Source organism: Acinetobacter sp. NIPH 2699 (assembly GCF_022549355.1).
In the GTDB taxonomy this organism is placed as follows: Bacteria; Pseudomonadota; Gammaproteobacteria; order Pseudomonadales; family Moraxellaceae; genus Acinetobacter.
This window is the reverse complement of sequence record NZ_JAKZGL010000005.1, coordinates 1-57,671: the sequence shown is the minus strand read 5'-3', so window position 1 is coordinate 57,671 and position 57,671 is coordinate 1. Positions and strand designations below refer to the sequence as shown.

Genomic DNA, 57,671 nt, shown 5'->3' with positions numbered 1-57,671 from the left:
ACTTATGAAATGGCATTATTTGTCCGTTTCATTGCGGGTCTAGCTGCCGCCCCACTCAGCTCTCTGGGAATGTATTACATCATGCAGGCATTTAGCCGTGCGGATGTCGCAAAAGCAATTTATCTTGCCTTTGGTTTTCAGCAATTAGGGCTACCATTAGCTTGGATTATTTCGCCTTCTTTATTGAGTGCCAATCCTTGGGATGTGATCTATACCTTTGAGCTTGGGCTAGCCATCTGCTGTTTCGCAATGGTCGTGTCATTAAAACTTCCACGTAGTCTTCGTTTAGATGTTTTTGAAAAACAAGACCTCTTTACCTTTGCTTTACTTGCTCCCGGACTTGCCTGCTTATGTATTGTCCTTACCCAAGGCCCGATTGTCTGGTGGTTCGATAGCCAATGGCTGGCCTATACCTTGATTGCGGGCTTTTGTTTGATTGTTTTGGGCTTAACTTACGAGCATTACCGTAGTAATCCACTCATTATGACGCGTTGGCTCGCGACAGGAGATATTTTAAGCTTTATTGCCAGTGCCTTTGCCTTACGTTTACTCATGTCCGAACAAAGTTACGCTGCTGTTAATTTTCTAAAAACCATGGGAATGGGCCCTGACCAATTTGTTCCGTTTTATATGGTTATTTTCCTTGGTACCGTTGCTGGTTCCGTATTTAGCGCAGTTACTTTTAATAAAGACCGTTTAATTTTAAATCTTTTTCTCGCTGAATTTTTAATTCTGATTGCCTGCACACTCGATTATCACCTCACCAGTGATGTCCGTCCGACCAATTTCTATTGGAGCCAATTTTTAGTGAGTTTTGCAGGTGGTGTATTTATTGGCCCATTATTGTTGATGGGCTTTGTCCGCACATTACAAAAAGGACCGCAGTATGTCGTAACATTTATTGTGTTATTTACTGCAACCCAAAATTTTGGCGGGTTGGTTGGTTCATCATTCTTCAATACCTATCAACAACATCACACCTCCAATTACAAAGTCGAAATCAATAGTCGACTCGACCCAACCGATCCTGTGGTTGCTCAGCGGCTACAAACTTATCAACATAGTGCTATAGCCACCACCAATGATCCAGCTTTGCAACAGAATCAAGCTTTACAGAATTTGAATAAAGTGGTCACTCGCGAAGCACAGGTACGAGCATATAACGATGTGATTGCACTGAATGGCATCTTCGCTATTGTGCTCCTGATCTGGGGATTATTTAGATATATGTACAATCGATATATCAACCAGAAAAATATAAAAGCGACCCATTAATTTTATGTGTATTTGATTGAGAAAATATTATGTCTGAAGAAACAAAAGATAAAACTGAATCCCATTCTGAGAAAAATCAAGCTGCCAAGGATACTGAGGCAACGGCGACTGCTCAGCCCATAGATGCACCTGAATCTGCTGCTCAAATGCCACCGCCGCCTCCACCAAGCAGCAAGATTATTAAACCCAAGACGTCAACCTTATGGTGGATGCTGTTCGTACTCATCGTTGGCATTACCATTATTTTATGGGCATGGCGAATTGGCCCATTTCATACGGCAATCGAACACACAGATAACAGCTACGTCAAAGGCAGAACTACGATTTTGTCCTCACAGATTAATGGCTATATCAAAGATGTGCTGGTTAAAGATTTTGATCATGTAAAACAAAGTCAAGTGCTGATGCATATTGATGCAACAACCTATGATCAAAAAGTCACTCAAGCCGTTTCGGGTGTAGAACAGGCCCAAAATAGCCTTGCCAATCAAACTCAAGTCATCGCACAGCGCCAAGCTGATGTTATTGCAGCCCAAGCAAAATTGGAGCAAGTCAAAGCGCAATATGAACTATCAACCACACAATTAAAACGCTATCAACAACTGGGGAATAGTGGTGCTGCTTCAAAATCTGAACAAGATAAAGCTGCTGCGGATGCACAAAATAATCTTGCTTTACTCAAGCAGGCAGAAGCCAATATTTTAGTCGCACAAGAAGCGTTAAAGACAGCCCAAGTGGCAGAAGCAGGCTTGAAAGCACAAGTGAATAGCGCACAAGCCCAACTGGACCAAGCCAATACCACCAAGGATTACAGTACAATTGTCGCACCTTTAGAGGGTCAATTGGGCGAGGTCAATCCACGTGTAGGTCAGTACGTTGCAGCAGGTACTCAATTGCTTTATTTAATTCCAAAGCAAACTTGGGTGATTGCAAATTTTAAAGAAACCCAAATCGCGAATATGAAAATTGGACAAAAAGCCACATTCACTGTTGATGCGATGAACCATCAAAAATTTACGGGACGTGTTGAGCAAATTTCTCCTGCGGCAGGTTCAGAATTCAGTGTATTGAAAGCAGATAATGCGACAGGCAATTTTACCAAAGTAGTGCAACGTATTTCTGTACGTATCGCCATTGATCCAAATCAAAAAGGCATCGAAAACTTGCGTCCGGGTATGTCAGTGATTACTTCAGTGGATACTGACTCTTAAGCAATACTGACATTCTCAATCAAATCCATTTACAATGTGGTCAAATTCATTTCTTTTTAACTAAAATGTTTGATCACATTGCTTTTCCCATACCTTATCAAACATTAGAACTGCCCTATCCTGTTCAACTAACAATAAAACGTTTAGACCTAATCCATCCTCAGATTTCAGGCAATAAATTTTTTAAACTTAAGTACAATTTTTTGGTCGCTCAACAACAAGGCTTGACTCAAGTCCTTACTTTTGGCGGTGCATATTCAAATCATATCGCTGCAACCGCTTACGCAGCACAGCATTTTGGTTTTCAGAGTATAGGTATCATCCGTGGCGAAGAATTAGCATCGCAACCGTTGAATCCAACGCTACAAACGGCGCACGATTTTGGTATGCAACTGCATTTTGTCAGTCGAGCTGAATATCGTCTGCGCCATGAAGCGGAGTATCTGCAACAGTTACAACAGCAATACCCACAGGCTTTTATTATCCCTGAAGGTGGAACAAATGCGCTTGCCATTCAAGGTACTCAAGAAATTCTATCGGATGATGACTTAGAAAATTATGATGTGATTTGCTGTGCAGTTGGAACAGGTGGGACAATTGCAGGCATCATCGAAAGCAGTGCTGATCATCAACAAGTCTTAGGCTTTTCTGCATTAAAAGGCGATTTTCTGAAACAAGATATTGAAAAATGGACGGATAAAAACAATTGGTCGCTCACAGATGCTTATTGTTGTGGCGGCTATGCCAAAACCACATCAGAACTACTGAAGTTTATACAGCAATTTGAACAACAATATGACATCCCTCTAGAACAGGTCTATACCGCTAAAATGATGATGGGAGTTTTTGATTTAATTCAACAAAACTATTTCCCTGCAAATACTCGAATTTTGGTGATTCATACAGGCGGTTTACAAGGCAAGCTTAAAACATACTAAAAGCCGCTTAAATCTTTTATAATTGCCCGCTTTTCGTCTACCGAGTAATCCTCATGGTTCATCAAGTTGATGTTGTTGTTTTAGGTGCAGGTGCATCGGGCTTGATGTTGGCTGCTGAGGCAGGCAAACGTGGGTGCTCGGTTGTGGTACTCGAAAAAGCCAATAAGATCGGTAAAAAGATTTTAATGTCAGGTGGTGGTAAATGTAACTTCACCAACCTCGATGTTGAACCTGAAAACTTTCTTTCTGAAAATCCACACTTCGTTATTTCTGCATTATCACGCTACACCAATTGGGATTTCATCGGTTTGGTGTGTGAGTACGGCATCGAATATGAAGAACGTAAGCATGGACAGCTTTTCACCACCAAAGGTGCTAAAGAGATTTTGGAAATGTTGCTCACAGAATGTGCAAAAACCAAACACGTCGAAATTGAAACGCATTGTGAAGTGCAACATGTTAAAGCACAAAAACAATCAGGTTTTATGATCGAAACCAACCAAGGGACTTATCAATGTGAATCACTGGTTGTCGCCACCGGTGGATTATCCATTCCCACTTTAGGCGGTTCAGGTTTTGGTTATGAGCTGGCACAACAATTCGGTCATCATGTCTTCCCAACCCGTGCAGGCTTAGTTCCATTTACTTTTTCAGATCAATTTAAAGAAGTCACTACACGCTTAAGCGGCAATGCATTAGACGCAAGCTTAAGCAATGATCGCCATCAGTTCACGGAAGCACTGCTGTTTACCCATCGCGGTTTAAGTGGACCAAGCGCATTACAACTTTCAAATTACTGGCATGTCGGTGAACGCTTCAACATTGATTTTTTCCCAAGCCAAGATTTTGCTCAATTCTTTAAAGAAAAGAAAAAAACACAGCCCAAAGTACTGCTCCGTACTTTGTTGAGTGAATTTACCGCCAAAAGTATCGTACTCGAATTACAACAATTAATTTGGGCTGAGCAAAGCGAGACTGCGATTGGCAATCTCAGTGATCTACAACTTGAACACATCGCCACACAATTGCATGCATTTTCAGTAAAACCTTCTGGAACTGAAGGTTATCGCACAGCCGAAGTCACCCTCGGTGGTGTAGATACCAGCGAAGTCTCATCCAAAACCATGGAAAGTAAAAAACAGAAGGGCTTATATTTTATTGGTGAGGTGCTTGATGTAACGGGACACTTAGGTGGATATAACTTCCAATGGGCATGGTCATCAGCACAAGCTGCCGCCCAATTTGTCTAAACCGCGACATCAATCGAGAGCTGGCTCAGAACTTCAACGATGCTCGGAACTCTTTTCTGCTTCTGAAGAAGATGCCTTGCGTGCGTTTGAGCTTGATTGTTCTTTTTCAGCATTTGATTTCGCAAAGACAAATTTATAAGCACTCGCCAAAAAACCTACAGTGATCCCTGCAATAATAATCGGCGCGAATACTCGATTTGGCTTCTTCATTTCAATCTCCTATAAATTTTTTTATTCATATAAAAGTAAAACGACCACTCGATAAGAGTGGTCGAATTGGAAAAAAAAATCAAAGATTATTTTTTCTATTCATCCGAATGTGGTGGAGATGGCGGTGTCGGTTGAACAGTATTAGGTGAAACAGTCTCGTTTTTATGCAAAGGATTTGGTTGTTTCGCATCAGCTTTTGCTTTATCGAGCAAATCACCCAGTAAACGTTCAGCAGGTTGACGACCACCCAATCCAAATGCCAGTGCAAATGCAACAGCGACCGAACCAAGCGTTAAACCGAATGCCAAATTCACAATCGAGTCTGCAATACCCATTGCTTTTAAGCCCATGGCAATGACTAAGCCCATAATCAAGATACGAACCAGCGTACCCAACCAACGTGAACAATTATATTCACCACGCTGCACGACATTTGCAACGACATTTGCTAGCCAGAAACCAATCACTAGAATCACAGCACCGAGCAAGATACTTGCACCAAACTGGATGAACATCGCAATCAGAACACTAACCTGTTCCAATCCAAGTCGATTTGCAGCTTCTGATACCGCAAATAACATGGTAAAGAAGACGATCAAATAGCCAACCACATCAGAAACACGTGTTTGTCCAAGGAAACGCTGCACATCCAGCTTCATTGGAACTTCATCAACACCAGCCCCTGAAATGAGTTCAGCAACTAAACGTCCGACAAAACGAGAAACCACGTATGCAACAATTAAAATCAATATCGCTGCAATGATTTGTGGTATTGCCAACATAATGTCATTGAGCATTGCTGTTGCAGGTTGAGAAATTGCATCTACCCCTAATGCCTCAAATGCAATGATCAATGTCGTAATCATTATCACAGCAAAAACAAAAGAGCCTAAAAATTTACCAACGCTAGAGTTTTTAAATAATCCTACCTTCTCAGCTTGTGCTTGTAGCCCCACACTGCTGACCAAGCCTTCCACAATTCCACGAACGATTTTTGCAAGGATATAGCCTACAAAAATGATCACACCAGTAATAAACAAACTTGGTAAATAAGCAATTGCTTCGTTCACCATGTTCTGCACGGGAATCAGTAGACCTGTTAGACCTAAAATAGATAAAACAATTGGTAAGAAGAGTAATAAAATTAACCAGTATATAATTTCACCAATGTTGCTGCTGAGCGAACCAACACCAACTTCACCACTTAGCTTTTCATCAAGCTCAGTTCGTGCAAGTACACGTGTGATGCCCGTTCGTACTAAACTGGCAATAAGCCAACCCAGTCCACCAACAACAATCGCAGCGATAAGATGCGGTATAAACAGTAAGACACTGCCCACCATATTACTAAATGGATCACTGATACTATTGATGTTGAGTACGTTTAACGCCCCTACAACAGCAAGGATCATAATGAACCAAAATACAATCTTGGAAACAATACCCTCAATATTCGGTGTACTACCTGTAGCAGACGACAATCTATTATTGGTACCAAGTTTTTGCAGTAATTTCTTTACACCTGCTGCAATCACCAATGCAATGATCCACCCGATTAACAGAATCGCAATTGCAGCTAAAATAGGCTGAAACTGATCCCAATAATACATTGCATCGAACCCTCCTTTTTGGGAAGGGTCTCTAAAAAATTCATTCATGTTGTTATCCTTATGTCATGTTTTTACATTCTGTACTATCCACTCATGATCGCTTTAATGAGCAAGCACATAATTTATGGATGCTTTAACCTTAATTTTTGTCTATTTCCCAATCAATCAACCGCATCACTAATACAACAAAAAACATGTAAGAGTTTGCAAAAAGCCCCTTGATTTATACCAAAGGGCCTTAGCTACTCAATTATTCAATCGAATATGGTCTTAAATGATGGTCTAAGCATGCAGCACCAACGTCTGCAAATGAGACATGATCACCTGTGCTGTTGGTTTTGCTGAATGGTCAGCGAGCATAAATACAAGCAGCGCGATCAGAAATATTCCAACAATGATGAGCATATAGACGGGGAGTCTCCGTTTCCGCGCTGTATCTTCCTTACTTTCTACATGCGGTTTTGGCTTACTAAAATCATGCATCGTAGCTAGCCCTCTTGTTATTGCTTATTTGACTTTTATCTTAGCAGTACCCAATGTTGCATTGTGTGAAGAAACTTCGGACTATCGTTGTCTTGTTTGCATAACACTACTTTTTATTGTTTGCACTTTTGTTTAAAATATATGCGATTTTAGAATGCGATAAAAGTAAGCTATAATAGCGCCCTCATCTCTTTAATATTCTGCTTTATGTCCTATAGCCAAAAGCGCGTTTCTCTTGAGTTAGACACCGATGTTACGCATCAGTGTTTTTTACATCACACACGCGACGAACATTTGATTGGAATTATTGAGTTCAATAAGCCGAGCTATATCCTGAAATGGGGAGATTTGGAATATTTTCGTCGTCGCACAGAAGAACTTTCTGTGATGCCATTGCCTGATTGTATCAATGCAATGATTATTGATATTCGCAATATACAGCCTTTTTTAGATAATGAAGTTCCGATTTTACCTTGGCGTTTATTGGAAGAAGATTGCCCTGTTCGCTTGGTTGTACCACAAGATCGTTTAGAACATTATACAGGGATTTTCGAACCAACTTGGCTCACGACAGATGTTGAAACTGCAATTCAAGAAATCCGTGAATTTATGGATATGTTTGTTCATTAAAACATAGCCATTGAAATTAACCTTACTTCGCTTAGATTCATCACCGAGTCAATCGACCTTATGCCGCTACAACGCCCTTGCGGAGCTACAATCGCTCCTCATTACCAATAGTTTTCAACTGCAATATTCCCTTCACCACGTCGATTCATCGTGAGACCACGCAGCTTTAATGCTTCTTTGGTATCATCAACCATTTGTGGATTGCCACATAACATCACATGGCTGCTGGCAGGATTGAATGACAGTCCTACAGCCTTTTCTAACTCACCATTTGCAATCAGTACTGGCAAACGATCATGTAAAACTGCATTTGGATCACGTGTGATAATCGGCACAAATTTAAAACCCGAATGTCCCTCACCAAACAATTCCGCAATCTCTTGAATGCGCTCGATATACGCCAACTCAGATGCCGTTCGAACACTGTAAACCAAAGTAATTTGCTGATATTTCTTCCACGTTTCAAAGTCTTGCAACATAGAAAGAAACGGTGCTAAACCTGTGCCTGTTGCCAACAACCATAAATCTTGCGGTAACGGCTGTTGATAGCGCGCCAGCGTTAAATATCCATAAGATATTTTTTCGAGATAAAGCTCATCGCCGACTTGTAGATGTTGTAGGTTAGACGTGAATGCTCCATCGGGTACCACAATCGAAAAGAACTCTAAGGTTTCATCATATGGCGAAGACACCACTGAATAAGCACGAACCACCAGCTCATCACCGACCATTAAACCAATCCGAGCAAACTGCCCTGCGGTAAATTTAAAGTGTGCTGGTCGAGTCATTGTGAAACTAAAAAGGTTGCTGGTCCAGCGCTGTACCGATAAAACTTTTTCTACGCTAAATTTTTCAATTGACATGATGAGAACGTGGCACGAAACAGTGCGCTCATGGTAGCATGATCTGATTATTGATGAATACTCTAGGGTCTGTTAAATATAACAAGACCCTCAACACGTTAAGGCTTTTAACATGCGCATGACATTACGCCAATTGGCAGTTTTCGTGGCGGTCGCTCAAGAGGGAACTGTAACCAAAGCGAGTGATGCTGTCCGACTCACACAAAGTGCGGCGAGTATGGCTTTAGCTGATTTAGAAGATGGTCTTGGCGCACCGTTATTTGACCGTTTAGGCAAACGATTACAACTCAATGATTTAGGAAGATTTCTACTTCCTCAAGCTTTAGAAATATTAGGTCGTTGCGAGTCTTTTGAACAAGCAGCCAAAGGTGAATTACAAAGCATTGATTTACGTTTAGGTGCGACCTTAACAATCAGTGATTATTTAATGCCTGATCTCATGGCAGATTTTTTAAAGCGTCACCCACAAGCTCATCTACAACTACAAGTGGGTAATACACGCCAAATGATTGAAGCTGTGAACCAGTTTCAGCTCGATTTAGCTTTGATTGAAGGTTCTTGTCACCTGCCCTCACTCCAATGTATTCATTGGCGGAATGATGAACTGGCTGTGTGCTGTGCGCCTGATCACCCACTAGCACAGTTAGATCGACCAATCACGCCAGCAGATTTTCTTGATGTCGAATGGATTTTACGTGAAGAGGGTTCTGGTACACGTGAAGTGTTTGATAATGCAATCTTACAAGACTTACCCGATGCCAATATTCGTTTAACTCTAGGTCATAATGAAGCGATCTTAAAAATCGTCGCAGGTGGTTTAGGGATGTCGTGTATTTCTAAACTTGCGATTGAACCATTACGTGAAAAAGGTCAACTGATTATTTTAGACACGCCATATTGGCAATTAACACGTCCACTTTACATGCTGGTGCATCGTCAAAAATATCAAGGACCAGGACTGAAAGCCTTTTTACAATTTTGTGAAGATCAGGTTTAATTCTTCTAAATAAAAAAACGCTTCCAATGGGAAGCGTTTTTTTATTCATTTAAGTTTAGAAGTCGAAACTTACACCGAGTTTATAGGTACGACCTGCACCCACAGTGGTAAAACCACTTGCGAACACGCCATCCCAATATTTCTTATCAGCAACATTATCGACATTGGCACGGAAGGTTGTATTCACACCACCGAGTTTAGTTGCGTACTTCGCACCTAAATCCACCAGCGTATAATCAGGTAACTTTAAACTATTATTAGCAGTCAAATATTGTTCATCGACATAGGTGACAAACGCATTCACGCTCAACCCTTCAACGAAGGGCAAGGTATAATCGACACCAACACCAGCGGTAAATTCAGGCGTACCCTCAATGGTTTTACCAGATACATCTACTCCGCCACTTAAAATCGCTTTCTTATATTCCGTATCTATATAAGCCAGATTACCATAAACAATCAGGTCTTCAGTCACTTTACCTGAAAAACCATATTCAATGCCTTTCGATTCTGTTTTAGCACCATCGGTTGTAATTTGTGTAATCGTTGAATCATTTGGATCGCGATAGGTTGTATCCGTCAAAGTACTTGGCTTTTTAATTTGATACAGCGCCAATGTATGTAACCAGCGATCGCCTTGATATTTGGCACCGACTTCGTATTGCTGACTTTCAAATGGTGCAAAGGTTTTATTATAGTTCGCATCAGTAGCAACGCTCACTGTTGCGCCTTTAACTAGACCTTCGACATAACTGGCATAGAATGAAGTATTTTCACCAAAAGGTTTCACCACAATAGCTAAGCTTGGCGATACCTTATCAGCACTCAGTTTAGTATTCGTCGTCAGCGCTTTTAAATCCATATCTTGATAACGTACACCTAAAATAAACTGTAATTTATCATCCAGCATGGAAATTTGATCGGTCAGGCTATAACTCACATAAACATCATCGGCAAAAGGGACAACCTCTGGCCAAGTCTCTGGCATATGCCCTTCACTGCTTGGATTATAAATATTGGTTGGGAAATAAACCTCTGTCGCACCACGTCCTTTATGTTGACTGTATTTACGCTTTAGGTAATCAGTACGGAATGCTAAGGTATGTGAAATATCACCTGTAAAGATTTGACCTTCAAAACCAGCATTAACAGTCGTATTATTTTCCTTCGACCCCACGCGATAATATTGTGCTAATGCATCACCATTAGCACCAATCAAAGGATTGGCATTGCCCAAGCACTGATTACCAGTCAAAGGACCACAATAGTTTGCAGGCAGGTCACGTACAATCATACGAGTACCGAACAAATGTCCACGGTATTCTCGTTCGTTAAAACCGACACCAGCAAATGCTTTTAAATTGGGTAAAAGCTTATATTCACCTGATAGACCTACATAATTGGCACTTTGCATCCCCTTCAAATGCGGGAAATAATTAAGTTTCCCGTCTGGTGCTGGCAGAACACGTTCTAAGGTCGAAAAAGCGATCATTGCAGGTGAACCACCATCACGGCTGTCACGCGTGGTATAAGCATCAAAATTGATTTTAGCTTGATCAGTGGTATAGTCGAGCGCCAAGACTGCTGCGGTATTTTTATCGTCTAACCCATCAACAATATGCTCACCCTGCCCATAAGTTGCACTAAGACGTGCACCAAATTCATTGTTTTCACCAAAACGACGGGCAATATCAAAACCTGATTTGTAGTAGCCACCATCTTCATACATAGCAGACACTTGGGTCAGATCTCTATCTGCACGCTTGGTCGTTGCCATGACCACGCCACCAATACTACCACCAGGAGCCATGCCTGCAATCAATGCATTTGGACCTTTTAGTACACTGGCAGAACCTAAAATATCAGTCGGTGTACGTCCACTTGGTGACATGCCATAAGAGCCATTAATATTGGCATCTTCCCATGTCACGGCAAAACCACGAATCATAAAGTTTTCGTTTAGATGACCACTGTTGGTCGTGGTACGAATACTTGGATCATTTTTAAGAATTCCTGCGATTGAGTCAGCCTGTTTATCCTGAATCGCCTGTTCCGTATAAGACTGAATACTAAATGGCGTATCCAACACAGCTTTCTCACCCAGAATCCCAAGATTGGCATCTTTTTTAAGTTTGCCTGTCGCATCCGTTTCTTGTGAGTCTGCTTTAACCGTAATAGTTGGTAAAACCGTATTTTCTTCAGCAACGGCAAACATAGGCAAAGCGATGAGAGATAGAAATAAGATATTCTTTTTCAATTGACCAAACCCCGATAAAAATTTGATCACATTATATAAGATAAATTAACAAATGATAATAAAAATCATTAACAAAATAATAACTATTATTTATTGCCCCTGAAAATCTTATGATGAGAATTTTTAATTTCCCCTCAAGAAATACCATTCATGCTCTATTTTTATAGAAGTTATATTCCAATAAAAAAGAGGCTAAAAAGCCTCTTTATCATGATATTCAACACTAAATCTCAATCGGACAATGCAGAATACACATCTGGGAATCAAGTAAAATAATTAACGTCGAAAGTTTGACAACAATTCTGTTGTGATCGACTCATTATGCGCCAATATTTTAGTTTTTCTAGTTTTAGCAGGGTTTGGATCAATGCGCTCAATTTTTGTCGCTTTAAATTTCCCTTCATTTTCCTGCACTAAAAATTTAACTTTTTCATTTCTTTTTGGCTCACCACTATCTGCTGGATATTCTGAAATATGAAAAAATACATCACCTTCAGCTGTTGCAATAAAGCCAAAACCTTTGTCTGGATTATATTGCCTAATTTTTCCCTGATAGAACTCTTGTTTCATGAACTTCATCCTACGTTGTAAACGCTATGATCGTAGTATATCAAAAAAAGACTTTTGATCCGCCCACAAAAACTTTATGGTTGAACAAAGTCTCTTTTTATATGTATTTCAAAAATTAATCTTTTTGAACACTACCAAAAATTTTGTCACCCGCATCGCCCAAACCAGGAACGATATAGCCATCTTGATTTAATCCTTGATCAATCGAAGCCGTGTAAATACGCACATCAGGATGCGCTGCTTCAACTTTTGCAATGCCCTCAGGTGCAGCCACTAAGATCATGACACGGATATCTTTACAACCACTTGCTTTTAAGACATCAATTGCAGCAATCAAAGAGTTTCCTGTTGCCAACATTGGATCAATGATCATCGCTAAGCGATTAGCAACATCAGGCACTAACTTTTTATAGTAGGTACGAACTTCTAAAGTTTCATCATCACGCTCTAAACCCAAGACACTGACTTTTGCACTTGGGATCAGGTTAAGCACACCTTCCAGCATCCCAATACCCGCACGTAGAATTGGAACAATGGTAATTTTCTTCCCAGCAATACGTTGCGTTGAGACCGTCCCTGCCCACCCGTCAATGTCATGATCAACCATAGGTAAGTCTTTGGTTGCTTCATAAGTCAATAACATCGTAACTTCTTGCGCCAATTCGCGAAAGTTCTTGGTACTGATGTCTGAACGGCGCAATAAACCAAGTTTATGACGAATAAGTGGATGATGAATTTCTTGGATGAACACAAGCAGGTACCTAAATCATATTAATCTCCAACTATTATAAAGTGTTTTTTTACTCTTCAATAAAAAAGCCCCCAATTTTGGAGGCTTTTTTTGTATAAATCAGATCATTACTGCTGTTGAGATAACATAAAATGCAATGGCGAAAGAATTTCTGCCTTCAATGCCAAGTTAATCATCGGATCTGGATAAATACCCAAGAACAATACCAGTAATGCAGCACCGAGTACCATGATACCGCCTACTTTAGTTCCCCAATGCTCATCAGCATCAATACGCGGTACGTCAGGAGGTGTCATATACATCACTACCATCACACGTAAGTAGTAATACAAACCGATACCACTACCCACCACAATCATCGCAGCCAAGAACCAGTGCTGAGTTGTCACAGCAGCCATCACCACAAGGAACTTACCAATAAAGCCTGCGGTTAATGGAATACCTGCCAAAGACAACATCATCACCGTTAAAGCGGCAGTCAAAATCGGACGGCGCCAAAACAAGCCACGATAGTCTGCGAGACTTTGTGCTTCATCCACATTGTTATATGGACTTGACATCAATGCCACAACACCAAACGCACCGATGGTCGTGAGGACATAAGTAATCACATACACCGTTACACTGCCTAAGCTTGCGTAAGTCATACTAATTAAAGCAATCAGCAAATAACCAAAATGTGCAATCGATGAATAACCCAAGATACGTTTCAAGTTCACTTGACGTACTGCGAGTAAGTTACCAACCACAATTGACAATACAGCAAGGATGGTTAAAACCGTAATTAATCCTTGATGTAAAATTGCACCAGAGGTAAGTAAGTAACGAACAAATAAGCCAACTGTTGCAACTTTAGCGACTGTTGCCAAGAAGGTTGCCATTGGTGCTGGTGCACCTGCATACACATCAGGCGTCCATTTATGGAATGGAGCAAGTGAGAGTTTGAATGCCACAGCAAAGATAATCAGTGCCAAGCCCAATAACACCATTGGCTGATCAATCACAGAGAATAAATTCTGAACTGAATCATAGAATGACAATGAACCTGTATAAGCATAGATATATGCCATACCCATCAACAACATTGCAGATGCAGTTGCAGAAAGCACTAGGTATTTAATCCCTGCTTCCAAAGACTGACTACGTTGATAGGTATATGCCAACATGCCATAAATCGGAATCGACATGAGCTCAAGACTAATGAAGAATGCAGCATAGTGCGAACTTGCCACCATCAACATGGCACCTGCTACTGAAGTCAGTAACAAGATATATAGCTCTTCGCGGTTGTCTTTATAGGTCTCAATATAAGCATGAGACAAAGTACAACATGCTAATGCTGCAATCAAAATTAAGAATTGATAGAGCATGGTAAATGGATCAACCATAAACATGCCCATCACGTTTACTGGAACAAAACTTCCACTAAACATGGTGTATACAATAAAGATTGCCGCAAGATTTAAGCCCACAACCGAGGTTGTGGCAATGAGGTTATGATGACGTTTAATCGCAATCAACAACATCACCACGATTGCAGTCAATGCCACAATCATCACAGGCGCAAGCGGCATAAGCTCAGAAAAAGAAAGTGTGAAGTTCATGATTTATTGCATCTCCACATGTTCAAGTTGAGTTGCTGCCTGCTGAACAGTTTCGACAACTTCTTGTACTGGCATATAACTATTTACGATCCACTGCATACTCGAATGAGATACATCCAAGAATGTTTGTGGGTAAATACCTAACCAAACTAAACCAATCACGCAAATCATCAAAATGCTGACTTCACGTGCCGATAGATCTTTGAGTGGACTGGTATAATGTTGCTTTTGTTCAGGATTTGGTTCACCGAATAAAGCTTTATGAATCAAGATCAAACCATAAAGACCAGCAAATACCAAGCTCACTGCCGCCATAATCGTGAACGTTGGATAGGCTTTGAATGAACCCATTAAAATCAGGAATTCACCAATAAAGTTACCTAAACCTGGTACACCAACAAGCGCTGCCACGAAGAACATTAAGAAGAATGGCAAATATTGCAGTTGACCACGAAGACCACCCATTAAGCGCAAGTCACGCGTATGCAAACGCTCATAGACTTGACCTGACATAATGAACAATGCGGCTGATGACAAGCCATGTGCCAACATCATGATCATTAGACCTTGGAAAGTCAGAATGTTACCTGCATAGATCGCAAGTAAAATGAAGCCCATGTGTGAAATCGACGTATACGCAAGTAGACGTTTCATATCTGTTTGTTGGTATGCGAGGAAAGCACCGTAGAAAATACCAATCAGACCCAAAATAATTGCGATATCAGCAAATTGTGCCGACGCTGCTGGGAAGAACGGAATCACAAAACGAAGCAAACCATAAGCTGCTGTTTTAATCAAAATACCAGCTAAATCGACCGAACCAGCAGTTGGTGCCTGCGCATGCGCATCAGGTAACCAACCGTGTAATGGAAATACTGGCAGTTTCACCGCAAAACCGATGAAGAAACACAGCATAAATGCATAAGCAACTTCAGCTGGTAAATGGTTCGCTACAGCCAATAAATAGTTGTAATCAAAACCGATCATGCCCGTCATCATGTATCCATAGACCACGAGGCCTAAGATACCGATCAACATAATCAGACCAGCGATTTGTGTATACAAGAAGAATTTCGTCGCGGCATACACACGTGAACGACCATTCGAGCCTTTATGACCCCATAACGCAATCAAGAAATAGATTGGTACAAGCATCATCTCCCAGAAGAAGAAGAACAAGAACATGTCAATCGCAAGGAATACACCGATGACACCACCCAAACTCCAAAGTAAGTTTAAGTGGAAGAAGCCGACATTCTTTTGAATCTCACCCCATGAACAACCAACCGCAAGTACACCCAGTAATGCAGTCAGCAACACCATCAATAGCGATAAACCATCCACAGCCAAGTGAATGCTAATGCCTAAAGTCTGAATCCATGGAAGATGAAACTCTGCCGCCCAAACTGGAACTTTTGAGCCGATTTCATAAACAAATGTGCCACTTTGCCATAACGCAATGCCTAGACCCAAGGTAATCAACATACCAATCAAGGCGATCCAGCGCGGTAAATGTTGGTCGAATTTATCCACCAACCAACAAATAAAACCAGCAATGAAAGGAACTAAAATCAGTGCGGGTAAAATTAAATTATTTTCCATTTTATTTCCCCACAACCTCAATAACGATCAAGATCATCAATAGCACCACGATACCAAGTGACATGCTTGATGCGTATTCACGTAATGAACCTGTTTGACGCGAACTTGTAAAGCTATTCCCCCCTTGCACAATCGCAGGAAGTACCAGCCATAAACCATCTACTGGATCGCGACCTAAGATTTTCGCAATCAATAAATAAGGTTTTACAAATACAATGTTATATAAAGCATCGAAACCAAATGCAGTACGGCAGATATGTGCTAAACCTGAACCCAACGATGTTTGAGCAAAAGATTTGACCGCGCCATAAGCAAAGACAAACAGCACAATACCCACCACTAAACCAGCCAGCGCGATACCAACAGCTTTTAATTCAACCGCATGCTGTAAATGTGCTAGAGCATCAGTCATTACAAATGCGGGGATACCTGCGCTATTTAAAAGACTTTGTACTGGACCTTGCAACAACGCACCGATCCCCGTAGAAAGCACTGCCAAGATTGCAAGTGGCGCCCAGTAAGTCGCACCTTTGATTTCGTGATATGGCGTCTTTTCCTCACCAAAGAATACAATCCAAATCAAACGGAAAGTATAAATCGAGGTTAAGAACGCACCAGCAACACCGACCCAGAATAATGAGCCATAAGTCTCAATACCTGTGGTATGACCATGTGCCCAAACTTGCCATAAAATCGCATCTTTAGAGAAGAAGCCGACCGTGATAAATGGAATTGCAGCTAATGCACCTCCACCGATCGCAAAGCAGGCAAATAAGAATTTGTTATGCTTGAACAAGCCGCCCATCTTGAAAATGTTTTGTTCATGATGGTAAGCCAAAATGACAGCACCAGAAGACAAGAACAATAACGCTTTAAAGAACGCATGCGTCAACATGTGGAACAAACCTGCTTGGTATGCTTCAGCACCGACCGCCATAAACATATAACCAAGCTGACTCATGGTTGAGTAAGCCAAGATACGCTTGATATCGGTTTGAACCAATGCAGCAAAACCTGCGACGAGTAATGTTACTGCACCTGTAATCGAAATGAATTGCATCACTTCTGGCGCCATTTCCATCACAGAGAACATACGGCAACATAAGTAGATACCCGCTGTTACCATTGTTGCAGCGTGGATCAATGCAGACACAGGTGTAGGACCCGCCATCGCATCGGCTAACCACGTTTGGAGCGGAATTTGTGCTGATTTACCTGCTGCACCCAAGAACAACATCAATGCTGTCCAAATCGACAATGAAGAACTTTGTGTCATCACTATTGCTGCATTTTCAACAACATACTGCGTATTCAATGTTCCAAACTGTTGATAAAGCAAGAATAGTGCGATCAATAAAAATACATCACCGATACGCGTTACGGTAAATGCTTTGATTGCAGCCCAGCCATTGGCAGGATTTGAATAGTAGAAACCAATCAGTAAGTATGAGCAAAGACCTACACCTTCCCAACCTAAGAACAATAACGCTAAGTTATCGCCCAGTACCAACAACAACATGCTAGCAACGAACAGGTTGAAATAAGAGAAGAAACGCGCATAGTCTTCTTCACCACGCATATACCAAGATGCAAAAATATGGATCAGGAAACCAACCCCTGTCACCATTCCCATCATCAGTAATGAAAGACCATCGAGTTGTAAACTAATCCCTGGCTCAAAACCTCCAACACTGAACCATGTCCACAAGTGTTGAATAAAGACCGTTTCACCACTATTGCTAAATGCCAGACCTGCAATTAATGCAAATAAAGCAGATAAACCGACTGAACCAACACCAATAATCGCGGCTACATTTTCAGAAAGTTTGTTACGCCCTGCCGCTAAAAGGATAAAACCAATGAGCGGGAATAAAACGGTTAAATATAATGTACTCATCCGCGCATCTCACTAGCAGCATCCACATCCAAATGATGGAAGCGATGATAGAACTGAAGAACGATCGCAAGACCGATACACGCCTCTGCTGCTGCAAGGGTCAAGATCAAGATGAACATGACTTGTCCATCTGGTTGCGCCCAAACACTACCCGCTAAGACGAATGCCAATGCAGCAGCATTCATCATCACTTCAAGGCTCATTAACATAAATAATAGGTTGCGTCGCACCATTACACCGTAAAAACCCAGTGCAAAAAGGATGGTTGCGACAATCAAACCATGTTCTAAAGGGATGTGTCCCATTATTCTTTATCCTCTTCTGCACCTGGTTCACGTTTGCCTAGATGGAATGCTGCAACTAAGGCTGCAAGCAATAACATCGCGGCAACTTCTACCAATAATAGATAATGCGTAAATAATGCTTGTCCAACTGCTTTAGGACCCACCACTTCACGCCCCATCACTGCACCCGAAGCCGTATAGTCGCTACCGAGCATCCAAACCAGAATAAGCCCCATCAAGAAACTCATCAGTGCTGGAAATGCCCATGCATCAGAAGTCAACCACTTACTTTCTTGTTCAACGGTGTCTTGACCTAGATTCAACATCATGACCACAAACACAAACAAGACCATGATCGCACCCGCATAAACAATGATCTCAAGCGCAGCCGCGAATGGCGCACCCACGATCATGAAAATACCAGCAACCGCAAGTAGCGAAACAATCAAGCTTAATAATGCATGTACAGGATTCGTATTAGTGACAACACGAATGGTTGAGACAATGGCCACAAGTGCCATCAAATAAAATGGCCACATCATGGTAATAAGCTCCGTACATCAACTGGCGCACTTTCTTTTTGTGCTTGACCTTTTCCTTTGCCATCAATCGCCATACCAGCGACACGGTAGAAGTTATAGTCAGGGTATTTACCCGGCCCAGAAATCAATAAGTTTTCTTTCTCGTAAACCAAATCTTGACGCACATATTCACCCAACTCGAAATCTGGGGTCATCTGAATCGCAGTAGTTGGGCAAGCCTCTTCACACATACCGCAGAAAATGCAGCGTGAGAAGTTAATACGAAAAAATTCTGGATACCAACGCCCATCGTCTCTTTCCGCTTTTTGTAATGAAATACACCCAACTGGGCATGCAACCGCACACAGGTTACATGCCACACAACGTTCTTCACCATCTGGATCACGCGTCAATACAATACGACCACGAAAGCGTGGAGGCACAATTTGTTCACCTGGTACTTCTGGATATAAAATCGTGTCACGCTTACGTGTTACATGGCTAAACACCATCCACAACGAACGTACAATTGATCCGAATCCAGCTAGAATTTTATACATTTTGTACTCCCTGCTGTCCTAGGCCTGATTCATCAGAATCACAGCACCAGTCACTAACAAGTTGACTAACGCCAATGGCAAACAAACTTTCCAACCAAAATTCATCACTTGATCATAACGCGGACGCATTAACGAGCCACGAGCCAAGACAAACATCATCACAAAGAATGCTGTTTTGATAATGAACCAAAATACAGGTGGAACAAATGGAATTTCTAAGTTAAATGGTGCAAGCCATCCGCCGAAGAATAAAGTCACGATCAAAGCAGAGATCAAAACCACGTTGACATATTCCGCAACGAAGAACATCCCCCACTTCATCCCACCATATTCAACATGGTAACCCTCTGCCAATTCTTGCTCAGCTTCAGGTTGGTCAAATGGATGACGATGCGTCACTGCAACCCCCGCAACCACAAAGATCAAGAAACCTAAGAATTGTGGAATGATGAACCACATATCACGTTGTGCTTCAACGATTTCACGTAGGTTAAATGAGCCTGCAATCGCAACCACACCCATCAAGGAGATACCCAAGAACACTTCATACGAAATGGTTTGAGCCGCTGAACGGAGACCACCGAGTAAAGAGTATTTGTTATTCGATGCCCAACCACCAAAGAGCACAGCATAGACTGCGATACCCGCCATTGCCATAAAGAACAATAGACCGATACTCATATCTGCTACGCCCAACATTGGGCTGACAGGAATGACCATGAATGAAAGTACCGCAGTTGCCATCGCAACTGCTGGTGCTAAACGGAAAGTGAGCTTATCTGCAAACTTTGGTGTCCAGTCTTCTTTGAACATGATCTTGAGCATGTCGGCAACAATCTGGAACATACCACCCGGACCGACACGGTTTGGACCATAACGATCTTGCCAAAGTGCCAAGAGACGACGTTCAATGAACGACATCAAAGCCGCGACCAACACCACCACAAGCAAAATGACAATAGCTTGAATCACTGAGTAAGCAATGGGCCAATTTTCAGCCCAAAGTGGCGTTTGACGTATAATTTCTTGATTCATGAATTACACTCCTACTGCCACAGACACAGGCTCAGCCAATGAAACTGTTGGTGCTAAACCAATTGGATAACCGATATAACCCGTTGGTAAATATTCAATCACTTGGACAGGTAAGCTAATACTGGTTTCACCCGCCTTAACCGTAATACGTTGACCATCTTGAACATTTAAACGTGTCGCATCTTGTTCAGCCACGGCAAACATCGCTTCAGGAATACGTGATTCCATTGCTGGTGTTTTAACCGTAAATTCACCTGAACCAAAAATATGGTGCATTGGCACAAGACGGAAACTTTCAGGATTCACAACCACGGCTGTCGGTGCAACATAGCTACGTGCTGGACGCTTGGCTAAACGATCGAATAAACGAACACCTGAATCACCACCTTTTAAGTGACCACCCACTTCATCTTGATATTTGTTCCAAGCTTGTGGTGAGTTCCAACCTGCAGCCCATGCAAATGGAACCAATGATGATGCATTCTGCGTTCCAACATAACCTTCCATCGAGTAGGTCAATGCTGAATCTAGATCAGTTGGTTGTTTTGGTTCATGCACAGAAATTCCTGCACGCATCGCAGTACGGCCCGAATAACGACGCGGTTCACGCGCAATTTTTAGACCATGAACACGATAGCCGGCATCTGGTGCAACATCTTGAATCGCTTCGAGTACTGGAACATTTTTCACGATGTCATCAATCACATCATCAAGTAGTGTCCAATCAACCACTTTACCTTTAAGACCTGTCTCAATGGCATGTAACCAGCGCCATGATTCTTTGATCGCATATTCAGGTTTGTAGTAGCTTGGGTCATACACTTGATAAAAACGTTGTGCACGACCTTCCTGACTCACCACCGTACCATCACCTTCAGCGAAGCTTGCCGCCGAAAGTACGATATCAGCAAATTTCAAGGTTTCAGTTTCGCTGTGATCGAGTACGATCACTGTTTCAGCTTGATCAAGCGCAGCTTTGACTTGTGCAACAGGCAAACGACGGGTTAAGTCATTTTCAATAATCACAACCGCAGCATAGTCTTGTGCAAAAGCCTGTTCTAAGCTTAAACCACCAAACAATGCCAAGCCCATTGAGTTCACTTCAGGAACCGTCAATGACAAACCTGCATTTCCACCTAGATTCTGTGCAACTTGTGCAGCAGCTTCCATAATTGCAGGGTCTTGTAAGCTGGTACCAGAAATAATCAATGGTTTTTTAGCCGCTTTCAAAGTATCCGCAATGGTTTGTGCAAATGCTTTTGCATCATCGGCTAAACCAGTCAATGCCTCACCTTTTACAGCAGCAGCAACCGCAAAACCTAAACGCGCGATGTCATTTGGTGATGCAACCACTTCACCCGTTGCCACATCCGCTAAACGGGTTTGTGTTGCAGCAAGGATATAAATTGGAGATTTTGCATCTTGACCAATACGTTGTACAGGCTCAGCTAACCAGTCTGGTGTGCGTGCTTTTGCAGCCATTTCTTTGGCTTTATTTTTCGCTGCTTGGCGAACAGACAAAGCCATACGTGGTGCAGTTTGGGTTAAGTCTTCACCCAAAATCAACACCGCATCATAGCTTTCAATTTCACGCATGTTCGGGTTGTAAATACCCTGTGTTTGCATGATTGATGCAGCCAATTCAACGAGGTTTTGCTCTTTTTGAGACATCCCTGTTGAATAGTTGTCTTGTCCAACCAATTCACGAAGTGCGTAGTTTGATTCCAAGCTCGCGCGTGGTGAACCAATCCCTAATACTTTATTGCCTTGAAGTTGGCCAATCACTTGATCAAGTGCTTGATCCACACTTACGGTCGCAACAGTGTCACCATTACGGAACTGAGGCTGACGTGGACGATCTGCACGGTTGACATAGCCCGTACCAAAACGACCTTTATCACACAAGAAGTATTGGTTTACTTCACCATTGAAACGGTTTTCAACACGACGAATTTCACCATAGCGTTCACCCGGAGAGATGTTACAACCAGAAGAACAGCCAAAGCAGACGCTTGGTGCATACTGCATATCCCATTTACGGTTATAACGTGCTGAATGGGTCTTATCGGTAAATACACCTGTTGGGCAGACTTCAGTCAAGTTACCAGAGAATTCAGATTCTAAAGTCCCTGATTCTGGACGACCGAAATACACGCGTGATGCATTGGCATACACACCGAAGTCTGTACCGCCTGCATAATCATTGTAATAACGCACACAACGATAGCATGCGATACAACGGTTCATCTCATGCGCAATAAACGAACCCAACTCTTGGTTGTGATGGGTACGCTTGGTAAAGCGGTAGCGACGACGATCATGCTGCGTCATCACCGTCATATCTTGTAAATGACAGTGCCCACCTTCTTCACAGACTGGACAGTCATGTGGGTGGTTGGTCATTAAGAATTCAACGATCGATGCACGAAACTCGGTTGCTTCTTTGTCTTCAATTGAAATATAGGTATTGTCGGTCGCAGGTGTCATACATGACATCACTAAACGTCCACGTGTGTCCTCAGGATTTGCATACTGAGTCACCGCACATTGACGACAAGAACCAACTGAACCTAAGGATGGGTGCCAACAAAAATACGGAATATCAAGCCCTAGAGATAAACATGCTTGTAGCAAGTTCTCAGAACCACTGACTTCGTACGATTTTCCATCGACATGAATTGTAGCCATAGTCGAATTCCTTAAGCTTGTTCTACGTCAAGAGCTGGAGCATGGGTTTTAACCTTTGCTTCAAACTCATGGCGGAAATATTTTAATGCGCCCATCAGTGGCTCCATCGCACCCGGTGCATGGGCACAGAAAGTCTTACCGATCCACAACTTTTTAGTGAGTTCAGATAGATGTTGAACGTCTTCCATCTTCCCTTTACCATCTTCAAGTGCTTTCAATGCTTTAACAGCCCAAGGCAGGCCATCACGACATGGTGTACAAAAACCACAAGATTCACGCGCAAAGAATTCTTCTAAATTACGAGTCGCTGAAACCATACATTGGGTTTCATCAACCACCATCAGCAAGCACGTTCCTAAACGAGAACCCGCTTTCATAATGCTTTCTGCATCCATTGGTAAATCAATGTGTTCAGCAGCCAAGAAGTCTGTCGATGCACCACCCGGTAGCCATGCTTTCAGGGTTAAACCATCACGCATACCACCCGCATGATCTTCAATCACTTCACGTGCAGTCGTACCAAATGGCAGTTCCCAAAGTCCAGGGAATTTCACTTTACCTGATGCACCGTAGATCTTAGTGCCTGGATCTTTAGACTTGTGCGCTGACAGGTTGATATACCATTCAGGACCACGCAGCATAATCGCTGGTAAGTTGTTATAGGTTTCAACGTTGTTGACAATCGTCGGACGCCCCCATGCCCCTGCAACTTGCGGGAATGGTGGTTTAGTACGTGGATTGGCACGACGACCTTCAAGCGAGTTAATCAATGCAGTTTCTTCACCACAGATATAACGTCCTGCGCCTGTGTGAACATGCATCTCAAAGTTCCAGCCAGTACCGAGGATATTTTCACCCAAGTAACCTTTGGCGCGGATTTGCGCTAATGCTTCATTTAAGTATTGAGCAGCTTCGACATACTCACCACGAATGAAGATATAACCATGTGTCGCTTCTAGGGTATAACCTGCGATCAGCATACCTTCAATCAATTGATGTGGAAGTTTTTCCATCAACAAACGGTCTTTAAAGGTACCCGGTTCCATTTCATCGGCATTACAGATCAAATAACGAGGGCCACCATCATTTGGTGCCATCAATGACCATTTAATTCCTGCTGGGAAACCTGCACCACCACGGCCTTTTACCGTTGCAGCTTTAATCACTTCAAGCACGTCTTTTGGTGGCATGCTCAAGGCTTTTTTAAAGCCTGCATAGCCTTCAAGTGCTTCGTACTCATCAGCAGCACGCACGTATTCTTGCTTACTCAAACGCCAAGTCAGTGGATGCGTTTCTGGGTTACCGTCGCCATAGATTGGTTTTGGTTCAGTATTCATACATACTTCTCCAATAACTGTTTGACCGATGACACGTCCACTAAACCGTGGGTATCTTCATCAATCATTAAAGTTGGACCTTTGTCACAGTTGCCTAAACAACAAATTGGCAGCAAGGTAAAACGACCATCTTCGGTGGTTTGTCCATACTGGATGCCCAGCTCACGCTGAAACGCCTCTGCCAAAGTTTCTGCACCCATCAAGAAACACGCAATCGAATCACACAATAAAATCACATGACGGCCAACAGGCTGGCGATAGATGCGGTTATAGAACGTTGCAACACCTTCTAAATCAGCCACACTCATGCTCAGCAATTGTGCAATCGCGTTCATTTGCGCATCATCTACCCAGCCATTACGGCGTTGTACGCACTTGAGCGCATCAAGTGATGCTGCACGTGGGTATGGATAGTGATCAATGTGATGTTCAATGTCATGGATTTCTTCAGCAGTCAAAATCCCTTCAACATTCACACGAGGTTTTTTATCAGTCAAAATCATCATTATCGTTTACCCCTAGCGATCCACGTCAGCCATAACCACGTCAATGGTTGCCAAATAGATGATCAAATCCGAGACCAAGCTACCATTAATCACTGAAGGCATTTGCTGTAAGTGAGTGAATGTCGGCGTACGGATACGGGTACGGTAACTCATGGTTGACTTATCTGAAGTCAAATAATAAGTACTCGCACCTTTCACCACTTCAGTCATAAACGATGACTCACCCGCAGGCATCACAGGACCCCATGACACGCTCAAGAAGTGCGTAATCAAGGTTTCAATATCTTGTAATGTCTTATCTTTTGGTGGTGGAACAGCCAATGGATGATCCGCTTTATATGGACCAGAAGGCATATTATCCAAGCACTGTTGAATAATTTTTAGTGACTCCGTAATCTCACGGAAGTGAACCAGTACGCGTGCGTAGGCATCACCTTCGTATTCCAGTGGAATATCAAAATCGAAGTTTTCATAACCACTGTATGGACGATATTTACGTACATCAAAATCAATACCTGTGGCACGTAAACCCGTACCAGTCACACCCCAAGCCAACGCAGATTTTGCATCGTATTGTGCAACATTGCGGGTACGACCGATAAATACCGAGTTTTTAAGCGCTGCGGTGTAGTACTCATTTAAACGTTTCGGCATCCACTCTAGCAACTCTTTAACAAGTTTTTGCCAGTTGTTTGGAAGGTCATGTGCTGTACCACCAATACGGAACCATGCTGGGTGCATACGGTAACCCGTGATTGCTTCAACGATGTCATAGACTTTTTGACGGTCTGCGAACATATAGAATACAGGGGTCATACCACCCGCATCCTGAATCGCCGTACCACAGAATAATAAGTGGTTATTGATACGGAACAATTCGTTCAACATGACCCGAATCACTTGAGCACGTTCAGGAACTTTGATGCCTGCCATTTGCTCTACAGCCATCACATAAGGCATGTTTTGCGCACAACCACCCAAGTAGTCAACACGATCGGTATAAGGGATAAATGAATGCCATGTTTGACGTTCAGCCATCTTTTCCACACCACGGTGGTGATAACCAATATCAGGTACACAGTCTTTCACTTCTTCACCGTCCAACTGTAGCACCACACGGAATGCACCGTGCGCAGATGGATGGTTAGGACCTAAGTTCAGGAACATGAAGTCTTCATCAGCGTTGCCGCGTGTTAGACCCCAGTCTTCGGGTACAAAGCGTAAGTGTTCTTGTTCGAAATCTTGCTTAGCTTGGTCTTGCATATACGGTGTATATTCTGTCGCTCGGGCAGAATATTCTTTGCGTAACGGATGACCTTCCCAATAGGTTGGTAGCAAAATACGACGCAGCATTGGATGCCCTTCGAAATTGATCCCGAACATATCGTACGCTTCACGCTCGTACCAGTTTGCATTTGGCCAAATATTGGTCGCTGTTGGAAGTTTTAAATCATTTTCATTCAAAGCCACTTTGATACGAATATCACTATTACGCTCAAGTGAAAGTAAATGGTAAAACACAGTGAAGTCAGATGCAGGTAAACCATCACGATGAACACGTAAACGCTCATCCATCGCTGATAAGTCAAACAGCATGACATAAGGACGTTCTACTTTACGTAAGAACATAAGGACTTCTTGCACGCGTGCGCGCTCAACCCAGACCGTTGGAAACTCTTCAAAAGTCGCCTGCACGTAGAAGTTCTCACCAAATTTGGTTTTGAGCTCTTCTACGATTGCAAATGCTGGGCGTGAATCAACTGGTGTTGACTCTGGCATAGCAATGTCAGTTTCAGCCATTGGCTTGGCTTCCTATTCAATACAAATTCTGGCAATTTTTTAGATGACCATATCCATCAGATATGTCAAAAACTCATCTTCAAAAATTATTTAATTTCATCCATAGAGCGCAAGTTTTTCACCGCAATACGTTCAGCATTTTTACGGTCGCGTTCTGGCATCATCTTTGGCTTATACACAGGCTGAAGATCATCACCAATTACGGCTGAAAGTGGGCGGCGCTCAAGTTGAATTTGGTCTTGTAATAACATTAAGGCTTGGATTAATGCTTCTGGACGCGGTGGACAACCTGGGATGTACACATCAACAGGAATAATTTTGTCTACACCTTGAACCACAGAATAGATGTCGTACATACCACCAGAGTTAGCACAAGCACCCATTGAAATGACCCATTTAGGCTCAAGCATTTGTTCATACAAGCGTTGAATTACAGGCGCCATTTTGACGAAGCACGTTCCTGCAACAATCATCAAATCGGCCTGACGCGGTGAAGCACGAATAACTTCTGCACCGAAACGAGATAAATCATGTACGCCCGTGAGTGTGGTTGCATACTCGACATAGCAGCAAGATGTACCAAAGTTAAATGGCCACAACGAGTTTTTACGCCCCCAGTTCACTGCGGTATGCAACACATCTTCAAGACGTGTCATCATCACACTTTTATTGACTTCTTCCTCAAGTGGATCAGTTACGATTTGACGATCTTGTAATGGATATTGATCGGCATCCGGATTCGCACGGGTTAAAGTATATTTCATCCCGACTTACTCCTGTTCAGATGATGAGGTAGTCGGTGTTTTAGACTTAACACGACCAGAAGACTGCGCTGGAATTTGACCAGTAGGATCAATAACTAATTCTTCAATGTTATTGAATCGAGTAATGTCAGCGATATTCATGTTTGGCGAACCAATCTTAGTTTTAATACCAGCCGCTTTACGACGATCTGAAGGTGCCCAATTAAGTCCACCTGTTGACAGTTCGTAAATCAAACCAATAAGTAACACTAAAATAAACACTGCGGCAGCGGTAAAACCAACCCAACCGACTTCACGCACAGAGGTTGCCCATGCATAGAGATAGAGGGCTTCTAAATCAAAAACCACAAAGAAAATCGCAACGAGATAGAACTTGGCTGACAAGCGAATACGAGCACCGCCCGCACTTACTACACCTGACTCAAACTGTTCTTGCTTGGCACGTCCCCAAGCTTTACCCCCAAGGAGTAAAGGAACGGTCAGCATAAAAACGCAAAGAAATGTAACGCCGATCACGAAGGCAATAATCGCCCAATCGTATGGAGTAATGGCACTCATGCGGGGATAACTCCTGGCAGGCCTATTTTTAACAAAGAATGTATGTATTGGCCTTCAAATACACCAAACACAAAATTAATTCCGCCAATTGTACCTGATTTCTAATTTCTCATGCTAGTTGAAGCGCTTTAGTCTTTCGGATGATTTTGTCCTTAAATTTACAGATATATCCTAGATCACTGTTAATTCACCCCTAGAAATCGAATTAACAAATCAAACATAGCATGTTAATCATTTTTTTCTTTATTTATGTACCAAAAACTATCGCGATCTGCTGTCCATGCTCGCAATTATTGCAGCTTGCACTAAATCATTGCATTAATACAAATTTATGATGAAAATTTAAACAAAATTTATATAATAGTGCGACCAAGATCCTGAAGGAAACGCGTCAGAATGGCTCAATCAAGAGTAGCATTAAAGCCGCTGTCGCTTTTCCAATTATTTTTAATATTTACGGGTGTGATTTTTTTGTGTTGCTTACTCGGTATTGCAACGCGACAACTCAACTTTCTTGCTTCGTTCTGGCCTGCCAATTCAGTGCTTTTAGGTTTACTGATTCGCTTTCCACAGACACGCCATCCGATCAGTTTTATTGGTGCGATTGTAGGTTATTTACTTGCTGATACATTACAAGATACACCATTCCTACTCAATGTTTGTCTAACCTCTGCCAACTTACTCTATGTGCTCACCACACTTGCCCTCTACATAAAATTTAACGCCTTTATTCGCTCAATGCATCAAGGCTATTTCTATTTATTTTTATTTAGTTTTTGCTGTATCGGTGGATTGTCGAGCTCATCATTTGCCGCAATGACGCTCCCCTACTTTAACACCAAATTTTCCCTAGATTCATTTGCGATTGATTTTGGCTACTGGTTTACCGCAGAAATTCAAAATGCTTTATTGCTGTTACCCGCAATACTCAGCGCCCCTCATCTGACCAAATTCAAACAACAACTCAAAGCATTTAAGACCCAAACTGTTGAAGAAAGCTTACCTGTATTCGCTGTGATTTTTTCTATTGCAATTGCTTACTACGATGCTGGTCCTGGCTCATTACTCTATCCTATTGCGCCATTGATTTGGTGTGCGCTGAGATACCCCCATTTTTCAGTGGCAATTATCACCTCAATAAGCTGTGCATTTATTATTCACCATGTTTCCCAAAACTATTTATTACTTTATCCAAACCAATATCTAAACAATACCATTTCAATTCGTCTTGGGCTGATTATGATGACCATTGCGCCACTAACGGTGTCGAGCATTAACATGGTGCGATCCAATCTCATTCAAGAGCTACAACACACCATTGCCCACGATGAATTGACCTCAAGTTTGACACGGCGACAATTTCTTCAATCCGTACAACTACTACAACAAGCAACAAGCTCAGCACAAACGACGGCTTTTCTCATGTTAGATATTGATCATTTTAAACAGGTCAATGATAACTATGGTCATCAGATCGGAGACCATGCATTACAGAGCTGTGTTCAGACCATTCAATCCCTTTTAAGACCCAATGATCTACTTGGACGCTTAGGGGGTGAAGAGTTCGCCGTTTTTATGACAGATATCAGCCCCCAAGCAGCTTATGATTGTGCTGAGCAGATTCGCCAAAGAATGAGCCAAACCCCGATCAAGTTAGATCAACAACAACATTTCTTTATTCAGCTCAGTATCGGTCTATATATTTGTACAGCAGAAAACCAACATTCAATTGAGTATTTATTTAAACAAGCGGACGATGCGCTCTATCAAGCCAAGCGACAAGGAAGAAACCAAGTTGTCATTTCGACATAATATGTTGCAATTCAGCCACATGCTTTAATTAACTTTATACACTATTTGATAAAGACATCGGTATTCTGAAAAGAGAAAACAAGGAGAAAAAATATGCATCTAAAATTCGCACACGACTCAGATTATTTCTTTTTTTCACAATTACTCATGCGCCATATTGAGAACTACGTCCGAAAACATCCAGATGCAGATAACGCAATTTTCGATTTAAGGGATATTTACGAAGTATTTAGAGAAGATTTTGCGTCAACCACAACAAATCTTGAAGGAATTCTTAATATTGCAGATGCTTATCGAGTAGAAACCATAAATGGAGATGAACGACTCATCCAAAGCTATAAAATCGACGTTAAAAACAATTCGTTGTTGGTTGATTTTAATAAAGATGCCTTACAAAGTTTAAAATCAGGTCGCCCCTTAATCGAACCTGACTCCTCTCTACAGGAATAGATCAACGCTGTACATTTCAAATGCATACGATAAAGCCAAAGCAAATTACGCTTTGGCTTTTTGTTATAACCCATCGTCTATATTTAAGAGTATTACTTATTATTTCTTTAACACTTGCTTATAACGCTTAGCAGGCCACGTCATCGTAAAACGTGCTCCCCCTAAGTTTGGGCTTTGATCAACAAGAATATCACCACCAAACCAGTACGCAATACGACTCACAATCGATAGGCCTAAACCGTAACCACCAGAAGCACGGGTGCGGCTATCATCTAAACGTGCAAAAGCCTCAAAGATTCGTGCTCGTTCTTGCTCAGGGATACCCGGACCATCATCCTCCACACAAACGTAAGCATGACCATCTTCACGAACCCCACCACTAATACGCACCTTGTGATCACAATAACGCACTGCATTTCCAACGAGGTTCTGCACCACACGATGTAAATAACGACGTTCAGCATCTACTTTTAGCACTAACGATGGTGCAATCAACTCAATTTCTTTTTGGGTTTTGAGTGCTTCCGTTTCCATTGCCACCTGATCAAGCACTTCAACCAGTATAATCTCCTCAAAATCTAAGGATGGTGTACCCTGTTCAAGTTTGGCATAAGTCATAATCTCATCGATCAGGGTATTCAGTGCTTCGATATCCTTATCAATCATATCAACTTGCTGAATACGATAATTATAATCATCTTCCTCAGCCAACATTTCCATCCCAAAACGAATTCGCGCCACGGGTGTTCTAAGCTCATGCGAGACCGCTCGCATTAATTCTCGTTGTGCTTCGATCAAACGCTGGATATGGTCTGACATATTATTATAACTGGATGCCAAGTTTGCCATTTCATCCGTACCTTCAATCGGTACACGCAGGGACAAATCACCCGACTTCATCTTATTCAAAGCATGGCGTACCTGACGAATTTTGCGCTCTAAAGGCAAAATCAATCCATACACACCTAAACTCAATAAGAATAAGCTAAATAGGGTAATACCTGCTGAAAGCTGAAAAGGCATCCAATTAAACATTGGCACTGGACCCAGTAGCAAAACGCGTGCTGGGTGATTTGGCATCGGTGAAACAATCGAAATGGTTGTGCCCCGTATGCTGGCACTGTCTTTATACAACAACACACTTTGATCTTGACGCAACCGACCAATCTGTTCTGAGTCTAAGTTAATGTCTCGAATATCTAAAATTTCTATTGGATAATAAAAGTGCTCTTTAATTTTCTCTAAATACTCCCGCTCCTGCCCTGGATAAAAAATCAAATAATCCAAAACAAAAATAGGCAGCGCCTTCATTTGACGTTCGCCAAGTTTATCGACTTTTATATAGAGGAAATGCTGTGGATCATCTTTCAGACCAATAATGATATAACCGACGCCATTATTTGCATCATAACGAACCACCGACTTTTGCTCAGCGATACGTTTCTTTTCAGTTCGAGAAAGTTCGACTCGCGCTGCATCTACATAATAGATGGGCAATTCCAACAAGTCGGATGCATCGGAAATCCAATCTAATTTTTGTTGTTTTTCTGGTTGACGAGATACCCCCTCACTAATTACGTAGGAAATACCATCCGTGAGAGACTCACGATATTCTTGCGCACGTTGATAGTTAATGATTTGTACCAGCAAATAACAAAATGCGGCAACAACAACCACCAAAACGACCAATCCAGCATAAATTCGCAAGAATATGCTGTTCTTCAGTACTCGACTCACCATAAGGGAAATGATTCCAAGTTATTCAACAACTTCTCCTTGTCAAAAAAGAGAAACCCTCCCTTATTAAAAGAGGAGGGGCTGAATTTTACATCCCATTGGTTTCTTTAACGAATAAGTACCCTTTACTACGTACCGTTTTAATACGTTTCGGGTTTTCTGGATCATCACCAATTTTTGGACGAATACGAGAAATACGAACATCAATTGAACGGTCTTGACCATCGTACTCAATACCACGTAGGCGCTCAAAAATATCTTCACGAGACAAGATACGACCTGCATTCGATGCCAACAACCACAATAGATCATATTCAGCACTAGTGAAATCAACCAACTCACCATTTAAGGTCACTGAACGACCACCATTATCAATCACAAGATCGTCAAACTCGATACGTTGTGCAACTTCATCTTCAACCGTTTTGTCGGTACGACGCAACAAAGCACGGATACGAGCCAATAACACACGTGGTTGAACAGGCTTAGCAACGTAATCATCCGCACCCATTTCTAGGCCAAGGACTTGGTCCATATCTTCAGTACGCGCTGTCAACATCAAAATCGGTTGATGATAATGAGGTCGCACTTCTCGACAAACAGTTAAACCGTCCGCGCCTGGCAACATCACGTCCAGCACAACTAAATCTGGTTGTTCACTGATAATGCGACGAATCGCACGATTACCATCAGTTTCAACCCCAACTTCTAGACCGTTACGGATCAAATACTCTTGTGTTAAGCGTGCTAAACGCTCATCATCTTCTACGATTAAAATTTTCGGTAACTTTTCTTCTTGGCTCATTTGTTTGCCCCTAAAATTTGGCATATACATTGGTTCATGTTTTGCAATATACACACGTTTACATTGTAAACAAGTAGCCGTTCACCAAACTGATACACGCCTACCCCATTTTGTTATAATTTTATTAAAATTATGAATTTTAATGGCTTTTTCGGCTTTTCACACATCCTTTAAATAAAATGAATAATAAGTATAAATTTTGTGCCAATGTTAAACAATTTGTTTCTTAGTTGGTCAAAAAGAATTTAAGTGCTTGTTTTTTGAGTTATCCACAGAGTTATCTATACGGCTTTGTGAAGGGCTTTGGTATGCTATGTGTCTGTGAAATCAGTAGTTAAAACATGAAAAAAACTTTAGTAAAATGTCAATATTGATCTACTGCTAAAAATACCGTATCTTGTGTTTAAAATAAACTTTAACCACTAAGTCTTGTGTTTATCCCTCAAACATCGTGGCATACTTTTTGCTCGATTCAAACGGTCTATGAACATAAAAATATAGATGATAATGGAGCTATGCTGACATGAGCATCATCACTTCTACTCCCGGCCAACTTCAGGTTATTAAGCGCACTGGTGAAATTGCGACTTTTAATGCTGAAAAAATCTCTGTTGCGATTGGGAAAGCTTTTTTAGCAGTTGAAGGTCAACAAGGTGCTGACTCTAGTCGCATCCATGACCGCATCACACAACTAACCGAGATGGTTCTTAATACATTTAATCGTCGCTTACCATCGGGTGGCACGATTCATATCGAAGAAATTCAAGATCAAGTTGAATTGGCATTGATGCGTACAGGCGAGCAAAAAGTTGCACGCGCGTATGTCATCTATCGCGATCAACGTGCCACTGCTCGCCAACAAACTGGGGCAAATCACCATCCAACACTTCAAATCATTGATGCCAAGGGACAACTGCAACCATTAGACTTGGATGCATTGACCACCACGATCGAAACTGCAAGTGCAGGTTTGGAAGGCATTGATGTACAAGCCATTGTCGATGAAACTGTTAAGAACTTATATAACGGTGTCAAAGAGAGTGATATTGCTACCACTATGATGATGGCAACACGTACTCGTATTGAACAAGAACCGAACTACACCTATGTAACGGCACGTTTGTTATGTAATGAGTTGGTCAGCACAGGCTTAGTATTCTTAGGTTTACCAACCGATACGTCGGAAGGTGATGCTTTAGAAACATTCTTAAAGAAAGGGATTGAGCTAGATCTTTTATCGCCTAATCTTCTTGATTTTGACCTTGCTAAATTGGCAGCCGCGATTCAACCTGAACGCTCAAACCAGTTTACTTATTTAGGTCTACAAACTTTATTTGACCGTTACTTTATCCATTCAAATGGCGTGCGTTTTGAATTACCACAATTATTCTTTATGCGTGTGTCGATGGGTCTTGCAGTCAGTGAAGAAAATAAAGAAGACCGTGCAATTGAGTTCTACAACTTACTGTCTAGCTTCGACTACATGGCATCTACGCCTACCCTATTTAACTCAGGTACATTACGTCCACAACTCTCAAGCTGTTACTTAACCACCATTGGCGATGACTTGTATGACATTTATGGTGCAATGCGTGACAACGCAATGTTATCAAAATGGGCGGGCGGTTTAGGCAATGACTGGACACCTGTTCGTGCTTTGAACTCATATATCAAAGGTACCAATGGTAAATCTCAGGGTGTGGTTCCATTCCTGAAAGTTGCCAACGATACCGCTGTAGCAGTTAACCAAGGTGGTAAGCGTAAAGGTGCAGTCTGTGCGTACTTAGAAACGTGGCACTTGGATATTGAAGAATTCCTAGAACTACGTAAGAACACAGGTGATGATCGTCGTCGTACTCACGACATGAACACTGCAAACTGGGTTCCAGATTTATTTATGCAGCGTGTATTTGAAGATGGGGATTGGACATTATTCACTCCTTCTGAAACACCAGATTTGCATGACTTGACGGGCGCTGCCTTTGCTGAGCGTTATGCTTACTACGAAGGCATTGCTAAAGAAAGCAATATGCTTCATAAGAAAATCCGTGCGAAAGACTTATGGCGCAAAATGCTTTCTATGTTATTTGAAACTGGTCATCCTTGGATCACATTCAAAGACGTATGTAACTTACGCTCACCACAACAACACGTTGGCGTAGTGCACTCATCAAACTTGTGTACAGAAATCACCTTAAATACTAGCCAAGATGAAATCGCGGTATGTAACTTAGGTTCGATTAACCTCGTAGAACACGTTAAAGGTGGTGTGCTCGATCGCGAGAAACTTGCTCGTACCATTAAAACTGCAGTTCGTATGCTCGATAACGTGATCGACATTAACTACTATGCAGTTCCACAAGCGAAGAACTCGAACTTGAAGCACCGCCCTGTCGGTATGGGTATCATGGGCTTCCAAGATGCACTTTATGAAATGGGCATCGCTTATGGTTCTGATGCAGCAGTTGATTTTGCTGATGAATCAATGGAAGTGATTAGCTACTATGCAATCCAAACTTCGAGTGATTTGGCTGTTGAACGTGGTGTGTATACAACATTTAAAGGTTCATTGTGGGATCAAGGTATCCTTCCAATCGACTCTTTAGACCTTGTTGCGAAAACTCGTCCAGAGCGTATGTTTGAAGTTGACCGTACTCAACGTTTGGACTGGGACACATTACGTGCCAAAGTTCAAAAAGATGGTATGCGTAACTCGAATGTGATGGCGATTGCACCAACGGCAACCATTTCAAATATTTGTGGCGTGTCTCAATCTATTGAGCCAACATTCCAAAACTTATATGTGAAATCAAACCTTTCTGGTGAATTCACTGTGATCAACCCATACCTCGTTCGTGCATTAAAAGAACGTGGTCTGTGGGATACCGTGATGGTCAATGATCTGAAACACTTTGAAGGCTCTGTACAAAAAATTGCGCGTATTCCTGAAGAATTGAAAGCAATCTTTGCGACTGCATTTGAAGTGGATACACGTTGGATCGTTGATGCTGCTTCTCGTCGTCAAAAATGGATCGATCAAGCACAATCATTGAACCTTTATATCGCTGGTGCAAATGGTAAGAAGCTTGACATCACCTATAAAATGGCATGGTTACGTGGTCTGAAAACGACTTATTACCTCCGAGCTTTGGGTGCAACCTCTGCTGAGAAATCAACGATTAATACGGGTGCACTCAATGCAGTGAAACCAGCATCGGCTGAAGCTCCTGTTGTTGCAGCACAAGCTGTAGAAGATAAGAAGCCAGAAGCTAAAGTTGAAGAAGACGGTTTTACCACTGCGGCTCCAGTGCCAATGGCGTGTTCAATCGACAACCCAGACTGTGAAGCTTGTCAGTAAAATTCTCCTAAATCCCCCTTTTCAAAAGAGGGACTTAACTAGAAGGCAGAGATTATGTTCAATTTGAGCCATAACTATATGTTAGGACTTGCTGTTCTGATCTTTGCTTTTATTTTCTTTTATGTGCCCATGGTTTATGCATTTTTAGCCATTCGCAAACAACAAAAGCAGCGAAATGATCAATAGGATGTTGAGATGACGCTTCAACAAGATTTAGCATTACATGCTAATGCGAGATTAGTACAGGTTTATATTGATCGAATGGTCTTAATATATCCTGAGAAATCTCAGCAAATTACCATGTCTGCTCAATTTTCTCATCCTCGTTCGTCATTAGGCGATTATTTTGTTGCAGAGAGTTTAGTAAGTAATTTAGTACACCAAACAATTTCTAATGCGGTGACCGTTCCTTATCTTTTCATTCAGATCATGGAGCGAACCGAGGCTGGCTTAACATTAGTAGAGATTCGTGCTTGGCAAGAATTAGGATTAAGTAGTGGCGCTAGAGTTGTCGCTATTTATGATGAAATGGGAAACTCCTTAACATCTGACAATTTAGCTTTAGCACAAAAAGCTCAAACCAAATTATATATATGGATTGTGGTCTTCATTGTTATAAGCCTTACTTTGTATCTTTATCAAAGTTGAAGGCCTCTAACAACTGTAATACGCATCAATTAAGATTAAAGAGAGAACGCAAATGTCTATCCTAAGTTGGGACGATTTTGAAGATGATTCGCAAAAACCGACTACACATGAACACAAGTCTGCGCCCATCGAACCGAAAAAAACGGTTGATACGCAGATGGTATCTAATGCAGAGCCTGCATCGCCGAGCGTGGCAGTTACACAACCCGCTGGAACCAGTGCCATCCGATCAACAAATCCCACCGATTCGTTGGCTCGAGCATCTGAAGCCTTAGAACATCTCGATGTTGCACCAGGTTTAGAAGAACTTGAGATGGGTGCACAGCGTGTTCAAGTTGATGATAAAGCGATGATCAACTGCCGTGCAGATTTGAACCAGCTCGTTCCATTTAAATACGAATGGGCTTGGCAGAAGTATTTAGACGGATGTGCCAACCACTGGATGCCACAAGAAGTCAACATGAACCATGATATCGCACTTTGGAAGTCTGAAAATGGCTTAACCGAAGATGAGCGTACCATCATCATGCGTTCTTTAGGTTTCTTTTCAACGGCAGATTCATTGGTTGCAAACAACTTGGTCTTGGCGATTTACCGTCATATTACCAACCCTGAATGCCGCCAATATATCTTGCGTCAAGCATTTGAAGAAGCGATTCATACCCATGCGTATCAATACTGTATTGAATCTTTGGGTATGGATGAAGGCGAAGTCTTCAACATGTATCGTGAAGTCCCAAGTGTGGCACGTAAAGCAGCATGGGGTTTGAAATATACACAATCGTTGAGTGACCCGACTTTCCACACAGGTACACCTGAAAACGATCAAATATTATTGCGTAACTTGATCGCATTCTATTGTGTTCTTGAAGGTATCTTCTTCTACTGTGGTTTCAGTCAGATTTTGTCTATGGGTCGCCGTAATAAGATGAATGGTGTTGCTGAGCAATTCCAATACATCTTGCGTGATGAGTCTATGCACTTGAACTTTGGTATCGATATGATTAACCAAATCAAGATCGAGAACCCACAATTGTGGACGGCTGAATTCCAACAAGAAGTCATTCAAATGATTCTTGAAGGCACCATGCTTGAAATCGAATATGCACGTGACACGATGCCACGCGGTGTATTGGGTATGAACGCAGCAATGATGGAAGAATACTTAAAGTTCATCTGTAACCGTCGTTTATCTCAACTTGGTTTACCTGAGCAATTTGCTGGCGTGACCAATCCATTCCAGTGGATGTCAGAAATGATGGACTTGCGTAAAGAGAAGAATTTCTTCGAGACGCGCGTAACAGACTACCAAACTGGTGGTGCGTTAAGCTGGTAAGTTGAATCGTCACGCGACACATAAGTTGTCATTTGCGACGCATAAAATGTCATTGAGCGACACATAAGTTGTCATTAATAAAAAATCCGATTTTTTGATCGGATTTTTTATTTTGTAGATTTCGGAATACTTTAGATTTATAACGCAAATAGATGAAATTTATTTCTATGATATTGAGTTAACATATCTTGTGAAAACCAACTTGGTAAATCATTTACGAGACTACCTTCTAAAGGGAGATGAGGATAAAAATTTTCTACAATAAAAGCCATAAACTTTCTTAAGCAAAGTGGACCTTTTACAGGAATTCGACAGTCTTCTATACTAATATGCAAATGGACATCAGGATGCTTGTCCTTTCTATCAGATGGCATCATGTCATAATCAAAACGAATAGAGCTGCGTTGATAGAAACTATCTAAATTAATCGGATAGCTAGGCTCTGGATCAGTCAGATACTCTTCTAATAAACTACTATTAGTATTCAAAGATTCATGAATTTTGAATACTATTTCATCTATGTCTTGCACATTAACAAGATTGATAGGAGATGGAAACCAACCTAAACGATGTCCAATAATTTCATTTCTTTTTATCTTATAAGAAATCTGCAAGATCGATCCATCATATAGAACCATTGTATATTGAGAACATTTTAATAAAGTTAAATATTCAGACAGAGTAGAAAATTCATTTTGTTTGAGAGCTGCCCCTTCCTCTTTCCAAGTTATCAAACTACGGCCCTCACCGTTTTGTTTAACAACTGTATTATTTGAAGCAAGTGCTAAACCAGCTTTCTCCCATTCATAGCAAAGTTTATTAATATGGGCTGCCATGGCGTCGGGTCTAATTGATGACATACTTAACCCCCAAAAATTTTTCTTAGATCTTCTGGCACATCATCAATCGTCAATTCGCCTCTCTCTAACATATTCTTAATTTGCTTAATAACCTCGAATCCATTTACTAATTCTTTTCGTTCATCTTCAGTTTTATCACCATATGCTTGATCTAATTGGTCGATTGAAGTGCTATTAGGATATTGGAATGATAACTTAAAATTATTTTCTAATAATTTAAGATATTCCGCCTCTAATGCTTCCATTAAAGAGCCAATACCACAAACCCGTAACCAAGCTTTAGTACGAGTAATAGCCGTAAATAAAGAGTTTCTTTTTTTACCTAACTCATAACCACTCTGATAATAATGAGAGTTCATTACATATACCATTGCGGCTTCATTCCCTTTTGCACGATGGATATGAGTAATTGCAATAGAATCATCCTTAAAGACAATATCTTTACTTACCCCCTTAGAGCCAATAATATGACTATCAATTCCTAAGCATCTTAATTCATATGTTAAATGAGCCGCTTGTCTCGATAAAGTATATGGAACTGGATATATAACCAAAATATCACTAGCATCAAGTTCTTGATTTTCAATATTATACTTAATTTGTTGAGCGACCCATTTTGCTTGTTCCTCCTCAGAATTAAATCTATTAAGAGATAAAGCAGTTTCAGGATCCATCAAGTTATCAAAATAATCAGGTGTCCGTGCCTTTGACCTTTGTAAAGTGACCCCCTGACCTAATCTTAGATCCCCTCCTACTCGTTCAAATCCAATATTTTCCCAAAACAAAGGTTCCCTAAACATTCTGACTAACCCCTCCTCTCGATAAATACCAAGTCCTACAGATAAAGCAAATGTCAAGGTCCAAGGTGGATTTCTATAACATATAGGCAACATTACATCTTGTTGAGCTTTATCTTCATCATTGTGGAGAGTTACTAGTGGAATACCTTGGCTATCTAATCCAAATAATTGTTCAGGTGGTAACATGATATGTTCACCTAAGTTTTGTAATTCATCATATGCCCAAACAACTCTTTTAGGCTCTTTAGTAAATTTATAAACAAGTTTAAAAAATTCTTCTGGAAAGTCTTGGGCTTCATCTATCAGAACATAATCAAAAATAGGAGAAACTTCTAAAGTTTCAGCATATTTTAGCAATTCCGCACAAGCCCCTTTAAATGCAGTTTCACGACCATACTTAGTTTCAGCAGAATTGAAATTTAGAAGAGGATAATTTAGATATTTACAAATTTCTGAATAAACACCTTTTTCATATTCTCCCCCCCAAGCATGTTGAATTGTTAAATAATCAAAATCAGGTTCATCTTTTTTATGCTCAAAATAAAATTTACTTATTAATTTTTCGAATTGTTGATATAACGTTCTACTTTGGAAAGTAACTACTATTCTCTTATCTGACTCATATGCATGAAGATATGCTGCTTTCATTGCTAAAATAATGGTTTTTCCTGAACCAGCCAAACCTCGTATTCTTTGAGGTTTATCAGGACTTTCAATTGCTGCTTTTTTCTGCCAAGAATCCAAATTGGCAATTTCCTTCTCAATTTTTTTCATTACCCCACCAAAAGAATCATCTCTCTGGACCTTGGTTCTTTTCTTGATAGGTTTAAGAACTTCTGTTTTTTGTATAGCAGCATTGATAAGTTTAAAAGTATTTTCTTCAAGAGAATCAAATTCTTTTATCACTGAAATAACATCTTCTAAAGTAACAAAAGATTCCTCGTCATGACTTTCGCGTCTTAAAGATAGAATTTCTATATCAAAGATTAATTTACGACGATTTATTAATTCTTTTTGCGATAAAAATTTTTGTAAAGTTCCTCTATATAATTCATCTTGGTAAGTAAAAACTTCCTCTTCGTCATCTACATTAAAAGTAGTTAAATCAAATACAACAACACCGTGCTCTTTAGTAACTAACAAAGCATCAGTTAAGAAAGCATCATCTCCTGATTCAAACATGGGATAACCAATATACAAAGTTCCTTCCACACCATCAAATGATGAAAAACATTGAACCAGTTGATCTATTGCGGCAGGATTAACTTTCTTACCAAAAACAAAATCTATCATTATATTTCTCTAACATCAAAGCAATGCCTAATAGTAATTAATCTTAAGGAAATTCATTTTAAATTCAATGGTTTTTAAAAATATAAATTAAGAAGAAGAAAATTACTAAGTCACTTATTTATGATAAAAATCTGTGTTTTTTAAGAGTAATTAGCTTAGATAACTTAAAAATATTGCTATATTCTCATCTAGAGCATTTATCCAGTCACATAACTCAATCACATCAATACGTCTTTCTAAAATTTCAATTTTCGAAACATAAGATTGTGGTTTGTTCAAACGACGCGCAAGATCAACCTGAGTCACATTTTTAGACTCGCGAAGTTCTATAAGTTTCTTGATTAGGTCTTGATACCTAGGATCATGTATTGAGCGCATGGCTCAATATCAGTTACTATTCAAAATATCCCAAAATAGGATATTAGAGAATTAGAATGATGTTTAAGATTAAAAATTTACCAATAATTCTATGTGTTATGATCTTGGCGTCTTGTACAACAAAATTTCAAGATACAGGTACATCTATAACTGTGAACCAAATGTTAACCAATGAATGGCATATGCAATCTTATGACCCTTCAAAACCAGTCATGATCGATAATGAATTTGAAATGAGGGTATCTACCTACTCATCCCCTTTTTTTATTCATCAACAATGGGTGGAGCAATTAGCATCACCTTATAAAAAGCTACAAGGTCTATGCCGCAGACAAAATGGGCAATTTACTTATCTAGGTGATAATAACTCAGTAATGATAAATGCTGGATTAGTAAAAAATGGACAACCATTACCACCACCGGACCGTTTAACAACTGAAGTACTGACACAGATCCGCAACTCTAAATGGATTGGTGACTATTCTTGTTCAAGTAGTACAGAGAACTGGAAGGTTTCTATCAAAGCAACAAACTGGAGAGCAAGAAATGATGGAACAAATGCTTGGCGTTATATAACCACAACAACAAAAATTTCTATAAATCAAAAACATTAGATCGATACCTATACTTTTGATCTAATGAGCTTTAAGAGTATAGATATTGATCAACATATCAATTGACTATCTTTATGAACTAAAAAAACTCCCTTTTTTTAAAAAGAGGGAGAAAATTCTTTTATAAGTTTAAGCCCACGCTTACCATCTAGAATATCAAATAGAAAATTAGTGTACATTTTTTTACTGATTCCCTTCCCCTTTAAATCAATAATATTTTCATCTTCAGCCGCTAATAAAATATAATTCAACTTACTAGATTTATCACAAAACTCCTCAACATCATTACTATCAAAGTTTTTTGTTTTACGTGGAAGAATAGAAAAAACATATAGATAAATTAAAAATGCCAATCCATACTTAAAATGTACTAAAGGCAAAAATACACACATTACCAATAATATTCTATAAATTGAACGCCCTATCCTTAAAGCGATTTCCTTTTGATTTTGATCAACCGCAATCCTTAAAAAGATGATCAATGCAGCCAATGCATCTAAATTTTCCAGTCGCTCTATTCTTCTTAAATTTTTTGTTATATGTAAAACAGGGATTAATTCATTTTTATCATTTGCTGATTTAAAAATAATTCTTCGTACATCCCAAGAAAGTTGATTTACGCCATCTTCCATGAACCATTTCAATGGTTTACGTCCTCTAATGACCTCCCACAAAACATGATTAATAATCCTAGCGGCCCCTTTTACATGTTGATCGGCTTTGCTTATAAGCTCTTTTCCAGGCGTATGCTTTCCTCTTCTATATTTTGCCCACCTAATATGATTATTAATATCTTTCTCCTCATCTTTCCCGAAAACTTCAGGTTCAATAAACTTTGCTATCTCATAGTTTGTACTATTTAAAAATTTTGCTTCTATATATGCATACCAAATGGCTGTACGAATAACATCAAGCCAATCTCTTCTTATCCTAGTTTTTATTTTTTTCACTTGCATGTTGTAGCGACCTCAACGCAACTATAAATCAATGATATCTATTCATTTAAAATCAAAAGCTTAATTAAAAAATTATGTATAACTTTAGCTCTTAACGCTCTTCTACCATATTTTTCTAAGAAGATATATGCTTTTGTTATGACGTGTTAGGACTAAATAAGATGAATAAAGCAATCTTAATAAATGCAGAAATGATTGAACGTGATCTATTTGAACGTCATGGCCCCATGATTTCAGATGAAGCATTGAGAGTTGCATTAGGATATCGCTCTAGTGATGCCTTTAGGCAGGCATTAACAAGAAAAACTGTACCAATCCCCATTTTCTCTGTCGAAAACCGTCGTGGTAAATATGCACTCGTTAAAGACTTAGCCTTTTGGCTAGCAAAACAACGAAATGAATCCATCCAACAAAGTTAATTTTCACCGAGGAGTGACATTAATGCCATAAAAGAATTAGCAAATAAAAAACGGACCCTATAAGGATCCGTTGGTGGCTCCATACAATTAAATACAGAGACCTCAGCAATCAAAGTATCTTCCGTATAAAGCCACCAGTCAAGTCTTGTTGCTATTTTTTAAGCAACAAAGAATTTCGCTCATCTCTAAAAAATATTTTAGAGAGGTAACAGAATGCTGGAGATACTTATATGTACCCTTTCCCACAAATCAAAAAAAATAATCTGACTCAATTTATTTGGGAGCAAATAGAAAAAGCTTTTCAGGCTGAACCCAACTTGGCATTAACACTTCATGGTCAACGTAGAATTTACCAAGGATGCTTTGGTCGGAGAACTTCCTTATTTCCTAGTACTAAATCTGGTGGAGCAATACCGCTTGAAAGTTTCCTAGAATTAGCAAATGCAATCTGTCTTGAACAAAGTTCCCAAGTAAAAAGCTTCCGTACACAGGCCTTGAAGATTCCCTTATCAAGAAATAATTTTTGCTATCCGGACTTTTTAGTACAAAACATAGATGGGTCATTTGAAATCCATGAGGTGAAACCTTCTATTAAAGCTCTGACACAAGAAGAGCTACAGAAGTTTGAACAAGTCGCTGAAATATTTAATCAAATGGATATTACATTTAAACTTATTGATCAATCTAGCTTACCAAGCAAGAAACAGCTCCAAAAACTTTTATATCTTTATCAACGGGGACATAAACGAATTTGGACACCGTTAGAAATAGATTTGGCTATCTGTGCACTGCAAAGGCTTTCTCTTCAGAATATTGAAGCAGCCTATGAATCTCTTCAAAAATTGGGTTTGCCCTGTGAGTTGGGGGATTACTTACTCTTTCATAAAAAGATCATCATAGATACTGAAGGAGGAATTTAAAATGTCATCATCATTATTTATTCCTCAACCAGGCTTTCGCTTTATTTTTAGTAATCAAGAAGACTATATTTTTGAGATCACTACAGTTGCGTATGGAACAATCCGCTACGCTGCCGTTAAAGTTGAGAATGATGACTTTATTAGTATTGAAGATGCAGCTGAGACGTTAAATTGTTCATTGAATTGGTTACGCCAATATTGGTGCAAAACAGGCTTTCTAACAATTGAAGAACTAGTCTATTGGAGGCTGGTTAAAAGAGACGAACTAAATGAGGTCCTTAAGTTAAAAGAAGAATATTTGACAGGAGCTGAAGCCAGCAACCTACTCGGTATGCCTCATTCACATATTACGAACTTACAGAAGCAGGAGCTGATCAAGCCCTATTACATGGGTAAAACGGATCATAAGATCAGACTGTTTAAGCGAGAGGATGTAAATAAATTGAAATAAATATCGTACTAGATCAAACCTGATCGGACAGTACATACACTTTTATGCATATCAACCATTACGATTAGCTTCTCGTTCAACACGACGTTTTTTAAAATATGCTACAACTTGATCATGTGGCATCGTTGGACGTGTGTCTACTATCGCTTTCTCTATTTTTGCTTTAAACCATACGTTATATTCAGCCTCATGTTTAGAATTTTCGAATTCAGACACTATCAGATCAAAAACAGTATTCATATACGTATTCCTCTTTAATTTTACGGTAAATTCTAACAAATTTTGTAGAAAACATATTAAAACATGGTTAATGTTCCACAAATCAAACATAGCTTACTATTGAATTCTATAAAGCTCTAAAATGATCTCCAAATAAATAAGCATTATGTTTTTAATAAAAATTAAAAAAACGACACAATTTGTCGCTCTTTATTTAAACTAAACTATGCAATCTACAATCAATAGATTATTGTATAACAATGAAATTAAATACTAGATACAACAATGAGTTAAAGTTAATATCTAATCAAGCTAAATACTAACTATTCATTCAGTAGGCCTCATTGGGGAGATTACTTTTATATAGTATCAAGATCTCTTTGCACTTGATAAATGCTGATCAGCGAATATACCTCAGGCCCTAATAACTTTCTTGAATGATTTATTAGGTATTACTAATAGCTACAAAATCGTTTAAAAATCAATCACGGAGCAAGAGAATGCCAAATGTTCAAGAAATATCGATCTCTCTTAGAACTTCTCCTAGCATTGCTCTCTTGTGTCTAAAAAATAGAGAATGGGTTATTCAGTTTCTGCTTGAGGCTTTTTCCAACCAACAAACCTCTAACTCATCAGAAAAGCTGCAATTGGCTTTAATCAAATATATTGAAACAAACATTGATTTTATTAACGACAATGACGAGTTTGATTTAGCCGATGACTTCAATGTCTATCAAGATTTATCACTTACAACCTATGAGGCAAAAGCAAAACGCTATATTCAATATTGGACCAACAAAGGTTTTCTCAGCAACTATCAGGATGATCAGGGTGTCATATTTTATGAGTTATCTTCTCACACAAATAAGACATTGGACTGGTTACAAAGCCTAAGAAAAGAAGAATTTATCGGTACTGAATCCAAATTCAAATATATTTTTAATCAACTCAAAGAGCTAGTAGAAAATACAAATGATAATGTAGAAAACCGTATCCAAGTATTAGAGCAGAAGAAGCTTGAAATTGAACAGCAAATCCAACGCCTCAAGATTGGCGAGGATATTAATGTCTATGAAGAATATCAAATTACACCTCGTTTTAAAGAAATAACCCAATCTGCAAAAGAGCTTCTATCTGACTTTAAAGAGGTAGAAGAAAATTTTAAATCAATTACCAAAGATATCTATCAACGTCATGCTGAAGGGAATCTATACAAAAGTGACATCTTACAATTTGCCTTTGACTCGCTTGATATTCTCAAAGAAAGCTCTCAAGGTAAAAGTTTCTATGCTTTTTGGTCTTTCCTACTCAATCCAAGTCTGCAACAAGAATGGGACAGTCTAGTTACTTCTCTATATTCAATGCTTCAAGAAAAGAATATTCAGATCGATGACTTTTTCCTGAGTGGAATGAAAAAGTATCTGCATCAATCTGGCCAAAAAGTTTATAAGGCAAACGATCGTATGGCTGAAAAGCTGAGCCGTATCATTAAAGAAAGTGAAGCTTCTCAATCTGCACTCACAAAAAGCATTATTCAGGACATTAAGAAATCTCTGCTAATCTTAAATAAGCATAATCAAAAACCAGATATTGGTTTTGAGATCGAAACCTCAGCAGAAATAAAAATCCCTTTTGAAAGAAAGTTAACCTCTGATAAATCAGAACCCGTTAACTATAAGATAAATCCTACTCTGGCCAGCACGGACCTAGCTCACTCGGAACAATTGGCAAAACTATTTGCACACATCCATGTTGATAAAAAGAAAATCAGACAGCACATTCAAAGTATTTTACTTCACCAATCACAAGCAAGTATTCAAGAACTCATTGATAAACAAGGTGGGCTTTCTCAAGGATTACCAGAGCTATTTGGATACATGGATGTTATCAAAGATTTTAAACATACTGTGAATGACAAGCATCAACAGCGTATCTGCTTCGATCAGACCCAACAAAAGTCCATTCAAATCCCTGAAATTATTGTCATATGCTCTTAAGGATTATTAGAATGACAAATTTAGAAAAGTACGAACAACCCTACTCCAGAGCCATTATACGACTACTGAAATCACCAATTGAACGTGCCTCACCACTATGGGAAAACATTATTCATTATCAGGCTGAAATTCAGGACTATATTGGAACAATTGGGCTTGAATTAATCATTAAAAAGGATGAAGGCTTTGCCTTTGTCAAGCAAATGGAAGATAACGAAGGTGATACCTTAGGGCTTATACAAAGACGTGTTATAAGTTTCGAAGCATCAATTGTATTGGTTGTACTGCGTAACAGCCTGGAAGAATTTGATAGCAATCCAACTCAGTACCAAGCCAGTGAAAAATTCATCTCTAACATTCAAATTCGTGAAGAGTTAGAGCTATTCCTTCAAGAAGGCTATAACCATCTTAAATTCCAGAAAGACCTAGAAAAGCATATCAATACCATAGAGGAGCTAGGCTATCTCAGGTTGGTTTCGGAAAAAGAACTTGAAAGAACCTATCAAATTCACCGTATTATCAAAGAAAAGATCAGTTTGAATGAATTACAAGAATTCAAAGGAAAAATAAATGAGTACGTACAGTCTATTTAATACAAGTTCTGACCGTGCTGGCTTCCGCCTTAACTATATGGAAGTGTATAACTGGGGAACTTTTGATGATCGTATCTTCAGAATTACGCCTCAAGGCAATAACTCTCTGCTGACTGGTGCAAATGCATCAGGTAAAAGCACATTTATTGATGCCCTTCTGACATTGCTTGTTCCAGTAAAAAAAGATCGCTTCTATAACCAATCCTCTGGGATTGATAAAAAAGGAGATCGAACTGAAGAAACGTATGTCCTCGGTCACTATGGCAATATTCAAAACGAGGGTGAAGCTGGCACCTCAACTCAAAAACTACGGGATAAAAACTGCTACTCTGTCATATTAGCCAACTTTAGTAATACAGACCTCCGTACAATGACACTTTTTCAGGTTCGCTGGTTCAACAATGGCGAACTCAAACGCACCTTTGGCTTAGCACATACTGACTTAACCATTAGTGAAGATTTTAATAACTTTGATGCAAAAGGAAGCTGGAAAAAAAGATTAGAAAAACAATACAGTGATCAAAATAAGCGTGTCATTGAGTTTTTTGATGGCCCCTCTAGTTACGCTGAACGCTTTGCTGATCTATTTGGTATGCGTTCAACCACCGCCCTTAGCCTATTTAATCAGGTCGTTGGCGTTAAAGTACTTGATGATTTAGATGAGTTTATTCGCAATAACATGCTGGAAAATCTTGATGCAGAAAATGAATATTTGCAATTAAAAGCCAGTTTTGTGACGCTCATGGAAGCAAAAATCAATATCGAGAAAGCTAAAGAGCAAATTAACCAACTGCTTCCAATTGATGAGCTTGCGCAGAGTATTCAACAAGTCACCCAACATAAAGAACGGCTTGATCAGTTTAAAGAGCAAGGAACCTATTGGTTTACAAAAAAATTTGTTGAGCTTGCAACACAAGAGCTCGAAAAGAAAAATGCCGAATTGACCATTAAAGGTATTGATTTATCTAGATTAAGAGAGCAAGAGGCGCAACTTACTGAGCAGCAAACAGATTTAAAAGTACAAATCAAATCGGACCATGTTGGTAGCCAAATTGAGAGTTTAAAGCAGCGCATTAGTCCTTTAGAAAAAAGTTGTGAACAACGCTCAAAAAGATTGAAAGAATATAATCAGCTCGTACACTCACTTGAACTGATTATAGATCCTGATATCAATCAATTTCTACACAATAAAACTCAAGCACAAAAGTCTATTAAGGACTTAGAGCAACAGCAAGAAGATAAACAACTAGAACTACGTGAACTTGAAAATGAGAAAACAGACATAAAGAATGGCATTATTGAACTCATGGATAATATTCAAACTTTACAAAGGAACCAAAATAATATTACTGGTCGTGTAGCCAGTATTCGCGATGAAATTTTGCTACATACTGGTGCCAGTAAATATGAAATTCCTTTCATTGCCGAGCTAATCAAAGTGCGGAATGAAGAAATAGCTTGGGAACCCGCCATTGAAAAAATTCTGCACAACTTCGCATTACGCCTAGTTGTACCAGAAAAATATTACAAACAAGTCAATGAATATGTTAACAGAACTAACTTAAAAGGCCGCATCGTATACCAGCGTTATCAGGATATTTCTCTACTGAACTCGTTCAGCTCACTAAAACAGTTCCCTTCTAATGCATTATTTAACAAATTGGAATTTAACTCGAAAAGCACTTACATAACTGGCATCGAGGATGTTATCAGATACCAGTTCGACTACGCTTGTGTAAATAGTCTAGAAGAATTTAACCGCTACAATGAAAAAGCAGTAACCCAACAAGGGCTTATCAAATCCACCAAAGGTAAACATGAAAAAGACGATCGCCAAAATATCACACACCGCGATAACTTTATTCTAGGCTGGGATAACCAAGAAAAGATATCTTTGTTGAAGAAAAGGTTTAATGCACTTCAAGAAGATCAAACCAACAATAAAGCAAAAATAGATCGAACTAATGAGAAAATCGAACAGCTAAAACAACATCAGGCCAACTGTAATAAGCTTATCGATAAGTATGAGCAATTTGATGATATTGATTGGCAAAATGATGCTAAGCAAATCGAAGAACTGAAAAGACAACTTGAGATATTAAAACAAGCAAATGATCGCATAGCAGCACTACAGCAACAATTGGCAGATGTAGAAACCAAACTATCCACACTGAGGGACACCTCTATCAATGACAGTCAAAGAGAGATTTTTACCGTTGAGAATAGAATAAAAGAGATTTCCTCTCAGATTGAAAAGGAAAAGCAATCTCTCTCCTCCTCGATCACTTTGGATACCGCTCCTTTCGTCGAAGCATATCCAACTTATAGCCAGATTGATTTTGAAAACATTGGTACAAAAAAAATTGAAATGCTAACTAGTTTTCATAGCCAAAAGGAAGAGTGCGATCAAAGACTTAGGAATCAAACTATCCAAATTACTAAGAGAATTTCTCAATTTAAAAATCCTGATGAAGCAATTACTACAAAATTTATAGATTGGAGATCAGACGTACATCAACTGCCTGATCCAGAGCATTTGGACTTAATTGGTGAATATCAAACTTTCTTGGAAAAACTACAGAACGATAATCTTCCTAAATTCGAGAAAAAATTTAATGACTATTTGCATGAGACTATAACCAATAAAGTCAGTGATTTCCGCATGTTCTTTATGAATTGGTCTGATTCAATTAAGAAAAATATTCATACACTTAATGATGCTCTACAAGAAATAGATTTCAGAGATAAAGACTTCAAAACCTATATTCAAATCGTTTTCCCTCCCCGCATTAGCGATGAAATTAAAGACTTCAAAAGACTTTTAGAGCAGGCTATTCCTAATGCTAGAGAGATTGAAAAGAATCCCGAAGCTCAACGTTTACATTTTGTGAATCATATTGAGCCATTTATCAAGAAACTTGATCATGAGGATTGGCGCAAGAAAGTCATGCAGGTTCGCTTTTGGTTTAATTATAAAGCTGAAGAGTTTTATCGTGAAGATCATCGTAAGTTCAAAACCTATGAAAACATGGGACAACTCTCTGGGGGTGAAAAAGCACAGCTAACATATACCATCCTAGGATCTGCAATTGCCTATCAATTTGGTCTGACTAAAGAAGGCTTACAAAGTGACTCATTCCGTTTCATCGCAATTGATGAAGCATTTAAGGCTCAAGATGAGGACAAAGCACGTTACCTCATTAACCTATGTAAACAATTACATTTACAACTTTTGGTTGTCACCCCGAGTGATAATATTCATATCGTAGAAAATGACATTTCATTTGTACATTACGTTGAACGGAAGAATGAGCGCCACTCTTGGCTATACGACATGCCAATCGAACAATTCAAAGAAGAAAAAGAACAATGGATTAATAGCGAAATTCGACAGACAAACGGTATCCATAATTCACCTGTCACCGAGCAGTCTTAACGAGAGTAGTATGAAATGATTACTGCACAAGAAATCAAATTAAAAGCTCAGCGCAGATACGCCGAGTACTTAAAATCTCTCATCAACGAGTCAACTATCTTCCCATTGGTTATTCCTGGCAATAAGACCTATAACAAATCATCAATGGATGAGTTTAGACGCGAAATCAGTGATATATCTAAAGATAGTAAAGAAAAGAAAGGATTTGGCTACACTATTGAGTATCAGACGATTAGAACAAAATCTTTAGGCTTACAAGACCTACCAATAAGAGTCTTTTTCGAATGCGAAGAGGACTTTGTCCTCTATATTGCAAAGTTAGAGGAGGTTAAAGCCTTCAAACTAAACTATAAAAAAATATTGCAGCTAATGCCAAAATTGAAAACATGGATTGAACTTAATCCATTAAAAGTCATTGATAATGCTACTAATTGGGACAATTTGCTAAAAGTCTGTCAATATTTTCAAACAACTCCTCAGCCAAACTTATATATCCGTGAATTGCCTATTCTCGTACATACCAAATTTATTGAGCAGAACAAGGGCATTCTTCGTGCCTTGCTACTTGAAATAATCCCAGAATATTGCGCCCCTAAACAGACTAATTTTGAAAATTGCTTTAATTTAAAAGCACATGAATCGCAAGTTCGTTTTCGTATTTTGGATTCGCAACTCAGCAGCCAATATCTACTTGGGATCACTGATTTGGCAATTCCATTAAGCCAATTTAAATCTTTAACGCTACCTATAAAACGCGTCATTGTGATTGAAAATAAAATTAGTTTTTATACTGCACTCACCCTACCCGATATGTCTAATACAATCGTTATTTTTGGTAGCGGCTATAAAATAGGGGAGCTGAAAAAAGTAACCTGGTTCAATGATGTTGAGCTACTTTACTGGGGGGATATTGATGCTCAGGGCTTTGAAATGCTTTCTCAATTCCGTAGTTATTTTCCTCATACCAACAGCCTGCTTATGGATGAGATTACGTTTGACCTCTTCTTTGAACAAGACTCAGGAACTCCTACAACGATAAACATAGAAAACTATCTCAATGATGAAGAGCAATACTTATATCAACGAATAAGATCAAATAATTGGCGACTAGAACAGGAAAAAATTCCTGTCGAGTACGTCAATAAGTCACTCCATGAATTTTACGGTCTAGCAAAGCAATGATAGGAATCCCCCACTATCTAAGGACCTCCTTAATCAAAAAACAGCCTCCGTATGGATAGAGCAATCTTCAAATAAATTGAGCTCATGTATATGTTCTTCTGCTTTCTGAGGATCAGCTGTAAAAAGTACGACTGCCACATCTTTCAATGCTCTTGTGCAGCTCACATAGAAAAGACGACGCGTTCGATCCACAGTTGTTTCTTCGCCTGCCTCAATGTGTTTAAGGTCAGTAGCTGAAAGCTCCTTAAGACCCAAATATTTTTCGTAGGAAAACTGAAAGTGGGTACTCTCAGCATCATCTAGGACAACCAATACCCGATCGAATTCAGCACCTTTAACGCCTTGCTGAGTTCCAAAAGGAGAACGTTCAGAGATGTAGGTCTGGTACGATAGAAGCTGTGTAGCTGGGCACGCTAAAAAAGCATCCATTGAAGCCATTTCTTTGCTGGACTCATCGCTTTCTTGGTCGTCCTCATCACCCACTCCTTCTGTGGTCTGGGTTGGTGGAGTTACATCTGAGTCCAAATAAGATGTTAGCCGAGGATCGAGGATTAATAGTCCTGAGGCATACACCTGTTTCAAAAGGTCGCCTATCGTTACATTAGAATTCCCAGCTATACCATCCGCAATTGAAGCAACAAACTCTTTAATTGCTTTAAGCCGTTCTGCTACGTTAACCCCTTCCCTTGCTAGATTTTCTTTCTCAAGAAGGGGCGAATATTCCCGGATGAGCCTCATGACTTCGAGTTGTCGACCTTCCGTATGGGCAACCGCAATGGGAATCAGAAATTTCATACATGGAGAAAGGGGCCATGCAGAGCCATCTAAAAAACCATCTCTGAATACCGATGGAGCTTTGGAATTGAGCGCTGTATATAGGTCTCCAAAACCTAATCGCTTTGCAGCCATCTGATGGACAATGACGAGAAGCTTTACTTGCTCTTGGCCATTATCGTCTGATCGCCAGTTATTATCATTAGTTCGCATCGCCATCCAGTTGCGCACTCTAATCAGATTGGCATCTCTTGTATCATCCGCAGGTAAAACGAATAGGTGCGCTGAACCATCAGGAGTCGGTACAATGCCCTTAGTGCCTAGACGTTTGGCCGGGACTTGGACAAGATCATCACCATCACGTCGAATAGCGTTTGCAAGGTTCAAAACTTTAGTTGAGCACCGGAAATTCTCTTGTTTTGGAATGTCGACCCAGTTGGGCTCAGCCTCAACCAAGCCAGTTCCCGTCGCATAAATCCGTTGCATCGGATCGCCGAAGAATCCTAGGCAAAGTTCAACACCGGGTTCACGCTCAACAGTTTTCAATGCCTCTACGACTTCAAGGGTTGTGTCCTGACTCTCGTCCACAAATATGAAAGGAAACTGGCTCGCGAGAAGAGTTCGGAATAAAGGTCGCTCAGCAATCAGATAGGGTGTGAGCCTCAAAACATCGTCGTGACCCAAAATCCCATTTACGTAGTCACTGCCTGTTCCATATCGGAAGCTTTTGACTGCCGAGACCTGCCTAGATTGTCTGTAAAGACGCTCCAAATCTCGGTTGTCTTTGTCCTTGGTGCGCTGTTGGACTCTGGGACCATACGTTGCCTTTCTCAGTTCAAGTGCCTCAATTCTCTCCTTAATACGTGCAGCCACCCAGACGCGAATATCTTTCTGAAATGGCTTAGCTAGCAGCCACATAAAGCTGTGAATTGTTGAAACGTGAACCAACGGATCATTGCCGACATCCCTCCAAATCTCTCCAGCGGCAATCTCGGTGTAAGTAATGCAGGCGATGCGCTGACGGCTCCTTTTCAACTTTTGTCCGTGTATTCGGATGGCCGACGATAATCCTTTAATGAGTGAGGTAGTTTTCCCAGAACCAGCGCCAGCTTTCATTATAAAACTTCGTGGCGGAGTGTTCTCAAGGCAGCTTCGGAGATCTAAGTCCGCCAGTGTATCCGGCTTATGTGCCCTGCTACTCATGCTCATCTCCTATCGCGGCAGTTTCGACATTAGGTATGATGTCAGGTACAGTCTCAATTTCAATACGCACCTCGTCCTTTAACCAAATCAGCCCATCATGAATGTATTCAGGAACATGCCAATCACTTTCGTTTTCAGTGAGTATCGCAAGCGCAAACTTTGTCTTGTCAAATCCCTTCCGCGAAACTTTCTTATGGAGACCTATGGCAAGTGCTTTGGGATCGACAACTTCTCCCTTCAGAATCAGTCCAAGTGATTTCCTTGGTTCAGCTTGAGACCACTCTGGGTTCTCGAGACCAAAATCTTCCTCAAGTGTACGCCCACAAAGATCCTCAGTAGAGCCGTTCCAAGTGACAGACCGTTTGGTCTGATATGCAACGCGAACCTTGGTACCATCTTGAAGCTCACAAGTTTTGTCTGCTTCCGAGGCGTTGTGCAATTCCGCGATTGTTAGCTTTCCAGGAAGCCACTTTATAAGCGTTTGATTTGAGGTCGCAGCGTCTGGCTCATTGGGTAAACAAGCTCTTCCATATTTCCTCTTTGGTGATGTTACCTCAGGCTCATCAACTGAATTTTGCCCTCCATTCTGAACCTGCACTTCGACAGCTTCATGAATAGGAACCTCGAACTCCTCAAGCTCTTCATCATCAACCGCATCACCTGCTTCAGGAAGCACAAGGGCAACACTATCAATATCGGTAATGATTAGTGTCGTTAGACCAAGAAATTCTATGAGTGCTTGGAAACGATGACCAAAGGCCCCTCCGACCTCTAAAATGCATAGACAAGCAGATCGGAGAGTTTTTGCTACTTTTTGAATCATGACAGGTAAGAGCAATCTTTCAACATTACCTTCAACAAGAATAGCAGCATCAGAGAAGAAGAGATCACAGTGCGTCAACTTCAAATATCGTTCTAAAAAATCGCGATCATTTGGCTGAGCTTGATAGAAAGCAGACAGATTTAGAACCTCTGTTAATTGCTCTTTGCCAACTTTCTTACGTCGGAAGTAACGAATCGGCTTAAACCCCCGCTCGTAAAGAATATGCGGCGAGTGGGTTGTAATGACCATTTGACTACCAAAAATGCCTCCATCGTCCCCCTCTATGTTCAATAGATCAAGAACATTGCGGATGAAAACTTGCTGGAGCTGCGCATGAAGATGTGCCTCTGGCTCCTCCACGAAAATCAAATGCAATGGCGGACGATTGTCCATCGCCACCCACCTCGCTTGAGCATCAAGGATCTCCACAACCATATAGATCAGATTCTTGAATCCTAGCCCATTGTAACTATCCGGGAGAGTAGCTGTATCTTCAACATCGCCGATCTGATAGTGGACCCTCGTGTCCTGACTCATAATATTGGCGGGGTTAAGCGCAGACATAATTTTCAGTCGTGGGTTATTAACACCTGGATAACCTAACTTCGCTAGGCGATCAAGCATTGGCTTGAATACCCCGTCCAAGTGAACATTTAGCGCCTGTTCGGAGTCGAACAATGCTTTGAGAGCAGTATGATCGTCTTGCCTTTGATCAAGGTTACGCTTGTAGAACCGACTCAAACGTTTTGAGAGGTCTTCAGACCTCCCACCAGCTTCAGGGTTGGGATCTGTCAAATGTCGTTGAGCACCCAAATTATCAATATGAATAAGCGATTTCAGGATCGTTGCACCGCCAGGTTCTCCACCCAACTCCTCAGGAATATAGTCCCCAATCTCACGAAAGTTTTCGTCAAATTGCATTCGATCCAAGATGAAATAGCGTAGCTCATATTCGCTCTTGAGTTCTCGTTGAAGATAGTCCGTCATGGAACGAGGCCAAGGAACATATTGTGACCCTGAGGACACCACCGCAGCCTGCTCTGTACCCTTCGCTTTTGCCTCTTGGTAATGTTGAATAAGGTTAATAGGATCTCGTGCAACTAGTGAAACTCGTATGCCAACTTGGGTTCCCTCCCATGCTGTGCTCGGAAGCAAGGGTATTACTAAATAAAGGTCTGATGCCCCAACCTCAAACCAAAGATCAAGCTCTATGCTTGGAAGTGAGAAACTCTCTGAAATTGGTTCAGCAAGATTGATATTTCCTGCCTCATCGAAGGCTTTCCAACAAGAAGAACTGAAATCATAAAGACTAAAACGGTCCTTTCCGCCTGTGATAAACGTATAGATGGCCTGAGTCGCCGATGTTTTACCGCTATTATTCGATCCAACGAATATCGATATATCATCAGCCAATTCAATATGAGTGTCTTTCAGACGCCGAAAATTCTTTAGGTGATACGAGTGAAGATGCACGAAATCCCTCCGCTACATTTTTTATTTAAAAATTTAAAACTAATTATCTTTCTTCAAGGATGCCGAAGCCAAGGTCTTACTTCATTCTCAAAAACTATCTAACTTGATTGAATATTAAACGAATAATATCGATAGACCAACTAAATTATTTGCACTAACTTCAACAAAAGGTCAAAAAATAAAAGAGCCGAATTTGCAATAAAAGCACAATTTTCCTGGAAAATTTGAATGTAAATAACTATTCTCATAATTAAGAGGCTTGGTAAAACTGCTTTTCAGAAAATGACAGATTATGTGTCACGAAATGCTGATAATGACACAGGTTGTGTCGCAAGTAGTTGTCATGCTATGTCACAGCATACGATAACTTATTGATTTATAGTTTTAACCAATGACAACTTATGTGTCATCTGACGATCTGCTAATAAAAACCGCCTAAATGGCGGTTTTTATTTTTCTATACAATATCTCAAGAGAAATTATTTAAATCTAGAAATTTCAAAATTCAATCTATAAGTCAAAAAGTTTATTAAATAAGCCTCCCTAATTCTTTTCTTGAATAAACCTTGAAAATAAGGGTTTGTTAAAAAAAGACTGAGTGCCACTACGAAATATACAATAAAACTGCTTTTAGGCTACCATAGATCTAACACATTTTCAAAAAACTGATCAATTAAACCAAAATAAGTTAAGCTTATTAAAGGCTTTGTTGCACAAACCTATCTGTAAAGGCTTTTTCAGCAATATAATTTTCAAATGAAGAAGCCTACACACAAAATCTACCGCACAACCAATTGGCCCGCATATAACCGAGCACTTATGAGTCGCGGAAATATTACCATTTGGTTTGATCCTGCTACGCAATGGTATGCTCCATCAAAAGGCAAACAAGGGCGAAATCAAACCTACTCCGACGCAGCCATCCAATGCTGC

General features: G+C 40.2%; 50 protein-coding genes and 1 pseudogene (1 of these 51 running past the window's edge). 21 read left to right on the top strand and 30 right to left on the bottom strand.

The genetic code is table 11. The annotated features are described in order from the left end of the window. From MMP72_RS06745 to MMP72_RS06730, 4 genes are all read left to right on the top strand, one after another. On the top strand, window positions 1-1,275 hold the 3' portion of the coding sequence (locus tag MMP72_RS06745; RefSeq protein ID WP_241315736.1) for an MFS transporter. The gene continues 372 nt to the left of window position 1, outside the view; only the last 1,275 of its 1,647 coding nucleotides appear in the window; its start codon lies beyond the left edge, outside the window; its stop codon occupies window positions 1,273-1,275. A gap of 146 nt (window positions 1,276-1,421) precedes the next feature. Further along, window positions 1,422-2,486 (top strand): HlyD family secretion protein, encoded by a 1,065-nt coding sequence (locus MMP72_RS06740; protein WP_241316070.1) that lies wholly within the window; start codon window positions 1,422-1,424, stop codon window positions 2,484-2,486. Window positions 2,487-2,551: 65 nt separating this feature from the next. Continuing rightward, on the top strand, window positions 2,552-3,424 hold the full coding sequence (locus MMP72_RS06735; RefSeq protein WP_241315734.1) for a pyridoxal-phosphate dependent enzyme: 873 nt from the start codon (window positions 2,552-2,554) through the stop codon (window positions 3,422-3,424). A gap of 53 nt (window positions 3,425-3,477) precedes the next feature. Further along, window positions 3,478-4,674, top strand: a complete 1,197-nt coding sequence (locus tag MMP72_RS06730) for an NAD(P)/FAD-dependent oxidoreductase (RefSeq protein ID WP_241315732.1) — start codon at window positions 3,478-3,480, stop codon at window positions 4,672-4,674. Window positions 4,675-4,707: 33 nt separating this feature from the next. Here MMP72_RS06730 and MMP72_RS06725 read toward each other — a convergent pair whose 3' ends face one another. From MMP72_RS06725 to MMP72_RS06715, 3 genes are all read right to left on the bottom strand, one after another. Further along, the gene (locus MMP72_RS06725; protein ID WP_241315730.1) at window positions 4,708-4,884 is read right to left on the bottom strand and encodes a hypothetical protein; all 177 of its coding nucleotides are present in this window, start codon (window positions 4,882-4,884) and stop codon (window positions 4,708-4,710) included. A gap of 95 nt (window positions 4,885-4,979) precedes the next feature. Beyond that, on the bottom strand, window positions 4,980-6,542 hold the full coding sequence (locus MMP72_RS06720; RefSeq protein WP_241315729.1) for a mechanosensitive ion channel: 1,563 nt from the start codon (window positions 6,540-6,542) through the stop codon (window positions 4,980-4,982). A 234-nt stretch (window positions 6,543-6,776) separates the two neighbouring features. Beyond that, window positions 6,777-6,977, bottom strand: a complete 201-nt coding sequence (locus MMP72_RS06715) for a hypothetical protein (protein ID WP_241315727.1) — start codon at window positions 6,975-6,977, stop codon at window positions 6,777-6,779. A gap of 207 nt (window positions 6,978-7,184) precedes the next feature. On the opposite strand from MMP72_RS06715, the gene MMP72_RS06710 reads away from it, so the two are divergent. Further along, on the top strand, window positions 7,185-7,607 hold the full coding sequence (locus MMP72_RS06710; protein ID WP_241315726.1) for a hypothetical protein: 423 nt from the start codon (window positions 7,185-7,187) through the stop codon (window positions 7,605-7,607). A gap of 101 nt (window positions 7,608-7,708) precedes the next feature. On the opposite strand, the gene MMP72_RS06705 is transcribed toward MMP72_RS06710, so the two are convergent. Then, on the bottom strand, window positions 7,709-8,470 hold the full coding sequence (locus tag MMP72_RS06705; protein ID WP_241315724.1) for a ferredoxin--NADP reductase: 762 nt from the start codon (window positions 8,468-8,470) through the stop codon (window positions 7,709-7,711). 112 nt (window positions 8,471-8,582) lie between these two features. Between MMP72_RS06705 and gigC the strand changes: the two genes are divergently transcribed. Further along, window positions 8,583-9,467, top strand: coding sequence for a LysR family transcriptional regulator GigC (gene gigC, locus MMP72_RS06700; protein WP_241315722.1), 885 nt, complete (start codon window positions 8,583-8,585; stop codon window positions 9,465-9,467). 55 nt (window positions 9,468-9,522) lie between these two features. Here gigC and MMP72_RS06695 read toward each other — a convergent pair whose 3' ends face one another. From MMP72_RS06695 to MMP72_RS06620, 16 genes are all read right to left on the bottom strand, one after another. Continuing rightward, window positions 9,523-11,682 carry a TonB-dependent receptor gene (locus tag MMP72_RS06695; RefSeq protein WP_241316068.1) on the bottom strand — a complete coding sequence of 720 codons (2,160 nt, stop codon included), beginning with the start codon at window positions 11,680-11,682 and terminating at the stop codon, window positions 9,523-9,525. 318 nt (window positions 11,683-12,000) lie between these two features. Next, window positions 12,001-12,294, bottom strand: a complete 294-nt coding sequence (locus MMP72_RS06690) for a cold shock domain-containing protein (RefSeq protein WP_241315720.1) — start codon at window positions 12,292-12,294, stop codon at window positions 12,001-12,003. Between the two features lie 115 nt (window positions 12,295-12,409). Continuing rightward, window positions 12,410-13,045: a uracil phosphoribosyltransferase gene (gene upp / locus MMP72_RS06685; RefSeq protein ID WP_241315718.1), complete on the bottom strand. Its 636-nt coding sequence runs from the start codon at window positions 13,043-13,045 to the stop codon at window positions 12,410-12,412. A gap of 107 nt (window positions 13,046-13,152) precedes the next feature. Further along, window positions 13,153-14,649, bottom strand: a complete 1,497-nt coding sequence (nuoN, locus tag MMP72_RS06680) for an NADH-quinone oxidoreductase subunit NuoN (RefSeq protein WP_241315716.1) — start codon at window positions 14,647-14,649, stop codon at window positions 13,153-13,155. A gap of 3 nt (window positions 14,650-14,652) precedes the next feature. Then, window positions 14,653-16,251: an NADH-quinone oxidoreductase subunit M gene (gene nuoM, locus MMP72_RS06675; RefSeq protein WP_241315714.1), complete on the bottom strand. Its 1,599-nt coding sequence runs from the start codon at window positions 16,249-16,251 to the stop codon at window positions 14,653-14,655. A 1-nt stretch (window position 16,252) separates the two neighbouring features. Beyond that, window positions 16,253-18,148 carry an NADH-quinone oxidoreductase subunit L gene (gene nuoL, locus MMP72_RS06670; protein WP_241315712.1) on the bottom strand — a complete coding sequence of 632 codons (1,896 nt, stop codon included), beginning with the start codon at window positions 18,146-18,148 and terminating at the stop codon, window positions 16,253-16,255. Further along, window positions 18,145-18,453: an NADH-quinone oxidoreductase subunit NuoK gene (gene nuoK, locus MMP72_RS06665; protein ID WP_004638057.1), complete on the bottom strand. Its 309-nt coding sequence runs from the start codon at window positions 18,451-18,453 to the stop codon at window positions 18,145-18,147. The genes nuoL and nuoK overlap by 4 nt, the downstream gene beginning before the upstream one ends. Next, the gene (nuoJ, locus tag MMP72_RS06660; RefSeq protein ID WP_241316066.1) at window positions 18,453-18,971 is read right to left on the bottom strand and encodes an NADH-quinone oxidoreductase subunit J; all 519 of its coding nucleotides are present in this window, start codon (window positions 18,969-18,971) and stop codon (window positions 18,453-18,455) included. Before nuoJ ends, nuoK begins: the two co-directional genes overlap by 1 nt. Beyond that, a complete protein-coding gene (nuoI, locus tag MMP72_RS06655) occupies window positions 18,971-19,513 on the bottom strand; it encodes an NADH-quinone oxidoreductase subunit NuoI (RefSeq protein ID WP_241315710.1) in 543 nt (180 codons plus the stop codon). Before nuoI ends, nuoJ begins: the two co-directional genes overlap by 1 nt. 18 nt (window positions 19,514-19,531) lie before the next feature. Beyond that, complete coding sequence (nuoH, locus tag MMP72_RS06650) at window positions 19,532-20,548, bottom strand: NADH-quinone oxidoreductase subunit NuoH (RefSeq protein WP_241315708.1); 1,017 nt, start codon at window positions 20,546-20,548, stop codon at window positions 19,532-19,534. A gap of 3 nt (window positions 20,549-20,551) precedes the next feature. Then, entirely contained in the window at window positions 20,552-23,236 is a 2,685-nt protein-coding gene (nuoG, locus tag MMP72_RS06645; protein ID WP_241315706.1) for an NADH-quinone oxidoreductase subunit NuoG, read from the bottom strand. Between the two features lie 11 nt (window positions 23,237-23,247). After that, window positions 23,248-24,573: an NADH-quinone oxidoreductase subunit NuoF gene (nuoF, locus tag MMP72_RS06640; protein WP_241315703.1), complete on the bottom strand. Its 1,326-nt coding sequence runs from the start codon at window positions 24,571-24,573 to the stop codon at window positions 23,248-23,250. Further along, a complete protein-coding gene (gene nuoE / locus MMP72_RS06635) occupies window positions 24,570-25,079 on the bottom strand; it encodes an NADH-quinone oxidoreductase subunit NuoE (RefSeq protein WP_241315701.1) in 510 nt (169 codons plus the stop codon). Before nuoE ends, nuoF begins: the two co-directional genes overlap by 4 nt. 12 nt (window positions 25,080-25,091) lie before the next feature. Then, a complete protein-coding gene (gene nuoC / locus MMP72_RS06630) occupies window positions 25,092-26,879 on the bottom strand; it encodes an NADH-quinone oxidoreductase subunit C/D (RefSeq protein WP_241315699.1) in 1,788 nt (595 codons plus the stop codon). An 86-nt stretch (window positions 26,880-26,965) separates the two neighbouring features. Beyond that, the gene (locus tag MMP72_RS06625; RefSeq protein ID WP_004638049.1) at window positions 26,966-27,643 is read right to left on the bottom strand and encodes an NADH-quinone oxidoreductase subunit B; all 678 of its coding nucleotides are present in this window, start codon (window positions 27,641-27,643) and stop codon (window positions 26,966-26,968) included. A gap of 6 nt (window positions 27,644-27,649) precedes the next feature. Beyond that, the gene (locus tag MMP72_RS06620; RefSeq protein WP_241315697.1) at window positions 27,650-28,201 is read right to left on the bottom strand and encodes an NADH-quinone oxidoreductase subunit A; all 552 of its coding nucleotides are present in this window, start codon (window positions 28,199-28,201) and stop codon (window positions 27,650-27,652) included. Window positions 28,202-28,597: 396 nt separating this feature from the next. On the opposite strand from MMP72_RS06620, the gene MMP72_RS06615 reads away from it, so the two are divergent. Then, on the top strand, window positions 28,598-30,013 hold the full coding sequence (locus MMP72_RS06615) for a diguanylate cyclase (protein ID WP_241315695.1): 1,416 nt from the start codon (window positions 28,598-28,600) through the stop codon (window positions 30,011-30,013). Window positions 30,014-30,106: 93 nt separating this feature from the next. Further along, the gene (locus MMP72_RS06610; protein WP_241315693.1) at window positions 30,107-30,463 is read left to right on the top strand and encodes a hypothetical protein; all 357 of its coding nucleotides are present in this window, start codon (window positions 30,107-30,109) and stop codon (window positions 30,461-30,463) included. Window positions 30,464-30,562: 99 nt separating this feature from the next. On the opposite strand, the gene bfmS is transcribed toward MMP72_RS06610, so the two are convergent. After that, a complete protein-coding gene (bfmS, locus tag MMP72_RS06605) occupies window positions 30,563-32,203 on the bottom strand; it encodes a sensor histidine kinase BfmS (RefSeq protein ID WP_241315691.1) in 1,641 nt (546 codons plus the stop codon). 85 nt (window positions 32,204-32,288) lie between these two features. Beyond that, window positions 32,289-33,005, bottom strand: coding sequence for a response regulator transcription factor BfmR (gene bfmR, locus MMP72_RS06600; protein ID WP_004669852.1), 717 nt, complete (start codon window positions 33,003-33,005; stop codon window positions 32,289-32,291). 523 nt (window positions 33,006-33,528) lie between these two features. On the opposite strand from bfmR, the gene MMP72_RS06595 reads away from it, so the two are divergent. The 4 genes from MMP72_RS06595 to MMP72_RS06580 are packed head-to-tail and all read left to right on the top strand — an operon-like array spanning window position 33,529 to window position 38,347. Continuing rightward, window positions 33,529-36,363, top strand: coding sequence for a ribonucleoside-diphosphate reductase subunit alpha (locus MMP72_RS06595; protein ID WP_241315689.1), 2,835 nt, complete (start codon window positions 33,529-33,531; stop codon window positions 36,361-36,363). Window positions 36,364-36,417: 54 nt separating this feature from the next. Next, window positions 36,418-36,549 carry a preprotein translocase subunit YajC gene (locus tag MMP72_RS06590; protein ID WP_121930097.1) on the top strand — a complete coding sequence of 44 codons (132 nt, stop codon included), beginning with the start codon at window positions 36,418-36,420 and terminating at the stop codon, window positions 36,547-36,549. Window positions 36,550-36,558: 9 nt separating this feature from the next. Beyond that, window positions 36,559-37,011 (top strand): hypothetical protein, encoded by a 453-nt coding sequence (locus tag MMP72_RS06585; protein ID WP_241315687.1) that lies wholly within the window; start codon window positions 36,559-36,561, stop codon window positions 37,009-37,011. A 52-nt stretch (window positions 37,012-37,063) separates the two neighbouring features. Continuing rightward, window positions 37,064-38,347 carry a ribonucleotide-diphosphate reductase subunit beta gene (locus tag MMP72_RS06580; RefSeq protein ID WP_241315686.1) on the top strand — a complete coding sequence of 428 codons (1,284 nt, stop codon included), beginning with the start codon at window positions 37,064-37,066 and terminating at the stop codon, window positions 38,345-38,347. A 137-nt stretch (window positions 38,348-38,484) separates the two neighbouring features. Here MMP72_RS06580 and MMP72_RS06575 read toward each other — a convergent pair whose 3' ends face one another. The 3 genes from MMP72_RS06575 to MMP72_RS06565 form a co-directional block, all read right to left on the bottom strand. After that, window positions 38,485-39,207: a DUF2290 domain-containing protein gene (locus MMP72_RS06575; RefSeq protein ID WP_241315684.1), complete on the bottom strand. Its 723-nt coding sequence runs from the start codon at window positions 39,205-39,207 to the stop codon at window positions 38,485-38,487. Window positions 39,208-39,209: 2 nt separating this feature from the next. Continuing rightward, window positions 39,210-41,300: an ATP-binding domain-containing protein gene (locus MMP72_RS06570; RefSeq protein WP_241315682.1), complete on the bottom strand. Its 2,091-nt coding sequence runs from the start codon at window positions 41,298-41,300 to the stop codon at window positions 39,210-39,212. A 150-nt stretch (window positions 41,301-41,450) separates the two neighbouring features. Then, complete coding sequence (locus MMP72_RS06565) at window positions 41,451-41,678, bottom strand: helix-turn-helix transcriptional regulator (protein ID WP_241315679.1); 228 nt, start codon at window positions 41,676-41,678, stop codon at window positions 41,451-41,453. A gap of 56 nt (window positions 41,679-41,734) precedes the next feature. Between MMP72_RS06565 and MMP72_RS06560 the strand changes: the two genes are divergently transcribed. Then, complete coding sequence (locus MMP72_RS06560; protein ID WP_241315677.1) at window positions 41,735-42,292, top strand: hypothetical protein; 558 nt, start codon at window positions 41,735-41,737, stop codon at window positions 42,290-42,292. Between the two features lie 98 nt (window positions 42,293-42,390). Here MMP72_RS06560 and MMP72_RS06555 read toward each other — a convergent pair whose 3' ends face one another. Continuing rightward, a complete protein-coding gene (locus MMP72_RS06555; protein ID WP_241315675.1) occupies window positions 42,391-43,248 on the bottom strand; it encodes a hypothetical protein in 858 nt (285 codons plus the stop codon). Window positions 43,249-43,409: 161 nt separating this feature from the next. On the opposite strand from MMP72_RS06555, the gene MMP72_RS06550 reads away from it, so the two are divergent. The 3 genes from MMP72_RS06550 to MMP72_RS06540 all read left to right on the top strand — a co-directional run bounded on the left by MMP72_RS06550 (window position 43,410) and on the right by MMP72_RS06540 (window position 45,038). Then, entirely contained in the window at window positions 43,410-43,667 is a 258-nt protein-coding gene (locus MMP72_RS06550; protein ID WP_241315673.1) for a pyocin activator PrtN family protein, read from the top strand. A 230-nt stretch (window positions 43,668-43,897) separates the two neighbouring features. After that, on the top strand, window positions 43,898-44,587 hold the full coding sequence (locus MMP72_RS06545; protein WP_241315671.1) for a Tn7 transposase TnsA N-terminal domain-containing protein: 690 nt from the start codon (window positions 43,898-43,900) through the stop codon (window positions 44,585-44,587). A 1-nt stretch (window position 44,588) separates the two neighbouring features. Then, window positions 44,589-45,038, top strand: a complete 450-nt coding sequence (locus MMP72_RS06540) for a hypothetical protein (RefSeq protein ID WP_241315669.1) — start codon at window positions 44,589-44,591, stop codon at window positions 45,036-45,038. Window positions 45,039-45,089: 51 nt separating this feature from the next. Here the strand turns inward: MMP72_RS06540 and MMP72_RS06535 are convergent, their stop codons facing one another. Continuing rightward, window positions 45,090-45,278 (bottom strand): antitoxin, encoded by a 189-nt coding sequence (locus tag MMP72_RS06535; RefSeq protein WP_241315667.1) that lies wholly within the window; start codon window positions 45,276-45,278, stop codon window positions 45,090-45,092. Window positions 45,279-45,757: 479 nt separating this feature from the next. Here MMP72_RS06535 and MMP72_RS06530 point away from each other — a divergent pair, with 479 nt between their 5' ends. The 4 genes from MMP72_RS06530 to MMP72_RS06515 are packed head-to-tail and all read left to right on the top strand — an operon-like array spanning window position 45,758 to window position 52,465. Then, window positions 45,758-47,254 carry a DUF3375 domain-containing protein gene (locus MMP72_RS06530; RefSeq protein WP_241315666.1) on the top strand — a complete coding sequence of 499 codons (1,497 nt, stop codon included), beginning with the start codon at window positions 45,758-45,760 and terminating at the stop codon, window positions 47,252-47,254. Between the two features lie 11 nt (window positions 47,255-47,265). After that, complete coding sequence (locus MMP72_RS06525) at window positions 47,266-47,847, top strand: DUF4194 domain-containing protein (RefSeq protein WP_241315663.1); 582 nt, start codon at window positions 47,266-47,268, stop codon at window positions 47,845-47,847. Then, entirely contained in the window at window positions 47,825-51,283 is a 3,459-nt protein-coding gene (locus MMP72_RS06520) for an SbcC/MukB-like Walker B domain-containing protein (protein ID WP_241315661.1), read from the top strand. The genes MMP72_RS06525 and MMP72_RS06520 overlap by 23 nt, the downstream gene beginning before the upstream one ends. Before the next feature lie 15 nt (window positions 51,284-51,298). After that, the gene (locus MMP72_RS06515; RefSeq protein ID WP_241315659.1) at window positions 51,299-52,465 is read left to right on the top strand and encodes a Wadjet anti-phage system protein JetD domain-containing protein; all 1,167 of its coding nucleotides are present in this window, start codon (window positions 51,299-51,301) and stop codon (window positions 52,463-52,465) included. A gap of 33 nt (window positions 52,466-52,498) precedes the next feature. On the opposite strand, the gene MMP72_RS06510 is transcribed toward MMP72_RS06515, so the two are convergent. The 3 genes and pseudogenes from MMP72_RS06510 to MMP72_RS06500 form a co-directional block, all read right to left on the bottom strand. Then, a complete protein-coding gene (locus tag MMP72_RS06510; RefSeq protein WP_277606341.1) occupies window positions 52,499-54,442 on the bottom strand; it encodes a UvrD-helicase domain-containing protein in 1,944 nt (647 codons plus the stop codon). Beyond that, window positions 54,435-56,738: an ATP-dependent endonuclease gene (locus MMP72_RS06505; protein WP_241315655.1), complete on the bottom strand. Its 2,304-nt coding sequence runs from the start codon at window positions 56,736-56,738 to the stop codon at window positions 54,435-54,437. The genes MMP72_RS06510 and MMP72_RS06505 overlap by 8 nt, the downstream gene beginning before the upstream one ends. Before the next feature lie 479 nt (window positions 56,739-57,217). Continuing rightward, window positions 57,218-57,436 (bottom strand): annotated as a pseudogene (locus MMP72_RS06500) (hypothetical protein). 58 nt (window positions 57,437-57,494) lie between these two features. On the opposite strand from MMP72_RS06500, the gene MMP72_RS06495 reads away from it, so the two are divergent. Further along, window positions 57,495-57,671 (top strand): transposase (locus MMP72_RS06495; RefSeq protein WP_241316064.1); only part of this gene is annotated, 177 nt, incomplete at its 3' end.

Coding starts and splice junctions, on each gene's coding strand:
- MMP72_RS06540 (WP_241315669.1), top strand. CDS start 44,589: ATGTCATCATCATTATTTATTCCTCAACCAGGCTTTCGCTTTATTTTT.
- MMP72_RS06715 (WP_241315727.1), bottom strand. CDS start 6,977: ATGCATGATTTTAGTAAGCCAAAACCGCATGTAGAAAGTAAGGAAGAT.
- MMP72_RS06535 (WP_241315667.1), bottom strand. CDS start 45,278: ATGAATACTGTTTTTGATCTGATAGTGTCTGAATTCGAAAATTCTAAA.
- MMP72_RS06735 (WP_241315734.1), top strand. CDS start 2,552: ATGTTTGATCACATTGCTTTTCCCATACCTTATCAAACATTAGAACTG.
- MMP72_RS06725 (WP_241315730.1), bottom strand. CDS start 4,884: ATGAAGAAGCCAAATCGAGTATTCGCGCCGATTATTATTGCAGGGATC.
- MMP72_RS06525 (WP_241315663.1), top strand. CDS start 47,266: ATGACAAATTTAGAAAAGTACGAACAACCCTACTCCAGAGCCATTATA.
- MMP72_RS06585 (WP_241315687.1), top strand. CDS start 36,559: ATGACGCTTCAACAAGATTTAGCATTACATGCTAATGCGAGATTAGTA.
- MMP72_RS06710 (WP_241315726.1), top strand. CDS start 7,185: ATGTCCTATAGCCAAAAGCGCGTTTCTCTTGAGTTAGACACCGATGTT.
- nuoI (WP_241315710.1), bottom strand. CDS start 19,513: ATGTATAAAATTCTAGCTGGATTCGGATCAATTGTACGTTCGTTGTGG.
- MMP72_RS06625 (WP_004638049.1), bottom strand. CDS start 27,643: ATGAAATATACTTTAACCCGTGCGAATCCGGATGCCGATCAATATCCA.
- MMP72_RS06520 (WP_241315661.1), top strand. CDS start 47,825: ATGAGTACGTACAGTCTATTTAATACAAGTTCTGACCGTGCTGGCTTC.
- MMP72_RS06545 (WP_241315671.1), top strand. CDS start 43,898: ATGTACCCTTTCCCACAAATCAAAAAAAATAATCTGACTCAATTTATT.
- MMP72_RS06550 (WP_241315673.1), top strand. CDS start 43,410: ATGAATAAAGCAATCTTAATAAATGCAGAAATGATTGAACGTGATCTA.
- nuoM (WP_241315714.1), bottom strand. CDS start 16,251: ATGGAAAATAATTTAATTTTACCCGCACTGATTTTAGTTCCTTTCATT.
- MMP72_RS06595 (WP_241315689.1), top strand. CDS start 33,529: ATGAGCATCATCACTTCTACTCCCGGCCAACTTCAGGTTATTAAGCGC.
- bfmR (WP_004669852.1), bottom strand. CDS start 33,005: ATGAGCCAAGAAGAAAAGTTACCGAAAATTTTAATCGTAGAAGATGAT.
- MMP72_RS06620 (WP_241315697.1), bottom strand. CDS start 28,201: ATGAGTGCCATTACTCCATACGATTGGGCGATTATTGCCTTCGTGATC.
- nuoJ (WP_241316066.1), bottom strand. CDS start 18,971: ATGTGGCCATTTTATTTGATGGCACTTGTGGCCATTGTCTCAACCATT.
- nuoH (WP_241315708.1), bottom strand. CDS start 20,548: ATGAATCAAGAAATTATACGTCAAACGCCACTTTGGGCTGAAAATTGG.
- MMP72_RS06720 (WP_241315729.1), bottom strand. CDS start 6,542: ATGAATGAATTTTTTAGAGACCCTTCCCAAAAAGGAGGGTTCGATGCA.
- MMP72_RS06740 (WP_241316070.1), top strand. CDS start 1,422: ATGCCACCGCCGCCTCCACCAAGCAGCAAGATTATTAAACCCAAGACG.
- gigC (WP_241315722.1), top strand. CDS start 8,583: ATGCGCATGACATTACGCCAATTGGCAGTTTTCGTGGCGGTCGCTCAA.
- nuoG (WP_241315706.1), bottom strand. CDS start 23,236: ATGGCTACAATTCATGTCGATGGAAAATCGTACGAAGTCAGTGGTTCT.
- nuoK (WP_004638057.1), bottom strand. CDS start 18,453: ATGGGACACATCCCTTTAGAACATGGTTTGATTGTCGCAACCATCCTT.
- MMP72_RS06555 (WP_241315675.1), bottom strand. CDS start 43,248: ATGCAAGTGAAAAAAATAAAAACTAGGATAAGAAGAGATTGGCTTGAT.
- MMP72_RS06565 (WP_241315679.1), bottom strand. CDS start 41,678: ATGCGCTCAATACATGATCCTAGGTATCAAGACCTAATCAAGAAACTT.
- MMP72_RS06730 (WP_241315732.1), top strand. CDS start 3,478: ATGGTTCATCAAGTTGATGTTGTTGTTTTAGGTGCAGGTGCATCGGGC.
- MMP72_RS06515 (WP_241315659.1), top strand. CDS start 51,299: ATGATTACTGCACAAGAAATCAAATTAAAAGCTCAGCGCAGATACGCC.
- nuoL (WP_241315712.1), bottom strand. CDS start 18,148: ATGAGTACATTATATTTAACCGTTTTATTCCCGCTCATTGGTTTTATC.
- nuoC (WP_241315699.1), bottom strand. CDS start 26,879: ATGGCTGAAACTGACATTGCTATGCCAGAGTCAACACCAGTTGATTCA.
- MMP72_RS06510 (WP_277606341.1), bottom strand. CDS start 54,442: ATGAGTAGCAGGGCACATAAGCCGGATACACTGGCGGACTTAGATCTC.
- MMP72_RS06570 (WP_241315682.1), bottom strand. CDS start 41,300: ATGATAGATTTTGTTTTTGGTAAGAAAGTTAATCCTGCCGCAATAGAT.
- MMP72_RS06580 (WP_241315686.1), top strand. CDS start 37,064: ATGTCTATCCTAAGTTGGGACGATTTTGAAGATGATTCGCAAAAACCG.
- MMP72_RS06610 (WP_241315693.1), top strand. CDS start 30,107: ATGCATCTAAAATTCGCACACGACTCAGATTATTTCTTTTTTTCACAA.
- nuoN (WP_241315716.1), bottom strand. CDS start 14,649: ATGAACTTCACACTTTCTTTTTCTGAGCTTATGCCGCTTGCGCCTGTG.
- bfmS (WP_241315691.1), bottom strand. CDS start 32,203: ATGGTGAGTCGAGTACTGAAGAACAGCATATTCTTGCGAATTTATGCT.
- MMP72_RS06560 (WP_241315677.1), top strand. CDS start 41,735: ATGATGTTTAAGATTAAAAATTTACCAATAATTCTATGTGTTATGATC.
- MMP72_RS06705 (WP_241315724.1), bottom strand. CDS start 8,470: ATGTCAATTGAAAAATTTAGCGTAGAAAAAGTTTTATCGGTACAGCGC.
- MMP72_RS06575 (WP_241315684.1), bottom strand. CDS start 39,207: ATGTCATCAATTAGACCCGACGCCATGGCAGCCCATATTAATAAACTT.
- nuoE (WP_241315701.1), bottom strand. CDS start 25,079: ATGATGATTTTGACTGATAAAAAACCTCGTGTGAATGTTGAAGGGATT.
- MMP72_RS06695 (WP_241316068.1), bottom strand. CDS start 11,682: ATGTTTGCCGTTGCTGAAGAAAATACGGTTTTACCAACTATTACGGTT.
- MMP72_RS06615 (WP_241315695.1), top strand. CDS start 28,598: ATGGCTCAATCAAGAGTAGCATTAAAGCCGCTGTCGCTTTTCCAATTA.
- MMP72_RS06530 (WP_241315666.1), top strand. CDS start 45,758: ATGCCAAATGTTCAAGAAATATCGATCTCTCTTAGAACTTCTCCTAGC.
- MMP72_RS06690 (WP_241315720.1), bottom strand. CDS start 12,294: ATGAAACAAGAGTTCTATCAGGGAAAAATTAGGCAATATAATCCAGAC.
- MMP72_RS06590 (WP_121930097.1), top strand. CDS start 36,418: ATGTTCAATTTGAGCCATAACTATATGTTAGGACTTGCTGTTCTGATC.
- nuoF (WP_241315703.1), bottom strand. CDS start 24,573: ATGAATACTGAACCAAAACCAATCTATGGCGACGGTAACCCAGAAACG.